The organism is Lelliottia jeotgali (genome assembly GCF_977070485.1).
The window spans coordinates 448990-504682 of sequence record NZ_CDRVFO010000002.1; the positions used below are offsets into that span (position 1 = coordinate 448990).

56 protein-coding genes (2 of these 56 running past the window's edge) are annotated in these 55693 nt (G+C 64.1%); 24 read left to right on the plus strand and 32 right to left on the minus strand.

Features of this window, described 5'->3' with window-relative positions; translation table 11 throughout:
- The 18 genes from ACW4TB_RS04525 to ACW4TB_RS04610 form a co-directional block, all read left to right on the plus strand.
- On the plus strand, positions 1–43 hold the 3' end of the coding sequence (locus tag ACW4TB_RS04525) for a cytochrome D1 domain-containing protein (RefSeq protein WP_279933146.1). It extends 1940 nt beyond the left edge of the window; only the last 43 of its 1983 coding nucleotides appear in the window; its start codon lies beyond the left edge, outside the window; the stop codon is at positions 41–43.
- Positions 40–696 carry an SCO family protein gene (locus ACW4TB_RS04530; protein ID WP_279933148.1) on the plus strand — a complete coding sequence of 219 codons (657 nt, stop codon included), beginning with the start codon at positions 40–42 and terminating at the stop codon, positions 694–696. Before ACW4TB_RS04525 ends, ACW4TB_RS04530 begins: the two co-directional genes overlap by 4 nt.
- A complete protein-coding gene (locus ACW4TB_RS04535) occupies positions 693–1358 on the plus strand; it encodes an SCO family protein (protein ID WP_254467766.1) in 666 nt (221 codons plus the stop codon). The genes ACW4TB_RS04530 and ACW4TB_RS04535 overlap by 4 nt, the downstream gene beginning before the upstream one ends.
- 110 nt (positions 1359–1468) lie before the next feature.
- On the plus strand, positions 1469–2995 hold the full coding sequence (locus ACW4TB_RS04540) for a cytochrome c/ABC transporter substrate-binding protein (RefSeq protein WP_279933152.1): 1527 nt from the start codon (positions 1469–1471) through the stop codon (positions 2993–2995).
- Between the two features lie 12 nt (positions 2996–3007).
- Complete coding sequence (locus tag ACW4TB_RS04545) at positions 3008–3649, plus strand: SurA N-terminal domain-containing protein (RefSeq protein WP_254467768.1); 642 nt, start codon at positions 3008–3010, stop codon at positions 3647–3649.
- Between the two features lie 240 nt (positions 3650–3889).
- Positions 3890–4420 carry a response regulator gene (locus tag ACW4TB_RS04550; protein ID WP_012314322.1) on the plus strand — a complete coding sequence of 177 codons (531 nt, stop codon included), beginning with the start codon at positions 3890–3892 and terminating at the stop codon, positions 4418–4420.
- Between the two features lie 219 nt (positions 4421–4639).
- Positions 4640–6268 carry a GspE/PulE family protein gene (locus ACW4TB_RS04555; RefSeq protein WP_085984878.1) on the plus strand — a complete coding sequence of 543 codons (1629 nt, stop codon included), beginning with the start codon at positions 4640–4642 and terminating at the stop codon, positions 6266–6268.
- Entirely contained in the window at positions 6249–7043 is a 795-nt protein-coding gene (locus tag ACW4TB_RS04560) for a hypothetical protein (protein WP_115274987.1), read from the plus strand. The genes ACW4TB_RS04555 and ACW4TB_RS04560 overlap by 20 nt, the downstream gene beginning before the upstream one ends.
- Before the next feature lies 1 nt (position 7044).
- The gene (locus tag ACW4TB_RS04565) at positions 7045–7587 is read left to right on the plus strand and encodes a PilN domain-containing protein (protein ID WP_012314325.1); all 543 of its coding nucleotides are present in this window, start codon (positions 7045–7047) and stop codon (positions 7585–7587) included.
- Complete coding sequence (pilO, locus tag ACW4TB_RS04570; RefSeq protein WP_279933158.1) at positions 7574–8137, plus strand: type 4a pilus biogenesis protein PilO; 564 nt, start codon at positions 7574–7576, stop codon at positions 8135–8137. The genes ACW4TB_RS04565 and pilO overlap by 14 nt, the downstream gene beginning before the upstream one ends.
- Positions 8137–8634 carry a hypothetical protein gene (locus ACW4TB_RS04575; RefSeq protein ID WP_012314327.1) on the plus strand — a complete coding sequence of 166 codons (498 nt, stop codon included), beginning with the start codon at positions 8137–8139 and terminating at the stop codon, positions 8632–8634. Before pilO ends, ACW4TB_RS04575 begins: the two co-directional genes overlap by 1 nt.
- Positions 8631–10508: a secretin N-terminal domain-containing protein gene (locus ACW4TB_RS04580; protein ID WP_012314328.1), complete on the plus strand. Its 1878-nt coding sequence runs from the start codon at positions 8631–8633 to the stop codon at positions 10506–10508. The genes ACW4TB_RS04575 and ACW4TB_RS04580 overlap by 4 nt, the downstream gene beginning before the upstream one ends.
- Positions 10505–10978, plus strand: coding sequence for a type II secretion system protein (locus tag ACW4TB_RS04585; protein WP_012314329.1), 474 nt, complete (start codon positions 10505–10507; stop codon positions 10976–10978). The genes ACW4TB_RS04580 and ACW4TB_RS04585 overlap by 4 nt, the downstream gene beginning before the upstream one ends.
- A 5-nt stretch (positions 10979–10983) precedes the next feature.
- Entirely contained in the window at positions 10984–11358 is a 375-nt protein-coding gene (locus tag ACW4TB_RS04590; RefSeq protein ID WP_279933162.1) for a type II secretion system protein, read from the plus strand.
- Positions 11333–11860, plus strand: coding sequence for a type II secretion system protein (locus ACW4TB_RS04595; RefSeq protein ID WP_012314331.1), 528 nt, complete (start codon positions 11333–11335; stop codon positions 11858–11860). The genes ACW4TB_RS04590 and ACW4TB_RS04595 overlap by 26 nt, the downstream gene beginning before the upstream one ends.
- Complete coding sequence (gene csgE / locus ACW4TB_RS04600; protein ID WP_251962803.1) at positions 11857–12264, plus strand: curli production assembly/transport protein CsgE; 408 nt, start codon at positions 11857–11859, stop codon at positions 12262–12264. The genes ACW4TB_RS04595 and csgE overlap by 4 nt, the downstream gene beginning before the upstream one ends.
- The gene (locus ACW4TB_RS04605; RefSeq protein WP_012314333.1) at positions 12261–12674 is read left to right on the plus strand and encodes a curli assembly protein CsgF; all 414 of its coding nucleotides are present in this window, start codon (positions 12261–12263) and stop codon (positions 12672–12674) included. The genes csgE and ACW4TB_RS04605 overlap by 4 nt, the downstream gene beginning before the upstream one ends.
- A gap of 45 nt (positions 12675–12719) precedes the next feature.
- On the plus strand, positions 12720–13559 hold the full coding sequence (locus tag ACW4TB_RS04610) for a CsgG/HfaB family protein (protein WP_455842897.1): 840 nt from the start codon (positions 12720–12722) through the stop codon (positions 13557–13559).
- Positions 13560–13651: 92 nt separating this feature from the next.
- On the opposite strand, the gene ACW4TB_RS04615 is transcribed toward ACW4TB_RS04610, so the two are convergent.
- The 3 genes from ACW4TB_RS04615 to ACW4TB_RS04625 form a co-directional block, all read right to left on the minus strand.
- Positions 13652–14374, minus strand: a complete 723-nt coding sequence (locus tag ACW4TB_RS04615) for a T2 family ribonuclease (RefSeq protein ID WP_251962802.1) — start codon at positions 14372–14374, stop codon at positions 13652–13654.
- A 113-nt stretch (positions 14375–14487) separates the two neighbouring features.
- Complete coding sequence (gene alkB / locus ACW4TB_RS04620) at positions 14488–15132, minus strand: DNA oxidative demethylase AlkB (RefSeq protein ID WP_012314336.1); 645 nt, start codon at positions 15130–15132, stop codon at positions 14488–14490.
- A 41-nt stretch (positions 15133–15173) separates the two neighbouring features.
- A complete protein-coding gene (locus ACW4TB_RS04625; protein WP_012314337.1) occupies positions 15174–15527 on the minus strand; it encodes a cupin domain-containing protein in 354 nt (117 codons plus the stop codon).
- Positions 15528–15644: 117 nt separating this feature from the next.
- On the opposite strand from ACW4TB_RS04625, the gene ACW4TB_RS04630 reads away from it, so the two are divergent.
- Together ACW4TB_RS04630 and ACW4TB_RS04635 are read left to right on the plus strand one after the other, a co-directional pair.
- Positions 15645–16544, plus strand: a complete 900-nt coding sequence (locus ACW4TB_RS04630) for a LysR family transcriptional regulator (protein ID WP_012314338.1) — start codon at positions 15645–15647, stop codon at positions 16542–16544.
- Positions 16545–16657: 113 nt separating this feature from the next.
- Entirely contained in the window at positions 16658–17866 is a 1209-nt protein-coding gene (locus ACW4TB_RS04635) for an MFS transporter (protein ID WP_279933169.1), read from the plus strand.
- 4 nt (positions 17867–17870) lie between these two features.
- On the opposite strand, the gene ACW4TB_RS04640 is transcribed toward ACW4TB_RS04635, so the two are convergent.
- Positions 17871–18482, minus strand: coding sequence for a LysE family translocator (locus ACW4TB_RS04640; protein WP_279933171.1), 612 nt, complete (start codon positions 18480–18482; stop codon positions 17871–17873).
- A 106-nt stretch (positions 18483–18588) separates the two neighbouring features.
- On the opposite strand from ACW4TB_RS04640, the gene ACW4TB_RS04645 reads away from it, so the two are divergent.
- Positions 18589–19584, plus strand: a complete 996-nt coding sequence (locus ACW4TB_RS04645) for a GlxA family transcriptional regulator (RefSeq protein WP_279933175.1) — start codon at positions 18589–18591, stop codon at positions 19582–19584.
- Here the strand turns inward: ACW4TB_RS04645 and ACW4TB_RS04650 are convergent.
- Positions 19551–20402 carry a CAP domain-containing protein gene (locus ACW4TB_RS04650; protein WP_012314342.1) on the minus strand — a complete coding sequence of 284 codons (852 nt, stop codon included), beginning with the start codon at positions 20400–20402 and terminating at the stop codon, positions 19551–19553. The two genes, ACW4TB_RS04645 and ACW4TB_RS04650, sit on opposite strands and share 34 nt — an antisense overlap.
- A 12-nt stretch (positions 20403–20414) precedes the next feature.
- On the opposite strand from ACW4TB_RS04650, the gene ACW4TB_RS04655 reads away from it, so the two are divergent.
- A complete protein-coding gene (locus ACW4TB_RS04655) occupies positions 20415–20588 on the plus strand; it encodes a hypothetical protein (RefSeq protein ID WP_190273323.1) in 174 nt (57 codons plus the stop codon).
- A 62-nt stretch (positions 20589–20650) separates the two neighbouring features.
- Here ACW4TB_RS04655 and ACW4TB_RS04660 read toward each other — a convergent pair whose 3' ends face one another.
- Together ACW4TB_RS04660 and ACW4TB_RS04665 are read right to left on the minus strand one after the other, a co-directional pair.
- Positions 20651–21262, minus strand: coding sequence for a cell wall hydrolase (locus ACW4TB_RS04660; RefSeq protein ID WP_254467776.1), 612 nt, complete (start codon positions 21260–21262; stop codon positions 20651–20653).
- Positions 21263–21310: 48 nt separating this feature from the next.
- Positions 21311–22228, minus strand: a complete 918-nt coding sequence (locus ACW4TB_RS04665) for an AEC family transporter (protein ID WP_012314344.1) — start codon at positions 22226–22228, stop codon at positions 21311–21313.
- Positions 22229–22433: 205 nt separating this feature from the next.
- Here ACW4TB_RS04665 and sodC point away from each other — a divergent pair, with 205 nt between their 5' ends.
- Positions 22434–22949 (plus strand): superoxide dismutase family protein, encoded by a 516-nt coding sequence (gene sodC, locus ACW4TB_RS04670; RefSeq protein ID WP_012314345.1) that lies wholly within the window; start codon positions 22434–22436, stop codon positions 22947–22949.
- Between the two features lie 6 nt (positions 22950–22955).
- On the opposite strand, the gene ACW4TB_RS04675 is transcribed toward sodC, so the two are convergent.
- The 6 genes from ACW4TB_RS04675 to ACW4TB_RS04700 form a co-directional block, all read right to left on the minus strand.
- On the minus strand, positions 22956–23555 hold the full coding sequence (locus tag ACW4TB_RS04675) for an START domain-containing protein (RefSeq protein ID WP_279933180.1): 600 nt from the start codon (positions 23553–23555) through the stop codon (positions 22956–22958).
- Positions 23556–23644: 89 nt separating this feature from the next.
- A complete protein-coding gene (locus ACW4TB_RS04680; RefSeq protein ID WP_012314347.1) occupies positions 23645–24481 on the minus strand; it encodes a bifunctional allantoicase/(S)-ureidoglycine aminohydrolase in 837 nt (278 codons plus the stop codon).
- A 200-nt stretch (positions 24482–24681) separates the two neighbouring features.
- Complete coding sequence (locus ACW4TB_RS04685) at positions 24682–25353, minus strand: class I SAM-dependent methyltransferase (protein ID WP_012314348.1); 672 nt, start codon at positions 25351–25353, stop codon at positions 24682–24684.
- Between the two features lie 44 nt (positions 25354–25397).
- Positions 25398–25949, minus strand: a complete 552-nt coding sequence (locus ACW4TB_RS04690; protein WP_254467778.1) for a YbhB/YbcL family Raf kinase inhibitor-like protein — start codon at positions 25947–25949, stop codon at positions 25398–25400.
- A gap of 48 nt (positions 25950–25997) precedes the next feature.
- Positions 25998–26309, minus strand: coding sequence for a hypothetical protein (locus ACW4TB_RS04695; RefSeq protein ID WP_279933183.1), 312 nt, complete (start codon positions 26307–26309; stop codon positions 25998–26000).
- A gap of 112 nt (positions 26310–26421) precedes the next feature.
- A complete protein-coding gene (locus ACW4TB_RS04700; protein WP_012314351.1) occupies positions 26422–27714 on the minus strand; it encodes an MFS transporter in 1293 nt (430 codons plus the stop codon).
- Positions 27715–28250: 536 nt separating this feature from the next.
- Here ACW4TB_RS04700 and ACW4TB_RS04705 point away from each other — a divergent pair.
- Positions 28251–29126 carry an AEC family transporter gene (locus ACW4TB_RS04705; protein ID WP_279933185.1) on the plus strand — a complete coding sequence of 292 codons (876 nt, stop codon included), beginning with the start codon at positions 28251–28253 and terminating at the stop codon, positions 29124–29126.
- A 35-nt stretch (positions 29127–29161) separates the two neighbouring features.
- On the opposite strand, the gene ACW4TB_RS04710 is transcribed toward ACW4TB_RS04705, so the two are convergent.
- The 19 genes from ACW4TB_RS04710 to ACW4TB_RS04800 all read right to left on the minus strand — a co-directional run.
- Positions 29162–29794: a hypothetical protein gene (locus ACW4TB_RS04710; protein WP_012314353.1), complete on the minus strand. Its 633-nt coding sequence runs from the start codon at positions 29792–29794 to the stop codon at positions 29162–29164.
- A gap of 129 nt (positions 29795–29923) precedes the next feature.
- The gene (locus ACW4TB_RS04715; protein WP_279933187.1) at positions 29924–31057 is read right to left on the minus strand and encodes an HlyD family secretion protein; all 1134 of its coding nucleotides are present in this window, start codon (positions 31055–31057) and stop codon (positions 29924–29926) included.
- On the minus strand, positions 31054–32703 hold the full coding sequence (locus ACW4TB_RS04720) for an MFS transporter (protein WP_254467781.1): 1650 nt from the start codon (positions 32701–32703) through the stop codon (positions 31054–31056). Before ACW4TB_RS04720 ends, ACW4TB_RS04715 begins: the two co-directional genes overlap by 4 nt.
- Before the next feature lie 119 nt (positions 32704–32822).
- Positions 32823–35339 carry an excinuclease ABC subunit UvrA gene (uvrA, locus tag ACW4TB_RS04725; RefSeq protein WP_279933190.1) on the minus strand — a complete coding sequence of 839 codons (2517 nt, stop codon included), beginning with the start codon at positions 35337–35339 and terminating at the stop codon, positions 32823–32825.
- A gap of 62 nt (positions 35340–35401) precedes the next feature.
- The gene (gene tssA, locus ACW4TB_RS04730) at positions 35402–36496 is read right to left on the minus strand and encodes a type VI secretion system protein TssA (protein WP_279933201.1); all 1095 of its coding nucleotides are present in this window, start codon (positions 36494–36496) and stop codon (positions 35402–35404) included.
- A 94-nt stretch (positions 36497–36590) separates the two neighbouring features.
- On the minus strand, positions 36591–37109 hold the full coding sequence (locus tag ACW4TB_RS04735) for an Hcp family type VI secretion system effector (RefSeq protein ID WP_012314358.1): 519 nt from the start codon (positions 37107–37109) through the stop codon (positions 36591–36593).
- Between the two features lie 143 nt (positions 37110–37252).
- Positions 37253–39748, minus strand: coding sequence for a type VI secretion system membrane subunit TssM (gene tssM, locus ACW4TB_RS04740; RefSeq protein WP_279933710.1), 2496 nt, complete (start codon positions 39746–39748; stop codon positions 37253–37255).
- A complete protein-coding gene (tagF, locus tag ACW4TB_RS04745) occupies positions 39745–40653 on the minus strand; it encodes a type VI secretion system-associated protein TagF (RefSeq protein ID WP_279933711.1) in 909 nt (302 codons plus the stop codon). The genes tssM and tagF overlap by 4 nt, the downstream gene beginning before the upstream one ends.
- Positions 40650–44456, minus strand: a complete 3807-nt coding sequence (locus ACW4TB_RS04750) for a type VI secretion protein IcmF/TssM N-terminal domain-containing protein (protein ID WP_279933712.1) — start codon at positions 44454–44456, stop codon at positions 40650–40652. The genes tagF and ACW4TB_RS04750 overlap by 4 nt, the downstream gene beginning before the upstream one ends.
- Before the next feature lie 30 nt (positions 44457–44486).
- Complete coding sequence (gene icmH / locus ACW4TB_RS04755; protein WP_012314362.1) at positions 44487–45203, minus strand: type IVB secretion system protein IcmH/DotU; 717 nt, start codon at positions 45201–45203, stop codon at positions 44487–44489.
- Entirely contained in the window at positions 45200–46543 is a 1344-nt protein-coding gene (gene tssK, locus ACW4TB_RS04760) for a type VI secretion system baseplate subunit TssK (protein ID WP_279933713.1), read from the minus strand. The genes icmH and tssK overlap by 4 nt, the downstream gene beginning before the upstream one ends.
- Complete coding sequence (tssJ, locus tag ACW4TB_RS04765; RefSeq protein ID WP_039603565.1) at positions 46540–47262, minus strand: type VI secretion system lipoprotein TssJ; 723 nt, start codon at positions 47260–47262, stop codon at positions 46540–46542. Before tssJ ends, tssK begins: the two co-directional genes overlap by 4 nt.
- Before the next feature lie 25 nt (positions 47263–47287).
- A complete protein-coding gene (gene tssH / locus ACW4TB_RS04770; protein WP_279933714.1) occupies positions 47288–49885 on the minus strand; it encodes a type VI secretion system ATPase TssH in 2598 nt (865 codons plus the stop codon).
- Entirely contained in the window at positions 49882–50952 is a 1071-nt protein-coding gene (gene tssG, locus ACW4TB_RS04775) for a type VI secretion system baseplate subunit TssG (protein ID WP_039604485.1), read from the minus strand. Before tssG ends, tssH begins: the two co-directional genes overlap by 4 nt.
- Positions 50916–52736: a type VI secretion system baseplate subunit TssF gene (tssF, locus tag ACW4TB_RS04780; RefSeq protein WP_279933715.1), complete on the minus strand. Its 1821-nt coding sequence runs from the start codon at positions 52734–52736 to the stop codon at positions 50916–50918. Before tssF ends, tssG begins: the two co-directional genes overlap by 37 nt.
- Positions 52736–53218 carry a type VI secretion system baseplate subunit TssE gene (tssE, locus tag ACW4TB_RS04785; RefSeq protein ID WP_012314368.1) on the minus strand — a complete coding sequence of 161 codons (483 nt, stop codon included), beginning with the start codon at positions 53216–53218 and terminating at the stop codon, positions 52736–52738. The genes tssF and tssE overlap by 1 nt, the downstream gene beginning before the upstream one ends.
- A 26-nt stretch (positions 53219–53244) precedes the next feature.
- Positions 53245–54747, minus strand: a complete 1503-nt coding sequence (gene tssC, locus ACW4TB_RS04790; RefSeq protein ID WP_012314369.1) for a type VI secretion system contractile sheath large subunit — start codon at positions 54745–54747, stop codon at positions 53245–53247.
- A gap of 14 nt (positions 54748–54761) precedes the next feature.
- Positions 54762–55331: a type VI secretion system contractile sheath small subunit gene (gene tssB, locus ACW4TB_RS04795; RefSeq protein ID WP_196998114.1), complete on the minus strand. Its 570-nt coding sequence runs from the start codon at positions 55329–55331 to the stop codon at positions 54762–54764.
- A gap of 26 nt (positions 55332–55357) precedes the next feature.
- Positions 55358–55693, minus strand: the 3' end of a protein-coding gene (locus tag ACW4TB_RS04800; protein ID WP_012314371.1) for a hypothetical protein. 414 nt of this gene lie beyond the right edge of the window; the window shows 336 of its 750 coding nt (coding positions 415–750); its start codon lies beyond the right edge, outside the window; its stop codon occupies positions 55358–55360.

Sequence of the window (55693 nt, forward strand, 5' to 3'; positions counted from 1 at the left end):
AGCGTCTGCCGCTTCACAGACTGAAGTGAGGAATGTGCAATGAACGCCAGACATTCTTGCAAGCTGCTCGCACTTTCCATGGCAATCGCCAGCCAACTCGCCCTGGCCCACGCGGGCCATGACCACAGTGGGCATGCTCAGCAGCCGCCAGCGGTACATCAGGAGAAAGCCAGCGTGCGCTTTGCCGATGTTTCATTGCTCGACCAGAATGGCATGCCGGTGCGCCTGGAAAAGGACCTGGTCGGCGATCATCTGGTGGTGATGGGCTTCATTTACACCAGTTGCACCACGGTGTGCCCGGTAGTGTCTTCGATCATGGGCAAGGTCCAGCAGCAACTGGGTGGCCGGGTAGGCCAGGAAATCCGCCTGGTTTCGATCAGCGTGGACCCGCAGCGTGACGACTCCAAACGCCTGCAGTCTTACGCCAAGGCCTTCCAGCATGGCCCTGGCTGGAGCTGGCTGACCGGCTCGCCCTATGCCATCACCGAGACGCTCAAAGGCCTGGGCAGCTTCAGTGCCGATCTCAGCCAGCACCCTCCGCTGATCCTGGTGGGTGACGGGCACAGCGGCCAGTGGACGCGTTATTACGGGTTCACCGACCCAGCCGTGCTGATCGACGACATCAACCGCCTCAGCGCCCGCCGGGTGCATGCCAAGAGTACGGCCATCGCCGAACACCAGGAGGTGCAGCCATGAGCAGCCAAGCGTCCTGTCGCGTCGGCATGCGCAGCTTCGACTGGCTGGCCCTGGCCGGTTGCCTGTGGATCTTCGCGTCGGTCGCCATGGCCCACGAAGACCACGCGCCGACCTCCCCGAGCCCGCAACCGGCGCCACCGACCATGGCCAGTGGCGGTGGAACCCGCGATGCGCACACCTGGTTCACCGACACCGTGCTCCAGGACCAGAATGGCCGCGCGCTGCGCTTTTACAGTGATGTGCTCAAAGACAAGGTGGTGATGCTCAACGTCATCTTTACCCACTGCACCGATGCCTGCCCGCTGATCACCCGCAAGCTGCGTGAGGTGCGCGAGGCCATGGGGCCGGAGCTGGCCAGCCAGGTGACCTTCGTCTCAATCAGCAGCGACCCGCTCAACGACACCCCGGCAGCGCTCAAGGCCTTTGCTGAAAAACAGGGGGTGGACAGCGCCAACTGGCTGTTCCTGACCGGCGACAAGGCCAGCGTCGATCTGGTGCTGGGGCGTATCGGCCAGTTCCTGCCCAGCCCCGAACAGCACTCGACCCAGCTGATAGCCGGTGACGTGGCGGGCAAGCGCTGGAGCAAGATCCGCCCCGATGCACCGCCAGCGGCCATTGCCCAACGCATGCAGTTGCTGACCCAGCCGTTGGCCGGACGATAAATGCACTGACAGGATGTGCGTAGTGGCGCAGAACACAGTGGCAGCACTGACAGGATCTGCGCAGCGGCGCAGAACACAGTGGGAGCCGGCTTGCCGGCGATGAGGCCAGAATGAACACAGCGAGATTACTTTGCTTGGCGCTGGGCCTGAGCTGCTGCGTTCAGGCGCTTGCCCTTGACCTCACTGCCCACGAGCAAGCCGGTAAACGCCTGTACCGCGAGGGCGTATCCAGTAGCGACGCACAATTGCTGGCCCGCGTAGGTGCCAGCGACATGCGCGTGCCCGCCAGCGTGTTGCCCTGCGCCAGTTGCCACGGCAATGATGGCCGTGGCCGCGCCGAAGGCGGGGTGCGCCCGTCCAGCCTCGACTGGCAGCGCCTGGCCCAGGGCCAGGGCGCACGCCAGAGCAACGGTCGCAGCTACCCGGCTTACACCGACAACAGCCTGGCCCGCGCCATCCAGCACGGCCTGGACCCGGCCGGCAACCGCCTGGACCCGGCCATGCCTCGCTTTGAACTGACCCTGGCCGACCAGCGCAACCTCACCGCCTACCTAAAACGCCTGGCTGATGAGCGCGACCCTGGCTTGGAAGAAGGGGTGCTGCGCCTAGGTACCCTGTTGCCCGCCAGCGGGCCATTGGCCGAGGCCGGGCACGTGGTGCGCGCGGTGCTTGAGGACGGGATGGCCCAACTCAATCAGCAGGGCGGCATTCATGGTCGGCGCCTGGAACTGGTGATCGCCGACCCCGGCAGCGACCTGGCCAGTGCCGAGCATGCGTTGCAGCAGTTGCTCGAGCAGGCGCGAATATTTGCGCTGATCAGCCCGCTGGCTCCGATGCTCGACCCGCGCCTGGCCCTGCTGCTCGAACAACACGGCGTGCCACTGGTTGGCAGTACACCGCGTGGCGGCGGCAGCGCACAAATCTTCGACCCCTTGCCAGGCATCGCCACGCAGTTGCTGAGCCTGGCCGTACATGCCCGCGATACCCTGGGCCTGGCGCCAGATGGCTTGCGCGTCGTGTATGCCGGCAATGACCAGGCAATGCTGGCCGAACAGGTGCGCGGGCGCCTGCAACAGCAGGGTTGGGCGCCGGGGCCGATCGAGGCCTTCACTGGCCAGGCGGTGCAGGGGCAGGGCATCGTGTTCGTCGGCCGCGCCCAGGCCTTTGCCGAGCTGGCCACGGCGTTGCAAGCGGCAGACCGTAACCCCTACCTGTTCGCCACCTCCAGCCAGGTGGCCGGCGCCGTGGTCTCGCTGCCGGCGCAGTGGTCGCAGCGGGTGTTCCTGGCCTATCCGTTCGTGCCCGCCGACTGGACCGAACAGGGCATGGCGACCTTGGCAGGCCTGCAGCAGCGTCAAGGCCTCGACCCGCGCCAGGCCTCGTTGCAGGTAAACACCCTGTGCGCACTGCGCCTGCTGGGCGAAGCCCTCAAGCAGATCGGCCGTGACGCCAGCCGCGAACGCCTGGTTGCGGCGCTGGAGGGGCTGCATGACGTCGATACCGGCCTCACCCCGCCGCTGGGCTTCGGGCCAGGCCAGCGCCAGGGCCTGGCCGGCGCCCATGTGGTCGCGGTGGCTCTGCCTGGGCCTCGCTTTACAGCTGTCGCCCCGTATCGGCCTGTACCGGTCAGCCCTTGAGTGGAGGTTGCCATGCGTATCATGTTGCTGTGCCTGTTGCTGCTGGTCGCCAAGGCGGGTTGGGCCGATACCCCAGCGGCGAGGGTCAATGGTGTGGACATCGGGCTGCTGCGCCTGGAGCGCTATTTCAGCGAGTATCTGCAGGCACAGGGGCGGGCGGTGACCAGCATCCGCAACCCCGCGCTGTATAAACGTCTGCGCAGCCAGGCCCTGGACGAGCTGATCGACAAGGAGTTGCTGTGGCAAGAAGCCCAACGCCGCGGTATCGCCATCAGCGATGAACAGGTGTCAGCACAGCTAGGTGAAGTCGAGGCGGCATTCTCTAGCCCGGCGCTGTTTGAAAGACGGCTTGCAGAGGCAGGGTTCGACCGCGCAGCATACGCTGACTACCTGCACCGGGAGCTGGCAGCGCAACAGGTGTATGCCCAGCTCAGCGCGGTAGCCGAACCCACCCAGGCCGAGGTGGAAGCGTTTTATCAGGCCAACCAAGAGAGACTGCAAGGAGCGCAGAACCAAAGTGATAATTCTTCGGTCATACGCGAACAGGGCCTGGTGCTGGCCAGGGCCTCGCTCATCAGCCAATTGCAGGCGCAGTCGAGGCAAGCGGCGCGCCAACGTTTGCGCGAATCCGCTAAAGTGGAAATCGCTGACTGAAGCCTGCGATGGCGTTTCCCCAAAGCTGGGGAATAACGGCTTGGCAAAGTGCCATCAGATGCCCCGGATGTGGGGCAGCGGGCCTGAGCCTGTTCGTAAGGCTATCAAAGGTGCCAGCAAAATCAATAACTTGACGTGGTGCAACATGACTATTCATGCCTGGCACGAAGCCTGCTCAAGCCTTACCAAGGCCGCACTTCGCAGACCGGGGAACCGGGCAGTTCTTGGGAGTCGACCTTGGTGAACAGAGTATTGGTAGTCGATGACGAACAGACTCTTGCGCAAAACCTGCAAGCGTACCTGCAGGCGCAAGGCCTGGAAGTCCATGTTGCCCACGACGGTGCCAGTGGTATCGGCCTGGCTGAGTGCCTGGCACCGGATGTGATTGTGCTGGATTACCGCTTGCCCGATATGGAGGGTTTTCAGGTCCTGGAGACTGTGCGCAAGAACAGGCAGTGCCACTTCGTGCTGATCACCGCCCACCCGACCGCCGAGGTCCGTGAGCGAGCCGCCGAACTTGGCGTGACCCATGTCCTGTTCAAGCCGTTCCCGCTGTCGGAACTGGCGCGCCCGATCTTCGACCTGATGGGCATCGAGCGCCGGCGCAGGGCCACGGACAACCCGGCTGAAGGGTTCGTCGAACGACGCCAGAACAGGAACGAATCGTTCCCCTTGCAGTTGTACGATGGTAGCTGGGTACTGGCCGACCGCCGCCGTAATGGCGCCAAGCCCCCCGGACCCGACGACGACCAACTGCTCACCGGGGAATAGCGGCGCCCGCAGCCCTCACCGAGCCTGCGACGCGCCCCCTGAGCGGAGTCGCAGGCCATGTCCAATGCAGTCGACCACAGCGTTTCGGCCTCATCGCCGGCAAGCCGGCTCCCACAGGCTCAGCACACGCCTGAACATTGCTCTGACCCTGCAGGAGCCGGCTTGCCGGCGATAGCGCCAGTACAGGCTCCGCCAGCCTCAAGCTACCCCCGCGATCTTATGGCCCAGGCCCGCCTGCAAGCCAGCGGCGAGCGCCTGCTCAATTGCCTCGAACGCCTCGCCTGCGACACCCCCGACACCTTCATCCGCCGCCTGGGCAGCACCCTGCATTACCCGGTACTGGACAGCCAGAGCCTGTTGGCCAGCACCCCTCGTTTCGACAAGATCAGCCTGGCCCAATGCCTGAAGCGTGAGTTCGTGCTGATAGAGCAGGGCGGTGAACTGCTGGGTGTGTTCGCCGACCCCTTCGACCACGCCCGCCTGGCCTGGATCGACGATGTGCTGCAAGGCGCGCCTTTGTACCTGGCCCACGCCGCTGACCTTGCCACCTTCCTGGCCCGCCACGAAGAAAGCTTTCACGCCGTCGATGCCCTCGATCACGATGCCGAAGCCAGCAGCGAAAGCGACCCGCTGCAACGGCTGTCGCTGACCAGCATCAGCGAAGACCAGAGCAAGGTGGTCAAGCTGGTCAACTCAACCCTTTACGACGCCCTCAAGCAGCACGCCAGCGATATTCACCTGGGCATGACCGGCCAGGGCCTGACCATCAAATACCGCATCGACGGCGTGCTCAACGCGGCCGGCAAGGCCAGTGGCAGCGCCTTCGCCGACCAGGTGATTTCGCGCATCAAGGTCATGGCCGAGCTGGATATCGGTGAAAAACGCGTGCCCCAGGATGGCCGCTTCAAGGTTGCCGTAGGCGAGCGCCAGATCGACTTCCGGGTGTCGATCATGCCCAGCATCTTCGGTGAAGACGCGGTGCTGCGGGTGCTCGACAAACAGGACCTGTCCGACCGTGTCAGCGGCGTGCAGCTGCAGGCCCTGGGCTTTGCCGATGAAACCCTGCGTGCCTTGCGCCGCCTGGCAGCCGAGCCCTACGGCATGATCCTGGTCACCGGCCCCACCGGCAGCGGCAAGACCACAACCCTGTACGCCATGATCAGCGAGATCAACCACGGTGTGGACAAGATCATCACCATCGAAGACCCGGTCGAGTACCAGTTGCCCGGTGTGCTGCAGATCCCGGTCAACGAGAAGAAGGGCTTGACCTTCGCCCGTGGCCTGCGCTCGATCCTGCGCCACGACCCTGACAAGATCCTGGTCGGCGAAATCCGCGACCCCGATACCGCGCAGATCGCCGTGCAGTCGGCACTCACCGGCCACCTGGTGTTCACCACCATCCACGCCAACAACGTTTTCGATGTGATCGGCCGCTTCAGCCAGATGCAGGTCGACCCCTACAGCTTCGTCTCCGCCCTCAACGCCGTGCTGGCCCAACGCCTGATCCGCCTGGCCTGCCCGCATTGCTGCACGCCGTGCGAGGCCGATGACGAAATTCTGGCCGCCTCCGGCCTTACCCGTGAAGGCGTGCAGGGCTGGACGTTCGTCCGCGCCCAGGGCTGTGGCCAGTGCCGCGGCAGTGGCTACCGCGGCCGCAGCGCCATCGCCGAACTGCTGCACCTGGACGACGACCTGCGGCAAATGATCGTCGAACGACGCCCGCTGGCGCAGATCAAGGCGCTGGCTTGCCAACGCGGCCTGCGCCTGCTGCGCGCATCCGCCCTGGACCTGGTCCGCGAGGGCCGTACCACGCTTGAGGAGATCAACCGTGTCACATTCATTGCGTGATCATGCCTCTACCCGTTACTGCGCCGTGCTCGGCGCCGAAGGCGTCGGCCTGGGCCGCTGGCACGGCAACCAGCACCAATGGCTGGGCAGCCGCGCCTTCACCGGTGACGCCGCGCAACCGGCCTGGGATGCGGCCCTGCAGGCCCTGGCCGCGCTGCTGGGCGAGCATGCCGTGCGCGGTGGCCAGTGTCAGGTGCTGCTGTCGGCGCGCTACAGCCGGTTCTGCCTGGTGCCCTGGAGCGCTGCCATCAGCCATCCACGCGAGCTTGAGGCTTACGCCCAGGCCTGCTTCGAGAACCTCTATGCCCAGCCGCTCGATGACTGGCGCATCGTCCTTTCGCCAGAGCCGGCCGGTGCCGCGCGCATTGCTACGGCCTTGCCCGAGGCACTGCTGCAGGGGCTGCAGGCACTGGCCCGGGAAAACCGCTTGCGCCTGCGTTCGGTGCAGCCGTACCTGATGGCTGTCTACAACCGCTGCTCATCGCAGCTGCAGGCGGGTGATTTCCTGTTTGTCCTCGCCGAGCCACGGCGCAGCGTGCTGCTGCTGGCCGCCGGTGGCGCCTGGCAGCAGGTGCTGACGCAGGGCTGCGCCGACAGCGACCAAGCCCTGCAGGCCCTGATCGAGCGGACCTGTGAGCTGTATGGGGAGCACATGCCGCAGGTCTACCTGCATGCCCCGGGCCGGGGCGACGTGCCGCAACTGGCGGCGGTGCAGCTGTGCCAGCCGGCCAGCGAAGCCGACCCGCTGTGCGCCATGTGGCGGGCGGTGGCCTGACATGCGCCGCCTTGACCTGGAATTCCAGCCCCGGCGCAGCAGCCCGCTGGCCTGGTCGCTGCTGGCCCTGGGCGGCGCGGTGGTGGCCGTGCTGGTACTGCTGCAACAGCACCTGCAAGCCGAGCAGGTCCACCTTGAGGCTCGGCTGCACAGCCTGGAGCTGCAACTGGGCCGCCGCCCGGCCACGGTCGCCCCGCAGAACAGCGCCGCCAGCCGCGAGCAGGCCGAACGCCTGGCGCAGATGCGCAGCGTTTCACAGCAACTGCAACGGCCCTGGCAGCAACTGTTCGCCATGCTTGAAGCGCAACCCCAGGAAGACGTGGCCCTGCTCAGCCTGACCCCGGATGCCCGCAAGGGCCAGGTGCGTATTGCCGCCGAGGCCCGCAACCTGGAAGCGATGCTGCAGTACCACCACCGCCTGGAACAGAGCACCGAGCTCAGCGATGTATCGCTGCTCAACCACGAGGTAGTGGCGGGCCAACCCGAGCACCCGGTGCGCTTCACCCTTACCGCCACCTGGGAGACCGGCCATGCGCGCCCCTGACTCGATAAACAGCCTGATCCTCCAGGAGCAGTTGCGCCGTATCGGCCCGGTCAGCCTGGCCGGCGCCGCAGTGGCCGTCCTGGCAGTCGCTGTAGCGCTGGCCGGGGTGCTGCCGCAGTGGCAGGCCCTGCGCGAGCTGCGCGCCAGCGAGGCCGATGCCAGCGCCCAGGTCGAGCGGGTCAGGCGTGGCGAGCTGAAAGTCGCCGTCAAGCCTGAACAGCAAGCGCTGGACAGCCTGCGTCAGCAACTGCCAGGGCAACCTGAAGCCAGCGAACTGATCGAGCGGCTGTACCACCTGGCCAGCGCCGAACGTATCAGCCTGGCCCGTGGTGAGTACGCCCTGGGTGTCGACCCCAAGACCCAGCTGGCGCGTTACCAGATCGTCCTGCCGGTACGCGGCAGCTATCCGCAGATCCGCGGCTTTGTGCGCGGCCTGCTGGGCCAGTTGCCGACCCTGGTGCTGGAAGACCTTGAGCTGCAGCGCAAGCGCATTGGCGACAGTGAGCTCAATGGCCGCCTGCGCATGACCCTTTACCTGTCGAGGTCGTGATGAACACTCAGCGTGCAGTGGTGTGGGTGGGGTTTCTGGGGCTTGCCGGTGCGTTGGCCTGGGCGCCGGGGCACTGGTTCGGCGAGGAAAGCGAGGAGGCCCTGATCGCCGGCAAGCCGGTGCCCACACAACCGGTTTCTGAGAGTGCCGGCATGCCGGTGATGAAGCCGGAACAGGCCACGCGCGACCTGTTCCCCCGCCAGCAATGGACTAAACCCAAGGCCCTGGCCACTGTCACCGAACAACCTGTGGTTGCCACTGCGGTGGTAGCCGCTGCCCCCGCAGCCCCGGCGCTGCCTTTCCAGTTCGTCGGCCGCCTGGGCGATCGCGACGACCTGCAGGTCTTCCTGCGCAGCGGCGAAAAACTCTACGTCGTGCGCCAGGGCGATGTGATTGACGACACCTACCGTCTCGATCGGGTTTCGGCCAATGAGCTGGGCCTGGTCTACCTGCCTTTGCACCAGTCACAGACTCTGTCTGTCGGGAGCGCACCATGAAGCCATCGAAGTTGTGCAAGCCTGCTCCGTTCATGCTGCTGGCGCTCTGCGTGGCCATTGCCGGCTGCGGTTCGAGCGCGGTGCGCAAGGACAGCCAGGCGCTGATGAAAGAAGGCCAGTACGAGGCCGGTATCGCTCGCCTGGAAGAGGCGCTGCGCGACGACCCGCGTGACACCGACCTGAACATTGCGTTGGCCCAAGGCCGCCAGCAGGCGGTCGAGGCGCTGCTGAGCCAGGCCGACAGCGACCGCATCCGCCACGACTTCGCCGGTGCGCGCCTAGGTTACGGCCGCGTGCTCACCCTGGAACCGAACAACCGCCGCGCGCATGAGGGCATCCGCCAGCTGGAACTGATGCGCACCCTCGATGACCGTGTTGCGCTGGGCCAGGCTGCGCTGCGCCAAGGCGACCTGTTCGGTGCCGAGCGTTACATGCGCGAAGTGCTGCGCCTGGACCCGCAAAACCAGAAGGGCATCATGCTGCGCAGCGATATCGAGAACGTCCAGGCCCGTACGGCACAGCCCTTCCCGCAACTGCGCAGCAAGCTGGAACGCCCGGTGACCCTGGAGTTTCGCGATGCCGAGCTCAAGGTCATTTTCGAAGTGCTATCCCAGGTGGCCGGCATCAACTTCATTTTCGACAAGGACCTGCGCCCGGACATGAAGGCCACCATCTTCGTGCGCGAGGTGCGCATCGAGGATGCCATAGCCCTGTTGCTGGAACAGAACCAGTTGCGCCAGAAGATCGTCAACGACAACACCTTGCTGGTCTACCCCGACTCGCCGCAGAAGACCAAGGACTACCAGGAACTGGTCATGCGCACGTTCTACCTGACCAGCATCGATGCCAACACCGCACTGAACATGGTCAAGACAATGCTCAAGACCCGCGATGTATTCGTTGATGAGCGCCTCAATACCCTGACCATGCGCGACACCCCAGACGCCGTGCGCATGGCCGAGAAGCTGCTGCAGTCGCAGGACCAGTCCAACCCCGAGGTGGTGCTGGAAGTGGAGGTGATGGAGGTGGCCCGCTCGCGCATCCTCGACCTTGGCCTGCAATGGCCCAATACCTTCGGGGTGCTGAGCGATGAGGGCAACCCGGTCAGCGTGCTGGACCAGTTGCGCGGCATCAACTCCGGGCGTATCAGCATCTCGCCGGCGCCCCAGGCCAAGATCAACGCCCAGGACAAGGACATCAACACCCTGGCCAGTCCGGTGATCCGCGTCAGCAACCGCGAGCAAGCGCGCATCCACATCGGCCAGCGTGTGCCGATCATCAGCGCCACCTCGGTACCTTCCACCCAAGGGCCGGTGATCACCGAAAGCGTCACCTACCTGGATGTCGGTCTGAAGCTTGAAGTGCAGCCTACCGTGCACCTGAACAACGAGGTGGCGATCAAGGTAGCGCTTGAGGTCAGCAACGCCACCCCGCTGGAGCCAACCCGCCAGGGCACCATCCCGGTCCAGGTCGACACCCGCAATGCCCAGACCAGCCTGCGCCTGCACGACGGCGAAACCCAGGTGCTGGCGGGGCTGGTGCGCAACGACAAGACCTCTAGCGGCAACAAGATCCCGGGCCTGGGCGACATCCCTGGCCTGGGCCGGCTGTTCGGCAGCAACCGCGATGACATGAGCAAGTCCGAACTGGTACTGGCGATCACCCCGCGGATCGTACGCAACCTGCCTTACCAGAGCCCCTCGGACATGGAGTTCGCCACTGGTACCGAATCGAGCATGCAGGTGCGCCAACTGGCCCTGCCTTTGCCAGCCGGCGCGCTGCCGGCCGATGAGCCGGGCCAGGCGCCTGACGATGCACCGGTTGTCGACAGCCAGATGGCGGTGGTGCCTGCCGGCAAGGGCCCACGGCCATGAAACGCCGCGTGCAAGGCTTCAGCCTGATCGAGGTGGTGCTGACCCTGGCATTGCTCGGGCTGCTCGCCAGCATGGCTGCACCGCTGACCGAAACCGTGGTGCGCCGCACCAAGGAGCAGCAATTGCGTCAGGCGCTGTACCAGATCCGCGATGCCATCGATGCCTACAAGCGTGCCTTCGACGCAGGTTTCATCGAAAAAGGCCTGGATGCCAGTGGTTACCCACCAAACCTGCAGGTACTGGTCGACGGGGTGCGCGATGTACGCAGCGCCAAGGGCAGCAAGTTCTACTTCCTGCGGCGCATCCCGCACGACCCGCTAGTGGCGGCAAAAGACGATGACGGTGGTGGCTGGGGCTTGCGCGCCTATGACAGCGGGCCGGACAACCCACGTGACGGCCAAGACGTTTACGACGTGTATTCCAAGGCCCGCGGCAAAGGCCTCAACAACATCCCTTACGGGCAATGGTGACAGCCATGAAACGCAGCCGAGGTTTCACCTTGATCGAACTGCTGGTGGTGATGGCGATCATCGCCACGCTGATGACCATTGCCATGCCACGTTACTTCAACAGCCTGGAAAGCTCCCGCGAGGCTGCCCTGCGCCAGAGCCTGGCGGTGCTGCGTGAGGCGCTGGACCATTACTACGGCGACACCGGTCGCTACCCGGATTCGCTGGAGCAACTTGTCGAGCAGCGCTACCTGCGCAACACACCGGTCGACCCCATAACCGAAAGCAGTGATGCCTGGCAACTGCTGCCACCGCCTGAAGGGGTAGCCGGTGGCGTGGCCGACATCAAGAGCGGTGCAACAGGGAGGGCACGTGATGGCAGCCACTTCGCACAATGGTAAGGCCTGCAACGGCTTCACCTACCTGGGTGTATTGCTGCTGATCGCAGCCAGCAGCGTGGCCCTGGCGTCCAGCGGCACGCTGTGGTCCAGCGCGGCGCAGCGCGAAAAGGAGCGTCAGTTGCTGTGGGTGGGTGGCCAGTATGCCCAGGCACTGCGCAGCTATTACCGCGCTTCGCCAGGCCTGGCGCAGTACCCGCAGGCGCTGGCCGACCTGCTGGAGGACAACCGCTTTCCAGAGCCGAAACGGCACATCCGCCGGTTGTACCCGGACCCGGTCACCGGCAGTGATGAATGGGGGCTGTTGCGTTCGATCGACGGGCGCATCACCGGGGTGCACAGCCGCTCCGACGCCACCCCGTTCAAACGCAGTGGTTTCGACACTCAGTGGTCCGGCTTCGAAGGCCTCGAGCACTACAGCGATTGGCAGTTCGTCGCCGAGCAGGCCTTCAGCGAAAGCGCCAGTGGCGCACAGACCCACAGTAGCCCGGGGGATGCGCCATGAAACGCCTGAACGTGTTTTGCCTGAGCCTTGGCCTGTTGCTGGCCGCCGGGGTATCCGATGTGGCACGGGCCGACGCCGAAGATGAGATGAAGGGCTTTATCGTCGACAACACCATCTCGCACATCGGCCACGACTTTTACGCCTACTTTGCCGACCGCCTGCGCGCCACCAGCCGCCTGGATTTCAACCTGGTGGTGCGCGAACGCCCGGATGCCCGCTGGGGCAGCCTGATCACGGTGGAATTCGAGCGCGATGTGCTGTACCGCCGCTTCCTGCCGCCCAATGTCACCCAATTGAAAGAAGAGGCCATCGCGGCCGCCGACCTGGTCAAGCAGGAGGTCATTCAGCGCAAGCTGCAGCGCCTGCTCCAGGACACCACTGATCTGGAGAGGGACGAGCTATGAACACGCGTATTCCCCACTGCATCGCCGCCTGTCTCGTGGCCTGCGCCGTTACCGCCCAGGCCACGGAACTGGTGTACACCCCGGTCAATCCGGCGTTCGGTGGCAACCCGCTCAACGGCACCTGGTTGCTGAACAACGCCCAAGCGCAAAACGACTATGACGACCCCGACCTCAAGGACCGCACCTCCGCCTTTGGCGGTACCTCGGCCCTGGAGCGCTTCAGCAACCAGCTGGAGTCGCGGATGTTGTCGCAGTTGCTGGACAACATCAGCAATGGCCAGACCGGCAGCATGGCCACCGATGCCTTCCTGATCGATGTGATCGATGACTCCGGTGCTTTGAGCATCAAGGTCACCGACCGCGTCACAGGAGAAATTTCGATCATTGAGGTCAGCGGCCTGAACCCCTGAGAGGGACGGGTTGTTATCTGGGGAGAGAACACCATGAAACGTCTGCTGAGCACTTTGCTGATCCTCGCCGCCCTGCAAAGCCTCCAAGGTTGCGGCCTGCGCGAACCGATGTCGGCCGAACAGGACTCGGAAACCCCGACCCTGACCCCGCGCGCTTCGACTTACTACGACCTGATCAACATGCCACGGCCCAAGGGCAGGTTGATGGCGGTGGTGTATGGCTTCCGCGACCAGACCGGGCAATACAAGCCGACCCCGGCCAGCTCGTTCTCCACCAGTGTTACCCAAGGGGCGGCGAGCATGCTGATGGACGCTCTCAATGCCAGCGGCTGGTTCGTGGTGCTGGAGCGTGAAGGCCTGCAGAACCTGCTGACCGAACGCAAGATCATCCGTGCGTCGCAGAAAAAGGCCGATGTACCGGAGAACATCCAGACCGAGCTGCCGCCGCTGCAAGCGGCCAACCTGATGCTCGAAGGCGGCATCATCGCCTACGACACCAATGTGCGTAGCGGCGGGGAAGGGGCACGCTACCTGGGCATTGACATCTCCCGCGAGTACCGGGTGGACCAGGTCACAGTCAACCTGCGTGCGGTGGACGTACGCACCGGGCAGGTATTGGCCAATGTGATGACCAGCAAGACCATCTACTCGGTGGGGCGTAGCGCCGGGGTGTTCAAATTCATCGAGTTCAAGAAACTGCTCGAGGCAGAAGTGGGCTACACCACCAACGAACCAGCACAGTTATGCGTGCTGTCGGCTATCGAGTCGGCGGTAGGGCATTTGCTGGCACAAGGGATCGAGCGGCGGTTGTGGCAGGTGGCGGGGGATGCAGGGGATGGCAAGGCTGCGGTGGACAAGTACCTGAGCCAGTCTCAGGCGCAATGACAATGGAGACGAGACCGCCCCTCACAGGTACAGCGGCGTCCGAGCGCGCGCCGTACCTCGGGGTGCCATCCTTGCCCATGTAAAGCCTGCCTTCAGGATGTAGCCTTGGGACGCTCCGGGATCCATGTTTTCTGCGTTTCACACTGAACGCCGATCTGCAGGTTGGTTTCTTCCGTATAGGGGTTCCCTTTTTCGTCGACCAGGTAGAACACCTCATGCAGGTACTGCTTACCCTGCTTATCCCGGTAACATCTGAACGCCGTGTTGTCAGGGAAGACCTCGCGAATCTTCGAGAACTCGGTAGCGTGCCCTACCATCGCCTCGAACGCGTCATTGTCAAAACTGACCACCTTGTTCAAGTCGACGAAGTCCTGAAAGTACTCCTGCATACGCTTGCCCGAGCAAGTGCCGTGTTTTTGCCATTCATGCGCGAACAGCTTCTCGGGTTCGCTGGTAACGATGGCCCGCAGGGCTTTGTTGGCAAGCACTGCACTCATCTCATCGGCCCTCATTGCACAGGCTTCGCCGTTGGTGCAGTCAGGGGAATTGGTGCAGTACTGGGGGTGACGATTGGTCAGGTTGCCAATGCTTTCGCTGTAGGGCCAGATACCGTGGGTGAGAAAGCGTTCCGGTGCCTCCTCACAGCCTGGCGTCGAGGGCTTCATGAGGCAGAAAGTGGGTTGCCAAGTGACGGAGTAGACCAGGTACTTGGAGGGAGGTGCATTGACGTGGGCCTCTTCATTGGCATCCAGTGCCATCACACGGCTTGCCCCTAAGAGGGTCAGCAGTAGCAAGATTGTTATCATCAAGCGCATGGGTTCGCTCCCTTGAACGGGACCGCTCTGGTAGTGGCGGCGTCAGATCAATTAACCGGGAGCAGGCGGGCGCGCGTCTACTGGCAGAAATGTCGGGTGGCTATTTGATTGCATTACCCGGCCTTGCGCAAAGTCAGGTTGATCCGCCGCTCGCCCATCCGCGGATGCACGCCCGGCTTGATCGGCAATACCCCATGAAAGCGCAACCGGTCCTCACCTCCCCAGACCAGCACATCGCCATGGCTCAACGCTATTCGCCGGGTCTTGTCCGAGCGCTGGAAACCACCCAGCAGGAACACCGCCGGCAACCCTAGAGATACCGACACGATCGGCTGGCCGAAGTCAGCTTCGTCGCGATCCTGGTGCAGGCTCAGGCGGGTACCGGGCAGATAGTGGTTGACCAGGCAGGCATCAGGTACGAACGCGTCGAAGCCTGCCGCGGCCGCAGCGCGCCCGGCCAGCTCAAGCAGAGCTTCAGGCAGGGCTGGCCAAGGCTCGCCGCTGACGGGGTCGGTCGGGCTGTATCGGTAGCCTTTGGCGTCGCTGACCCAACCCAGCGAACCGCAGTTGGTCAAGGCCACCGCCATGTGCAGACCGCCGGGCGTACGCATGTGCCGGAAGGGGGCTGCGCGAAGCACAGGGCGCAGGGCGTCGAGCAGCTGCTCGACTTGCGCAAGGGCAAAGCCGGGCAACAGCACGGTGTGGCTGGCCAGTCGTTGTGGCTGGGGGCCGAACAGGTCGAGATCGGACTGGATCATGGTCGTGATGTCGAGGGATGGGTGTGGCCATTCTAACCCGCTCAGCAGGCAGGCCAGGGTTTTTCACTGCTATAGAACACGGCGAGCCACACGGTATGGGTGCCTTGTGCGGTCCATTCCACGCGATGGCGGCAATGGGCCGGGATGTCCAGGCAATCACCCGGGGCCAGCAGCCGTGTGTAGGCTTCATGCTCGAGGCGCAGGCCGGCACTGCCGCTCAGCAGCACGATCCATTCGCCTTCGGGCTGGTCGTACCAGAACCCGGGAGGGCTGCACTGGCCGCTGGAAACAATGCGCTCGATACGCAGGCCCGGGCGTTTGAGGAGGTCATCGACCCGTTCCGGTGCGCCAGGATCACAGGGTGGGAGGTGGATCAGCACGTTGGCAGGTGTCATGGCAGATCTCGCTGTATGGGAGGTATTTCACTATGGACTGGATCGAAATAACGCGCGCTTCTTGACCACCTATCTCGAATGTAAGACTTTTCTGAGACCAAATGCCAAAGGACTCATATGGACAAGCTTCTGGCAATGAGGATGTTCGCTGCCACCGTCGACGCTCAGGGCTTTTCCGCCGCAGCGCGCAAGCTCGGCGTGGCCACCTCGTCGGTGACGCGCCTGGTCGATGCTCTGGAATCGGCGCTTGGGGCCACCTTGCTTAACCGCTCCACGCGCCAGGTCACCCTTACAGAAGCAGGTGCCCGTTACTACGCCCGTGCACGTGAAATTTTCGAAGCGCTTGATAAAGCCGATGCCAGTGTCGCCGACCGTGGCGAGGAGCCGGTAGGTGTGCTGCGCTTATGCCTGCCGGTTGAGTTCGGCCGTCGGGTGATTGCGCCACACCTTGGGCAGTTTCTGGCGCGCCATCGTGCTCTGGAGCTGGACATCGACATGAGTGACCGGGTCGATGACCTGCTTGGCGGTCGTTACGACTTGTCGATCCGGCTTGGCGACCCTGCGCCCAGCGAGGAACTGGTGTGCCGGCAACTGGGCCGCTTCGAGCGCTGGCTGGTGGCAAGTCCTGACTATCTGGCCGGTTGCGAGCCCTTGCAGCACCCCGGTCAGCTGCTTGATCACGCCTGCCTGCGCTTTAGCTATGGGCCGATGGTGCGCCCTTGGCGCTTGCGGCTGGGCGATGAAGTGCTGGAGCTGGATGTCAGGGGCCCACTGCGCAGCGCCAACGCTGATCTGCTGCGCGAAGCTGCGCTGGCCGGTAGCGGCATCGCGCTGCTGGCTGACTGGCTGGTCCGCGAGGATGTCGCAGCCGGGCGCTTGCGACGTCTGTTCGATACCTGGCAGATCAGCCCGGGCACCGCCAACGCCAGCATCAATGCCTTGTATCTCCCCAACCATCGCGGTTCGCGACGCGTGCAGGCGTTCATAAGGTTTTGCGAAGGGCTGCTGGAGCCTTGAGAAACTTGCGTTGCGCAGGATGCAAAGCCCCGTTGCGTCAAGGCCGGATTCTCTTGCCGGGCATGTACCGCTAATGTGCCCGGCATATTCCACCCAATGCCGAGGAACCTCGCATGAATCCCTCTCTAGCTGCTGCGCAGGCTACAGCTCCAGTACTGAGTCGTGCCCTGATTACGCTGCTGGCGTTCTGTTGCGGCGCTATCGTCGCCAACATCTATTACGCCCAACCTATCGTCGGGTTAATTGCCCCGGACCTTGGGCTGTCTGCAGAGCGAGCCAGCCTGATCGTTTCGTTGACCCAGTTGGGTTATGCGCTGGGTCTGCTGCTACTGGTACCGCTGGCCGATCTGCTTGAAAACCGTCGGCTGATGATCTTCACTGCCGTGCTCGCTTGCGCAAGCCTTGTGTTGGCGGGTACCAGCAGCCATGGCCAAGGTCTGTTATTCCTCGGGTACGCGCTGTTGATCGGTTTCAGTTCGGTCGCAGTACAGATGCTCATTCCGCTGGCAGCGCACCTGGCACCGGAGCAGCAGCGCGGGCGTGTGGTCGGCAATATCATGGGCGGCCTGTTATTGGGCATCCTGCTGGCGCGGCCGGTGTCGAGCCTTGTGGCTGACCATTTCGGCTGGCGCATGGTGTTCATCGGTGCAGCGAGCCTGATGTTGGCGATCATCTTGCTGTTGGTGTTGACCCTGCCGCGTCGGGTGCCCGACCACAAGGCCAGCTACGCCGCACTGATGGTCTCGTTGGTTGCATTGTTGCGACAGTACCCGGTGTTGCGCCAGCGCTCGTTGTATCAAGCATTGATGTTCGGGGCGTTCAGCCTTTACTGGACGGCGGTGCCGCTGGTCCTGGCGCAAGAGCATGGCCTTTCGCAGAGCCAGATCGCGTTGTTTGCCCTGGTTGGTGCAGTCGGGGCCATCGCCGCGCCACTGGCTGGACGCCTGGCCGACGCCGGCCATGCCCGCGCCGCGTCACTGCTTGCCTTGGTGTTGGCGCCTGTGGCATTGCTGCTGGGGTTGACCGCACCGGGGTATAGCGTCATCGGCCTGGCAACGACAGGGGTACTGCTGGATTTTGCGGTGCAGATGAACATGGTCATCGGCCAGCGCGAGGTCTATGCGCTGGATCCGGCTAGCCGTGGGCGGCTCAACGCGCTGTACATGACGAGCATTTTCCTCGGTGGTGCACTGGGTTCGGCCGCGGCCAGCGCGGTGTTTTCCGACTACGGATGGCAGGGCGTGGCCGTACTGGGGGCTTTGTTACCGGGCCTGGCGTTGGCCGCATTCCTTCTGGTTGCGCGGCGCGAACCTGCCCATTGAGCCGCTAGCGGCCGAGCGGTAGCGCCACCCCGATCAACGCGAACAACCCCCCACAGCACCGATTGAAACCCTTGCCACCTCTGGCCAGCCAAGGCCTGATACGGAACGCCAACCGCGCCAGCAGGTATTCAACCACGAACTCCACGCTGGCGAAGGTGGCTGCCATGATCAGAAACTGCATGAGCAAGCCGCTCTGGGGGTCGATGAACTGCGGCAGGAATGCGCCATAGAACAGCAGCACCTTGGGGTTGGCCATGGCCGACAGCAGGCCCTGGCGGAACAGGCCGGCATTGCTCGACTGCACGGCGCGCGTGTTCATCTCAAGGTGCAAGGGCGGGCTGCGCCAGAGCGCAATGCCCAACCACACCAGGTAGGCGCCGCCCACCCACTTCAATACCGTCAGCAATGCCGCTGACGTTTGCAGCAGGGCCGTCAGGCCGAACATGGCCAGGCCGATCAGCGCACTGAAGCCGAACACGCCGCCAACGATGGTGAACAAGGTGCGGTGAGCGCCATACAGCGCGCCATGGGTCAGTGCCAGCAAGCTGTTCGGCCCAGGGGTCAGCGACAGGCCGATGCTTGCCAGCAGGTAAATGAGCCAGATATCCAGAGCCATATAACGCGCCTTTTTCGATCAGTGTTCAGGTTTCCAGTCTAAGCGACGGCGTGGTTGGGGCAGGGTATTATCTGGACATTCGAAGGTACTTTCTGGACATCCTTGCATGGTCCCCGATATTCGCCTGCTGATCCTGCCCTTGCCGGATTTCGCGTTGCTGCCCTTCGGCGCATTTCTCGACAAGCTGCGTTTCAGCGCCGATGACGAAAACTACAGCCGCCAGCGCTACTGCAGCTGGACACTCGGCGGGCTGACCGGGGAGCCTGTGGTTTCCAGCAGCGGCGCGGTGGTGCAGGTGGAGGCGATTACCGATTCGCTGGCGCTGGAGGGTTTCGATTACCTGGTGCTGTTCGGCAGCCGCAACGCGCAGGCCACTGCCGGGTTGGCTCCTCGCTATAAAAGCCTGCTCAGGCGCGCGGCCAAAGCTGGTGTGAAACTGGTCGCCATCGACAACGCGGTTTTCCTGCTGGCGGCCTGTGGTTTGCTGGAGGGGCACAGGGTGGTTGTGCACTGGCGTCACGAAACCGAGTTCCGGGCAATGTTCCCGCACCTTAAGGTACTGCGCGAGCAGCTTTACAGCATTGATAGGGCCCGAATTACATGCGCTGGTGGCACGGCAGCCATCGACCTGGCGGTGGCGCTGCTGTCAGATGCCTGTGGCCGCGCTCGCGCGCTCAAGGGGTTGGCCGACATGTTGGTGGATGAGTCCCGTGACAGCCGCCATGCCCTGCGCTCGCTGGAGGCCGGCGCAGGGCAGGGGCGCCAGGTGCAGCGCGCGCTGGCGTTGATGCGCCACCACATGGGGGCGCGCCTGTCCATCGAGCGATTGGCGGCAGAGCTGGCTATCAGCCGACGGCAACTGGACCGCCAGTTCCAGGCCAGCCATGGTATGAGCGCCAAGGCCTGGTGGCTGGAAATGCGCCTGCAACAGGCCCGCTGGCGGCTGTGCAACTCCAGCCATGGCCTGGCGCAGATTGCCGAGGAGGTAGGGTTTGCAGATGCCAGTTACCTGGGCAGGCGCGTACGACAGCGCTTTGGTTGCACCGCGCAGGCGCTGCGCAAGGGGGCTCACTGCGGCGTGCCGAACAACCCTGTCCAATAGATGCCCGCATCACTCTTGGGGTCCACTGCATAGGCAGCCCCCATTTCGCGGAAGTCTGGGTTCATCAAGGTTGCGCAATGCCCAGGGCTGGCCAACCAGCCATCTACCACCTTTTGTGCCGAGTCACGCCCGGCTGCGATGTTCTCGCCAATCTGCTGGTACAGGTAGCCGGCCAGTTCGGCACGGTCACCCGGGGTGCGGCCGTCGTGGTCGATGTGGTCGAAGAAATTTTGGTTGGCCATGGCCCGTGTATGGTTGGCCGCCACCCCCGCCAGCGCGGTGCTCCAGCCAAGCGCGGGTGCTGCGGCGAAGGGTTGGCCGCCGCATTGTCGCGGTGCCTTGCGCGCAGCGTTGATCGCCTGCAGCACATTTTGCCCCTCAGCCTGCCAGTCGCCCAGGCGCCCGCTGAGCAATGGGCGCGCCAGTACGATGCGCCAGTCGCGGCCTTCCTGGCTGACGCCAATGTCGACGAACTGCGGGTCGAGCACCACCTGGCAGAAGCTTTCCTGGATCGCATGCATGGCGGCTCGGGCGTCGCGTGGGCCGGACAGGCTGATCGCCTGTACGTTGACCATGGGGTAGGCCGCGCGGGTCATGGCCTGCTGGAGGTCGCGTGTACCTTCGGGCGACAGCGCCAAGCGGGTGTCGCTGTTGAGCGGCGGCAGCTCAAGCGATGCTTCATCGCCGCAGGGTTGGGCCTGGCTGCGGTAGGCATTGATCGAATCGATCAGTTGCGCCTCTTCGCCGTTGGCAGCCAGGCTCGAAGTCGAAACGGCCAGGCTTAACGACAAGGCGGCAACGGATGACAGGACGCGCATGTGGATCTCCCTGTGACTGGCAGCGTCTTGGTATGCGCTGCTCATCCTACACAAGCCCAAGGCTTTTGGCCCGGTGTCGTGCAAAGCAATGAAAACACCAGCAATGGCTTGCAGGCGACAAAAGAGGTGGTAGACCGCGTGCTGCCGGAAAAGTGCGATGAGTTGCCAATCAATGCCGGGGCTTAAGTTCGACTGCACGCCGTGAGTAAACGTTCGTCGGTGTTAGGGGCTGTGCAACAGTCACCGGCTCAGCGCGCCAGCGCCGGGTTGGGTTTGTAGAACAGAAAGAGCCTTGTCTGGGCGGTCCTGCGGTAGGCTTTGGCCCAGTCGGGGCGCACTGTGCGGTCATGAAAGTAAAGCGCGCCACCGGTGGTGTCTTTTAGCTGCTGGTTGAGCGCCTTGCGCGCGATTTCCTTGGCGATGTCATAGCGCTGCGGCTCCTCTACCTGGTCGGAACGCCCGTCACACCACCAGGAGAACTGGCAAGACTTGCTTTCAACCCCTTGCTTGACCACACCACAGATGGTGTCGGGGAAACCGTCCTTGCCGAGGCGGTTGAGCACCACGCTGGCCACAGCGCTCATGTCTTTTTGATCGGCACCTTTGGCTTCCCAGTAGATCGTGCGTGCCAGGCAGGTGATGCTGTCGTCCAGCGGCGCCTGGCCTGCCGGGTCGACTGCCTTGACTTCACTGGGCGTCAGGGTTTCGGTTTTTTTCGGCGGTGGCGCATCGTCGGCCACCTTCTCTTCAAGTACCTCGGCCTTGTCCTCTGCAACAATGGCCTTGGCAGTGTCGGCGGCATTCAATGGGCCTGCAAGCAGGGCCGAGGTGAAGCCGATCACCATCCAAAATAGGCGCATGGTCCAGGTCCCGAAGTGTGTGCTGATCCTCAGTCTAGCCAAGCGTATTCAGTTGAGCGAAAGCATTAACATCAAGGGTAGGGTCACCGCAGCGGCCACGGTCTGCAAGGCAATGATGGTCGCCATCAACGGTGCGTTGCCGCCCATTTGCCGCGCCATGACATAGGACGACGATGCTGTAGGCAATGCCTGGAACAGCACCGCCACCACTGCCGCCTGGCCGCTAAGGCCGAGCAGGCGGCACAGGCCCCAAGTGGTCAGTGGCATGACCAGAAACTTGAACGTCGAGGCCGCCAGCAGGGGGCGTACCTGCTGGCCGACGCTGGCGCCGCCCAGTGCTGCGCCGACACACAAAAGGCCCAGGGGCAGGGCGGCCTGACCCAGTGCCTTGACTGTTGGCTCGATGCCAGCGGGTAGCCCCAGCCCGGTGACGCGCAGCAGCAGCCCGCCAGCGCACCCCACGATCAGCGGGTTGGCGAAAATCGCCCGCAGCACGGTGGCCGGGGAGCTGTGGCGAGCGCTGAAGCGGGCGAACACCAGCACGCAAAGCAGATTCACCAGGGGCACGATTGCGGCATTGGCCACCGCAGCCAGGGCGATGCCTGCACTACCGTAGAGCCCGGCGGCCAGGGTGGCGCCAATATAGTTGTTGAACCGCACTCCACCCTGGAACACCGAGGTGAAGTCTGCGCCATCGTGATTCACTGCACCTTGATACAGCACCAGCAGCGCGGCGCCGAGCAAGGTTGAGAGCATCAGCACGCCGACCATGCCAAGCACCGGCACACCGTCGAGGTTGGCGGTGGCCAGGCCATGAAGGAACAGCGATGGCAGCAGCACGTAGTAGCTCAGGCGTTCGGCACCTGGCCAGAAGGTTTCAGCAAGAAAACCGCGTACACGCAGCAATGTGCCCAGGGCGATCAGCAGGATGATGGGAACCAGCGTGGTCAGCAGAAGGTGAAGCATGGGCGGGATCCAGGGCCGGGTACAGCCACAGGTTAGCGTGGCTGGCGGGTTGGTAAAAACGCTTATTTCGGCCTTGAGGGATACGCCGACGGGTTCCGGTAGGAAATATTTCATTCTGTGGCTGGATGGAATGCCTGCAAACCTGTGCAGTCACACCTGTTATGTGGGTATGACACCCGCTCACCTCAAACCATGGAGATACAACATGAAAGCACTGGTATTCAGCGCCTTGCTGGCCTCGGCCGGCCTCGCCCAGGCAGCGCAGACCGTGGAACTGAAGCTGGCCGCCCCGGACGGCCCGGGCAAAGTGATCGGCACCGTCAGCATCGAGCAGAGCAAGTACGGCGCCGTGCTCACCCCGGACCTCAAAGACTTGCCACCGGGTGTGCACGGCTTCCACCTGCACCAGAAACCTTCTTGCGCACCTGCCGAGGAAAATGGCAAACCTGTGCCTGCAGGTGCAGCGGGCGGCCACTGGGATCCGGACTCGACCAATGCACACAAGGGCCCTTACGACGACAGCGGTCATCGCGGTGACCTGCCGGCGCTGTATGTGGGCGCAGATGGCAAGGCCAATTACCCGGTACTGGCGCCACGCCTGAAGGCTTCGGACTTCAAAGGGCACGCGCTGATGGTGCATGCAGGGGGCGACAACCACAGTGACCACCCCGAGAAGCTCGGTGGCGGCGGTGCACGGGTTGCTTGCGGGGTAGTCCAGTAGGCTGCCTCAAGGCTGGCGCTCGGCCACAGCCCGAAGGGTTCGCAGCGTTACCACCGGCGCATCCACCACGAAGCGGTTGGCCAGCCAGCCTGGCACATCCCCGGCCGGATCGGCCTGCAGCTGATAAGTAACCTCGGTCGTGCGTTCGCCCAGCGGCTTCATGACCCACTCGCCACTCAGGTGCTGTACGCGGATCAGCCCCGGCTGCTCCGGCAGTTTGTTCGGCTCGGCACTCAAGTGGCGCACCAGGGTGCCGTCGTCGAGCCGTTCGCTGGTGACTTTGAGGATGATGTCGCGCGGCAGGGTAGGCCATGGCAAGTCGGTGGTCAGGTAGACCCAGGTGCTGTCGCCCGCGACCTCCAGCAGGCGCATCTGCTCGCAGGCATACAGCCATTTACAGGCGACGCGCAAATTTTCCTGCAGGTCGGTGAGGGTGCGCACGCTGGCCTGCATGGTGCTGACCCCGCGAAACTGTTGATAGGGTGAGCCGGTCACGCCGCGCAGGTACACGCGAATGCCTTCGCGGTCGTAAGCCAGGTCCCAGTCATCAGCGGCTTGCACGCAGGCGCAGGCCAACAGGGCGGCGAACAAGGTACTGCGGTTCATGGCGTGCACCGCGAAGTGGGTAGGCCCTTGAGTATGTGTGGCAAACACAAAGCCCGCCAGGTGGCGGGCTTTGCTACAGCATTCAGGGCTTAACGCTGTGGGTTCAGCGTCAGGTGCACATGACGGTTCACGTCTTTGTACAGCAGGTAGCTGAACTTGCCTGGGCCGCCTGCGTAGCAGGCTTGCGGGCAGAATGCACGCAGCCACATGAAGTCGCCCGCTTCCACTTCGACCCAGTCCTGGTTCAAGCGATAGACCGCCTTGCCTTCCAGCACGTACAGGCCGTGTTCCATGACGTGGGTTTCAGCGAACGGAATCACGCCGCCCGGCTGGAAGGTCACGATGTTGACGTGCATGTCGTGGCGCATGTCGGCCATGTCGACGAAGCGGGTAGTGACCCAGCGGCCTTCGGTACCCGGCATTTCGATGACGGTGGCGTTGTCGCGGTGGGTAACGAACGACTCAGGGATATCCAGGCCTTCAACCTTCTGGTAGTGCTTGCGCAGCCAGTGGAAGGTGACGTTGGACTTGCTGTTGTTGCGCAGGCTCCACTCGGCGCCCGGGGCGAGGAATGCGTAACCGCCCTGGCCCAGGGTGTGGTGCTTGCCTTCGACGGTGATGTCGATTTCGCCTTCGACGACGAATACGACGGCTTCGGCATTGGGGTCCAGTTCAGGACGCTCGCTGCCGCCTTCCGGGGCCACTTCGACGATGTACTGGGCGAAGGTTTCGGCAAAGCCGGTGAGTGGGCGGGCGATGACCCACATGCGCATCTTGTCCCAGAACGGCAGGTGGCTGGTGACGATGTCACGCATCACGCCTTTGGGAATGACGGCATAGGCTTCGGTGAACATTGCACGGTCAGTCAGCAGCTCGGTTTGAGCCGGGTGCCCACCGTGGGGGGCGAAGTAGGAGTGATTCGACATGAACGATCTCGACTTGTTGTTCTCTCCCCATGCCTTGGACCACACCGGCCGGTGCGTGCAGGGGATGCACGGACAGCATAGGGGCCAGCCCCGCGCATCCACAAATTAAATGTTGGAATGCGCGGTATTTAGTTACTGAATGTGAGCCAGCTACGCTGTGCACGCCTTGGCCAAGGGGTTGCCCCGGGCTATGTGCGCAGTCAATCAAACCGATCAGCCACCAGTAGCAATGACTGCGGTTCTGTACTCTGTGGGTGTTGCGGCTCCTGCAGGCTCACCAACTTGAGACCTGCCATTTCCAGCGCGTTCAACCAACTGGCCAGGGTGCGGAAGTACCACGGCATCGGCCGCCAGTTGCCGGCAACGCCGGCAAACGATTCCTCGCGCCAGCCATCCTGGTAATCCCCGTGCGCCTCACTCCAAGGGTGCAGTGTCTGGATCACCAGCGCACCGCCGGGTGCCAGCAGTGCGTTGACCGCCGCCAGCAGCGGGATGATGTCCTGGTGCAGCAAGGCGAAGTTGCTGCAAACCAAGTCGTAACCTGTGCCAATCGGCACCGCGCCGTCGCACAGTTGCCGGTAGCTGGCCAGGTGCACCTGTGGCGAGCCGGCTGCCCGGGCCGCCTCAACCAGCGACGCATCGCCATCCACCCCGGTGGCGTCGATGCCGCGCTCGGCCAGGGCGCGCAGGAGCCACCCCTCACCACAACCCAGGTCGAGAACACGTTCAGGCTGGCGGCCCAGTATCGCTACCAGGATGGCTTGATCGGTGACTTGCCGGCGGCTTTCGATGGCGCCACTACGCACGGCTTCGATCCAGCTATTGGCGTTTTGCTGCCAGCTCAGGCGCAGGGCTGCTTCAGGTGAGGGCACGATGGCCTCCGGGTTTGCCTGCGAAAAAACCGGCGCCTTCAACCTCAATGTCCATACCGGCCAACCAGGCTCTGCGCACCCAAGGCATGCCCTTGCAGCAACTCCATCAGACCATTGCGGTCCAGCCCCTCGGGCAATACGCCGATGGGTATGTCAGTCGCTATGAGTGTCAACGCATAGTGGTGCGGGTTATCCCCGGCTGGCGGGCACGGCCCACGGTAGGTGAGGGTGCCGCGCGAATTGCGGCCCACGGTCACACCCTTGGTGGTCAAGGCGTACTTGCCTTCTTCCAGGCTACCCAGTTCAGGGTCGATGTTGTAAGCGACCCAGTGCACCACCCCGATACCCTTGCCGCCGTCCGGGTCGAACATCACCAAGGCCAGCGAGCGCGTGCCGGCAGGCAAGTTCGTCCAGCTCAACTGTGGGGTACGCTCCTCGCCCGCACCGCAGGCCGGGTCGGGCCCGACCTGCTGCAGGGCGATGACACCGCCATCGGTGAAAGACGCTGAGCTGATCGACAGCGCACCGGAGCCGCTGCCCGCGGCCAGCACAGTGCCGGGCAGCAGCGCGGCGAACAGCCAGGGTTTGAGGTTCATGACGATTCCTTGGCAGGGCGACTCGCCGCAGTGTAGCCCAGGCTGCCGTCAACGGCTGTCCTGGTCCTCGGCGGTGCCACCGGTATGCCCGGCGCCAGACCCCGTTGCTTCGCCAGTACTGTTGGAGCCGCCTGCGGCGCCATCGGCCGCATCGCCGCCGGTGTCGGCGCTGTCGTTGTCCTGGCTGCTGCCGGGGCTGTTGACGCTGCTGCCCTCACCGGCAGTCTTGCCGCCTTGCTGGTCGGTTTTCGGGTAAGCGTCGGTGTTGGTGTTTGAGGCATCGGAAGCAGCGAAACTGGTGGCCGAGCCCAGGCCCAGGGCAAGTGTTAGGAGCAGGGGGAGTGGACGAATGCGGATCATGGCGAATCTCCTGTCAGGATGATCTGTCATTCGTTTGGCTGGCCAGTGATGGCGGGGTGCCCTTGGGGCGACGGGCGGTCACCATCAGGGGCTGCTCGCCAGCCCCCTGGGTTCAGTGCGCGTTGACGCCTGAGGCCTGAGCCTCTGCCGGCTCCAGCGGCGGGTGCTCCTGCGCCGCCTGCTTGAGGTCTTCGGTCACCCGCAACTCGGCACCGGTCGGCGAGAACGTGGTCGAGGCAGTGAACGGTGCCGGGTGCTCCGCCGCCGGGCGTTTGCCCCGGCGCCACAGGAAAAAGCACACCATGCCCAGGTTGACCACGGCGAATGCCCAGAACAGCCCGGCCTCGCCAAACTCGGTCATGGCCGGCGAAATCGCCAGCGGGGCCATGGCCGAACCCAGCGAGTTGATCAGCAGCAGGCCCTGGATCATCGGCACCAGTGCATCGGACGGGGCCCGGTCGGCCGCATGGCTGACCGCAACCGGGTACAGCGCGAACACCCCACCACCGAGCAAAAACAGCATCACCGGCAGCAACGATGACTGCGACGGCAGGAACACGGTGATCAGCGACAGCACCACGCACAGCGCCGCCAGCGCGATCAGCACATCCTGGCGGTCCTTGCGGTCGGACCAGCGCCCCACCGGATACTGCAGCAGCATGGCGCCGAGGATTACCCAGGCCATCATGTTGCCGACTTCACCCACGTCCAGGCCGATGCGCTGCAGGTACAGCGGCAGCAAGGCGTAGATCCCGGCAATGGCCACGCCCGAGCCGAAGCAGCCGACCAGCCCGGAAGGCGCCACACCCAGCAACTGGCGCGGTTTCAACGGTTCGACCTGGTCCAGCAGCGGCGATACACGTGGCAGGATCACGATCGGCAGCACCGACAACGCGGCGAGCATCCCTGCCAGCATGAACGGAGCGCTGTCACCCAGGTGAGTGATTTCGCCCAAACCGGCCTGGGCAATCACCCCGGCGCCGTAGAAGGCAATCATGTACAGCGCCAGCAATCGGCCGCGGATTTTCGCATCGCCCGCCAGCAGCAGCCAGCTCTCGATCACCAGGAACACACCGACCGCAGCCCAGCCATTGATCAGGCGCAGGATCGACCACCAGGTGGTGTCGTAGAAAAGGCCCTGCAGCAGGATGGTCGCGGCGATCAGCGCGGCGAAGCTGGAGTAGGCGCGGATATGGCCGATGCGCAGGATCAGCCGGTCGTTGAAGATCGCGCCCAGGGTCAGGCCCAGGAAGTAGCTCGACGAGACGATACCGATCATCGTTGCCGATTCACCGGCAGCGCCAAGGCGCAGGGTCGTCAGGGAAGACATGAAACCGTTGCCCAGGGCAATGATGAAAAGCCCGAGCAGGGGCGCCAGCGCCATGGCCAGCAAACGCGCAGACATACAAACCTCAAGTTGGAGTGGCGGTTGGGAGCGCCTTTTCGAACGCGCACGCCAAACAGGCCCAATGAGGGCCGCAAGGCTGCACGGGTGTGCCTGGGCTGGATGCGACCTGGGCAAGACTCAACCGCTGGCCGCACAAAGAGCTGGGCCGGGCGGGGTCGGTTGAGCCTATTTCACATGGACGGGCATGTGGTCAGGCACGGACTCTGTCGTTGCTGCCGGTTGCCACCGTTCAAGGCGACGGGCGAAAAGGAGGCGCGATTCTACGGCCTTCGAGGGGTTTGCCCAAGGGGGTGTAGAGTGCGACGGGACGCCGCAGGTCGGAATACTTCGGCTTTGTGTCGGGAGCCGACATTGTGTGGGGCTGCTTTGCAGCCCAATCGCTGGCAAGCCAGCTCCCACCCCGACAGCGTGATCCCAAGCATACTGCTGTCCCTGTGGGAGCCGGCTTGCCGGCGATAGGGCTGCAAAGCAACCCCGCGATGTTGAAGGCTGCGGCATAATGTCGCCCAAACGCTCCAAGGAAGGCCTACCCCATGCTCGCTTCACTGTTCGCCGTTCTGGCCCCGGTCTTCATCGTCGCCGGCATCGGCTACGCCTGGGCCCGCAAGGGCCTGGACTACCCCACGGCATTCGTCGCCCGCATGGTGATGACGGTGGGCACCCCTTCGCTGGTACTGTCGACTCTCAGCCGCACCGAGCTGGATCCGGCAGCCTTCACCAGCATGGCAATCGCCTGCCTGCTGTGCACGCTGGCGATGGCGTTGGGCGGCTGGCTGGTGTGTCGTGCCTCGGGCCAGCACTGGCGCGTGCTGATGCCGGCGTTCATGTTCCCCAATACCGGCAACATGGGCCTGCCCATCAGCCTGTACGCCTTCGGCGAGCATGGGCTGGCGTTGGCGGTAGCGTTCTTCCTTACCCTGTCGATCGTGCAGTTCACCCTCGGCATGGCCATCGCCGGTACGGCGGCCTCGTTCAAGGCGCTGCTGCGCAACCCCATCGTCATCTGCCTGGCTGGGGCCATGCCGATCATCTTCCTGGACTTCGAGCTGCCGCGCTGGCTGGCCAACACGGCAGACCTGCTCGGTGGCATGTCGATCCCGTTGATGTTGCTGACCCTGGGTGTATCGCTGGCGAGCATCCGCGCGCAGCACATTGGCAGCGGCCTGGTGCTGGGCGGCCTGCGCATCGTGCTGGGGGCGGCGGTGGGTTGGGCAGTGGGCATGGCGCTGGGGCTGGAGCAGATGGAGCGCGCGGTGCTGATGCTGCAGTCGGCCATGCCAGTGGCGGTGTTCAACTACCTGATGGCAGTGCGCGCCAACCGTGAGCCGGAGCAGGTAGCCAACCTGGTGATGTGCTCGACAGTGCTGTCGTTTGCCTGGTTACCGCTGGTGCTGGCCTGGTGGCTGTGACGGGGCCGGCCCCGCGAAAGGGCCGGTAGGCACCCTCATTTATCAAACAGGCGCTCGTGCACCCAGCCCTTGTTGGTCAGCACCATTGCCCTTGTCTCCCTGGCCGGGGTCTGGTTGGTGGCCACGGCCTCAGCCAGCAGGCGTATGTTCGTTTGCACTTCGTTGTTAGCCGCCCAGGCCGGCAGGCCGGTGATCTTGTAGGTATAGGTGACGTTGGAAATCGTCTGGCCCATCACCTCACCCGGTTCGGTAAACCGCTCGATTGCAGTGACCTGCGCCTTGCCGAAACACAGCCCGCCGCGGGTGCTGCCGTTGAGCATCTTCTGCGCATCGGCCTTGTAGTACTTGCGGCCTTCAGCGGTAAGGTCGTAGGCGTAGTAGATGTCGGTGCGTGCCGGTTGCCACAGGCGTTCCGGCACTTCGGTGCGGGAGATTTCCTTCTCGCTGACCACGCCGACTTGCGCCAGCGCATGCAGCGCCTTGTTGGTGCCGTTGGTATCGAAGTCCTGGGTCTTGGCGGGGAAAGAAGTGACCACGAAACAATGGGGGTACTGGGTGTCGAGGTAGGCCTGCGCTGCTTTCTGGAAATGGGTTTCGCTGGTGTCCGTGGTGTCCGAGCAGCCGGCCATAGTGGCCAGCAGCGCCAGCGGTACGAGCTTCCTGTACATGATCAAGCGTCCTTGGATGGCGAAGATAAAACCGGTGGGTCAGAATTAGAACCCACGGGCTAGAGCGGCGCAATCGTGGCAGGACGGCATCTCGACGCGGTTCTCAGATTCACCCCCGCGCGGGCCCAGTCATTTTTCGTCACGGGTATCGATACTCACCACCACCGACATCCCCGGGCTCAGGCGCCTCGCCGCTGGCTGGTCGGCATCGACGGTGATCCGCACGGGTATCCGCTGGGCGATCTTGACGAAGTTGCCGGTGGCGTTGTCGGCCTGCAGCAAGGCGAACTCGGAGCCTGTGGCCGGTGAAATCTGCTGCACATGGCCCCGCAGCTTCAGGTGGTTGAGGGCGTCCACGGTGAAGGTCACCGGCTGGCCGATGCGCACATTGGCCATCTGGGTTTCCTTCATGTTGGCAATCACCCACACGGTATCGGGCACCAGTGCCATCAGTTGTGCGCCGGAGTTGACGTAAGCGCCCAGGCGGGTACCGATCTGCCCCAGCTGGCCGTCACGCGGCGCAGTGACCCGGGTGTTGTCGAGGTCGATGCGGGCCAGCTCCACGGCAGCCTTGGCGTTTTCAACCGAGGCCTCCAGCGCGGCGCGGTTGACGATGACCGTCTCGCGGTCCTGGCGGGCGATGGCCAGCGCGGCCTTGGCCTGGGCGAGGGTGGCGACGGCGGCGGCCTGGCTGGCGCGGGTAACGTCCAGGTCGCGGCGCGACACCGAGCCATCGCTGACCAGCGCCTGGTTGCGGCTGAGGTCGGCGCGGGCCTTTTCCGCCTGGGCCTTGGCATCGCCAATGGCGGCCTGGCGCTGGGCGATGGTGGCTTCGGCGCTATTGCGCTGCTGCAGGTTGTTGGCCAGCGCCGCCTGCTCCTGTTGCAGTTGGGCGATGGCCTGGGCCAGGCGCTGTTTGTAGATGCGGTCGTCCAGTTGCACCAGCAAGTCGCCGGCCTTGACGAACTGGAAGTCATGCACAGGCACATCGACCACATAGCCGCTCAGTTGCGGCCCGATGATGGTGACCTGGCCGCGTACCATGGCGTTTTCGGTACTTTCGATGGCACTGCCGAACGGCGGCAGGCGCCAGGCATAGAGCACCAGCAGGATGCCGGCCAGAGCCACGCAGGCGAACATGACCGAAGACAGGATGCGCACCCGTCGCGTGCGCACCGGGCTGGTCGGTTCGCTGGGCGGTGCGGCGCCTTCCGGGGTTTCGGCAAGGGCAGTGGTGGTGGTTGTGCGGGTTGGGTCGGTCATCGGTTGGCAGTACCGCTGGTGGAGTCGGGTGAAGCGGCCTGGCGGGCTGTGTACCACAGCCAGGAACCGCGGATGCAAATCCAGATCATGGTGAGGATAGCGATGCTGCCGATCAGCATGAACACATCGTTGTAGGCCATGACGTTGGCCTCACGCGTGGCCGCGTTGGCCAATACGCGCAGCCCGGCCTCGCTGCGCAGGGCCGGGTCGGCGAGGATGCCGGCATAACCGCCGCCACCGCTTTGCACGCGGGCGTTGACCAGCGGTTCGAGGTAGCTGAGGCGGTCGACCAGGTGGCTGGAATGGAATTTTTCGCGCCAGGTCTGGAAGGTACCCAGCAGCGCGGCGCCGATCAGGCCACCGAGGTTGTTGCAGATGCCGAACAGCACCGAGAAGCTCACCAGGTTGCGCGGGTTGGCGCGCACGTGGCTGATGCCCAGGGCCATGGACGGGCCGAGGAAGAAGGTACTGCCAAAGGCCAGCAGGAACTGGCTCAGGTACATCTGCGCCGGCCGCGTGAGGTTGCTTGAGCTGCTGTCCATGAACGCCCCGGTGGCCATGGCCAGCAACGAGATGAACAGCGGGATCACCAGGTGGTTGGGGCTGATGGTCAGCGCGCTGCTGGCCAGGCCCGCCACCGCGCCGAGCAGCATCACCCAGTACAACGTGCGCATCTGCTCGCTGCCCATGTTCAGCACTTGCAGAAAACCCACGGCGCCGGTGGACTGCTCGGAGGTGACCATACGGATCAGGATCACGCACAAGCCCAGGCGGATGATCGCGCCGCTGCCCAGCCACCGCGTCATCAGCAGCGGGTTCTGGCGGTTGTGCTCGATGGCCAGACCGCTGAACACCAGGGCGATCGACGCTGCCAGGGCGACCCCTATCCATGGCGCCTCCAGCCACCACTCGATGCGCCCCAGCGACAGGGCGGCGCACAGCAGGGCGGTGCCGCTGGCCATCAGGGTGAAGGTCAGAAAGTCCAGCGGCTCGAAGGTTTTGAAGCGGTCGCCAGGGGGCAGCTTGAGTAGCAGAACGCAACCGAGCGCGGCCAGCGCCAGGCCCAGTTCGAACAGGTACAGGCCGCGCCACTCAGCGATTTGCAGCAGGTCTTCGGAGAAAATCCGCGCCAGCGGCAGGGCCAGCTGCGAGGCACCCAGGCCCAGCACCATGGCCTTGAGCCGCCACTGCGCCGGGAACGCCTGGATCATGTAGTACAGGCCCAGCGAACTCAGCGCGGCACCCACCATGCCGTGGGCGGCCCGCACAGCGATGGCCGAGTTTAGGTCGTTGACGAACAGGTGGGCGAAGGTGACCAGTGCGTAGAGCACCAGAAACACTTCGGTGAAGGCGCGCAGGCCGAACTGCTGGCGAAACTTGACCAGCAGCAGGTTGATCGACACGTTGGTCATCACGTAGGCAGCAGGCAGCCAGGCCATTTCTGCGGTGGTTGCGCCCAAGGCACCCTGCAGAAACACCAGGTTGGCGGTGACCAGCGCGTTGCCCAGGCCGCCGGTGATCGCCACCAGCAGGCCGACCACACCGAAGGCCAGGCGTTTGGCCGGGGTATGCAAGGGCGTGGAAGGGGAACCGGGCAGGCTCGGCTTTTCGTGCGGGAGCCACTGGTGAGGGGTGTATTTATCCATGGCGCAGACTGTACCCACAGGCCCTACGGCCAGCAAGCCGGCTCACTGGGTTTGCGCTGAGCTTGAGAGCAGCGGGGTACTTGTGGGCCGGCTTGCCGGCGATAGGGCCAGTACAGGCGCTAAAGGGCTCTGGCCAGAAACTCGGCTGTGCGGCTTTCACCGCACCCCGCAACCTCCCGAGGCGTACCACTCACCACCACCGTGCCCCCCGCATCCCCAGCCCCCGGCCCAATGTCGATCACCCAGTCGCTCTGCGCTACCACGCGCATGTCATGTTCGACCACCACCACACTGTGCCCGCCGTCGAGCAGGCGGTTGAGCTGCACCAGCAAGCGGTCGATGTCCTGCGGGTGCAGGCCGTTGGTGGGCTCATCCAGCACATACAGCGTGGCGCCGCGGGCGGTGCGCTGCAGTTCGGTGGCCAGCTTGATGCGCTGCGCCTCGCCGCCGGACAGCTCGGTGGCCGGCTGGCCCAGGCGCAGGTAGCCCAGGCCTATGTCCTGCAGCACCTGCAGGCAGCGCCGGGCCGGAAGCTGTTCGGCAAACACTTCAAGCGCCTGGTCGACGGTCAATTGCAGCACCTGGGCGATGGTCATGCCTTGCCATGTCACGGTCAGCGTCTGTGGGTTGTAGCGTGCGCCGTGGCAGGTCGGGCAGGGCGCATAGACGCTGGGCATGAACAGCAGCTCGACACTGACGAAGCCTTCGCCCTCGCAGGTCGCGCAGCGGCCCTTGGCGACGTTGAACGAGAAGCGCCCGGCATCGAAACCAAGGGCCTTGGCCTGCTCGGTAGCGGCGAACAGTTTGCGCACATGGTCGAACAGCCCGGTATAGGTGGCCAGGTTGGAGCGTGGCGTGCGGCCGATGGGTTTCTGGTCGACCTGCACCAGCCGCTTGATGCACTCCAGCCCCGCGCTCACGCGCCCGCTGCTGGGCTGCTCGGGCGCGTCTTCAAGGCTGTGTTCCTCGGGCTCGGCCGGCTGTGCGGCATGGCCCAGGTGTGCACTCACCAGCTCCAGCAAAGCCTGGCTGACCAGGCTCGACTTGCCCGAGCCGGAAACGCCAGTGACCGCGGTGAAGCAGCCCAGCGGAAACTGCGCACTGAGCTCACGCAGGTTGTTGCGGGTAATGCCTTCAAGCCGCAACCAGGCCTGCGCCGGGCGTGGTGTGCGGCTGGCCGGCTGTTGCCCGGCGAACAGGTAGGCGCCGGTGCGCGACGCCGCAACCTGTGCAAGGCCCGGTGGCGGGCCGCTGTAAAGCACCTGGCCGCCGTGTTCACCCGCCGCAGGGCCGACATCTATCAGCCAGTCGGCCCTGCGCATGGTGTCCAGGTCGTGCTCCACCACATACACCGAGTTGCCCGCCTGTTTTAGCCGCTGCAGCGCCTCGAAAAGCGCCTCGCTGTCGGCCGGATGCAGCCCGGCCGACGGCTCGTCGAGCACATAGATGACGCCAAACAGCTGCGAGTTGAGCTGGGTGGCCAGGCGCAGGCGCTGCAGTTCGCCCGAAGAAAGCGTCGGTGTGCTGCGCTCCAGGGCCAGGTAGCCGAGCCCCAGGTCAATCAGCGGCGCGATGCGCTCCAGCAACTCGTGGGCGATGCGCTGTGCGGCCAGGCGTTTTTCCAGCGTCAGGGTGTCTTCATGCTGCTCCAGGTAACCGGGCGCCGCCACTGTGCGCAACACCTCGGCCAGTGCCTGCAGCGGCAGGCGCGACAGCTCGCCGATGTCGCGGCCGGCGAAGGTGACTGCCAGCGCTTCACGCTTCAGGCGTTTGCCCTGGCACAGCGGGCAAGGGCTGGGGCGCATGAACTGGGAGACGCGTTTGCGCATCTGCGCACTCTGCGAATGCATGAACGTGTGCATCACATAGCGCCGGGCACCGCTGAAGGTGCCCTGGTAGCTGGGTTCGAGCTTGCGCTTGAGCGCGGTGCGGGTCTGCGCCGGGGTGAGGCCGGCGTACACCGGTACGGTGGGGGTCTCGTCGGTGTAGAGGATCCAGTCGCGTTGCTCTTGGGGCAATTCACGCCAGGGGATGTCGACGTCGTAGCCCAGGGTCACGAGAATGTCGCGCAGGTTCTGCCCTTGCCAGGCCATTGGCCAGGCTGCCACCGCCCTTTCACGTATAGTTAGCGACGGGTCGGGGACCATGGTCGCCTCGGTCACCTCATAGACCCGGCCCAGGCCATGGCATTCGGGGCAGGCGCCCTGGGGCGTGTTGGGCGAAAAGTCCTCTGCATACAGCATCGGCTGGCCCGCCGGGTAGCTGCCGGCTCGGGAGTAGAGCATGCGGATCGAACTGGACAGGGTGGTGACGCTACCCACCGACGAGCGCGCACTAGGGGTACCGCGTTGCTGCTGCAGGGCCACGGCTGGCGGCAGGCCCTCGATGGCGTCGACATCCGGCACGCCGACCTGGTCGATCAGGCGCCGGGCATAGGGCGCGACCGACTCGAAGTAGCGGCGCTGGGCTTCGGCGTAGAGGGTGGAGAAGGCCAGCGAGGACTTGCCTGAGCCAGAGACGCCGGTGAATACCACCAAGGCGTCGCGCGGGATGTCGACGTCGATGTTCTTGAGGTTATGCTCACGGGCGCCACGTACGCGGATGAAGCCTGGCGGGGTGGGGTGGCGTGGTGGCATGGGGCTTTCCTTCGCGGGGGGCAAGCCTCAAGTTTGCACCATTTGTGCGGGTAGTGCAGGCCTCAGGAGCGCTGCTCACGTGTCCCCAGCACGTCGCGGATGTTGTCCACCACATTACTGTCCTTGATCACATCGCTCAGCCAGCCCTCGAGCGGCATGTTGCCCCACTTGATGGCGCGCTCTATCAGGTACGGTACCGGGCTTTGCGGCTCGGTCTGTTTGAAGAACTGGGCAATGCCGGCGAGCATCGTGAAGGCTTCGTCGCGGGTCAGTGGCGTGGTGCGCATGGGCGCAGGCGCTGCGGCCTGAACGGGCGTATTCATAGGTTCACCTGGCTCGCTTGCTGCGCTGAGGGTGACGGCAGGCTCTGGCTCTGCGGCGACAGGGTGCAGTTCGATGCCGCGGTCCTTGAGCAGTTTCTCTGCCAGTTGGCTGGCCCGCGACAGCATGTCGGCGAGGCTGGCAAAACTTGGCGCTTCGGTACCGAACAGGCGGTCGGTGGTCGCTTGCAGGCGTTGGCAGGCCTGCAGGCTGGCGGCAATCTCCACCGCTTTGGCCTGCAGGTGCTCGGTGTCGCTGAGCACCACCGAGCGCTGGAAGATCTCGGCGTTGATCTTGCCCTCATTGAGCGCGGTTTGCATCGCCTTGGGGTTCTGCAAGGCAAGGTTTTCTACATGGCGTGATTCGTCGTAACGCAGCACGCCGAAATTCTGCCCTTGGGTAATGGGCAAGCCACCGACAATGTCGGTGAGGGTGGTCTTGAGCCAGGACAGCCGCGCAGCGCGCTCGTCCAGGCCGTCTTCGAGTGACGGGTAGGCGGTCTCCCAGAATGTTTCCAGGATGCGTTCGCACAGGGTCAGGCCGAAGGTGATGCCTTGGAAGTGATCGCGCTGGGCCAAGCCTTCGTTGAGCCAGGCGACCAGCATCAGGTCCTTGCTCTGCTGCGCAAGCCCTTGGGCCGACAGGTTGATGACCTTTTCCCAGTCGGCGGTTTTCAGGTCGGTCTGCCAGTCGCCCTGGGTCAGGTAGTCAGGGTCTGCCCGGCGCGCCTCCTTGATCTGGTCGAACAAGGCAGAGAAGCTCAAGTCTTCGCCGCTGCCACCGTCGATCGGCGCGGCCAGCTCGGCCAGCGAAAGGCCGTTGAGGAATTCAGGCATAAAACACTCTGATCAGGGGTAAAGAGCAACGTGCCGGGAGGCCCGGCACGCCGCAGGGTATGGGCCGCTTGCGCGGCCCAGGCCAAACAAGTGCTTAGGCAAACACTTTGTTCGCGGTGCGGTCCCAGCCACCGACGATGTTGCCGCCAGCCTGGCCGTCGGTACGGTTCTGCTGGGTGTAGGTGGTTTTGATGCGGGCGAAGTTGAAGCTGATTTCTTCAATCGGCAGGTCGCTTACCGCCTTGTCTTCACCGCCCTGGTTGCCACCGGCGACGAACTTGACCGAGGACACCACCACTTCTTCCATGTCGATGGTCAGGTAGGTGACCTTGTCACCACCGGCACGGTTGACGTTCAGCTTCAGCTTGGCGATGTGCTTGCCGGTGCAGCAGTGCTCGAACAGTTTGGCCGAGGCCTTGTCGACTGCCTTGCGGATCTTGAAGTCGGTCAGCGACACGCGCTCGGAGGATGCACCGCCCGAGGAGCTGGCAGTGGCCGAAGTGGCCTGGGTGGCGCCGTACTCGTAGCCCAGCACTTCGATCCAGTCCTTGTGTTTTTCATCCAGAACTTCGCCCGGGATGCCGTCGATTTGGATATACGCGTCAAATGCCATTGTAAAACTCTCCATTAACATCAATTAAAGGCCGCTCATGCGCCCCTTCGTGTTGACCTCGCCGAACCTGTCAGCAGAGGTAGCTTGCCGCCACCCGGGCCTCCTCCTGTGAGGCCCGGGTGGCCGGTTCTTGCAGCGCGGCCTCAGTTGAGCCCGCGCACTTCGATTTCCACCCGCCGGTTGGGCTCCAGGCACTTGATCAGTTGCGCCCGCGGTTGTTGCATGTCGCAGTTGACCAGCGGTTTGCGGCTGCCTTCGCCCTGTGCACTTACCAGCTCGGCGGGTACGCCCTTGCCGACCAAGTAGGTGCGGATGGTTTGCGCCCGTTGCCGGGAAACCTGCAGGTTGCCTTGGGCATCGCCGAGCTGGTCGGCGTGGCCCGAGATGATGATCTTGCCGATGTTCGGGGTGTTCAGCAGTTTGCTGGCGATAGCGCTCAGCTGGTTCTGGCCTTCGCTCTTGAGGCTCTGGAAGTCGGCGCGGGCAAAGGCGAACAGGGTGTCGGACTCCAGCGTGATGGTTTCGATCGAGCGCAACGACTGGGTCAGCAGGCTGTTGATGTAGTTGCGCGAACTGGACATCAGGAACGCGTTGTCGAGGATGCGCGGTACATCGGGTTCACGGATCTGGTCGCTGTAGAACACGATCTGGCGGCTGGCGTACAGGTAGTCCTGGTTGGCAGGACTTTCGCCGCCGGCGGCGTCCATGCGCTTGCCGGTGTGGCGGGCGATGGCCGGGTACCAGTAGTCCGGTAACCTGGCCTTGAGCAATGCCGGGTCGGCCTTTTCCCGCTGGGCAGGTGACAGCATCACGTAGGTGTCCAGCGCTGCCTTGCCGAAGTCGGCGATCGACTGGGCACGGTTGTCATGGGGCAGGGCTTCTGCCTCGACACTGTCGACACCGGTCACCGGCTGCAACTCACGGGTATTGCGCTGGTAGACCTTCAGTGTGGTCAGCAGGTACAGGGTGCGTGTCAGGTTGTCTGCCGTGGGCTTGAGCATCACGTTCTGCAGGGTGGCGAAGTAGCGCGCACGCAGTACCGGCTCGACCGCATGGCCCTGGTACAAGCCCAGGCGCATGCCCAGCGGCACGGCCTGGTCGTGGTGCTGCTGGTAGTAGTGTGCTGCCCAGAAACGCAGGCGGTCGAGGCTGTGCCAAGGGGCGTAATGGCCAGGGTTGGCCTGGTCTTCGCGCTTGGCCTGGGCAAGTTCGGCGGCCATGGTGTCGAGGGTGTTGCGGTTGTTCATGTACGACCAGCCCCACAGGCTGCACAGCAGCAATCCCGCCAGGCTGGCGGCACCCACCCAGGCGGCCTTGCGCTGGCGTTCACGGCGGTTGCTGGTGTACACCGCCACCAGGTGCTGGTCGGGGATTATCACCTTGCGGAACAGGCTGTTGATGAAAAGCGGTGCCGGCTGGCTGTTACCCCCGCTACGGTCCTGGCCATGCGCCAGGGCGAAACGCTCGGCGACATGCTGGCCATGGCTGCCCCACAGGGCGTCGTCGGCTTCCAGCGCTGCGGTGAAATAGAAACCACGCAGCAGTTCGGCGTTCTGGTACGGGTTGGCCCGCAGCAGGCTGTCGACGAATTGCTGCAAGCGTGGCTTGAGCGCAGCCAGCTCGAGCGGGAAGCGGTAGGCGGCATTGTTCTTGCGGGTTACCTGAATATCCTGCTGCATCAGTTGCTGGCTCGCCACCTGCTGCCAATAGCCGGTCAGCTCGTCCATGGCCTTGCCGAAGCGCTGGCCCCAGTCGGCTTGTTCATAGCCTTTGTGCGAGAACGTCTTGCCCATCACCTCACCGCGCGCTGCGTCATCCAGCTGGCGGTAGAAGGGTGTGAAGCCCGGGATCAGGTCGCATTTGGTGAACACCAGGTAGATGGGCAGGCGTACTTCCAGCAGGGCGCAGCTTTCCTGGATACGCTCGCGCAGGCGCTTGGCCACACGCTCCTGGTCTTCGGCCGAGCCATGCAGGATATCGGCGATGCTGACGCTGACGATCAGCCCGTTGAGTGGCCGGCGCTGGCGGTGCTGGCGTAGCAGCTGCAGAAAACCACGCCACTTGCCGGCTTCCTCGGGGCTGTTCATGTAGCGGCCGGCGGTGTCCAGCAGCACCGCTTCGGAGCTGAAGAACCAGTCGCAGTTGCGCGTGCCGCCCAAGCCTGCAACCCGCGCACCTTCGCGCTCGGCGTAAGGGAAATTGAGCCCGGACTGCAGGATCATGGTGCTTTTGCCGGCGGCCGGTTGGCCGATCACCAGGTACCAGGGCAGGGCGTACAAGGCGTCCTTTGCAGGGGTGGCGCGTGGTTTGTTGCTGTGCAGGCGCTCGATGCTCTGCAGCAGGCGCTCGCGCAGCAGGCTGATTTCTTCGCGGTCGGCCGGGGTGGCGTTGAGTACCGCCTGGTCTGCGTCATCACGCAGCAGCGCCTCAAGGTTGTGGTGCTGGCCTGCGCCACGGTAAAGCAGCAGTACATAGCCCGCCGACAGCAGCAGGAACACGCCAATGCCCGCGAGCAGGCTGTGCAGCGAGGCAAAACCCAGGGCACGGCCCAGGGCCCACACCACGAAGATCGCCAGGAAGAAGGCCAGCCCCAGGAGGTAAGGTTGATAGCGCAGGCAGTAGTACTTGATCTTGTTCATACAGGCGTCGCATCCAACGCATCGACAAAGCGGTCGATGACGTGTTCTAGAGGTCGGTCGTAGTCGTGCACGGGCGTTTGTGGCGGCAACGGGTTGAGCAGATCCAAGCGTTGGCCGGCTGCGGCCGTGCCGCTGAGCAGGCGATACGCTGTGCCGGTATGGCGCGACGGGAAGCAGTACAGCCGCGGGTGCATGAAATCGTCGGCCAGCAAGGTTACCGCCGGTACGTCATGGCGCCTGGCAATGCGCGTCAGCCAGGTCAGCCACAGGTCGGCGGTGGGGTTTTTCAGGCCACGCTCGGCCGGCAACGGCAGCTCGATACCGCCGTCGAAGTCGCCGTGCAGCGCCAATTGCGTAGCCCGCAAGCGTGCCAGCGCGGTAGCACCGTCGAAGGCCGGCCAGGAGCCCTTCAGCGCACGGGCGATGTCGCTGAAGCTGAAATCATGCAGGAACTTGCCGTGCACACGCCGGAACAGGTCCAGGTCCTGGGCCTGCAGCGGGCGCAGGGCCTTGATGCGTTCGAACAGGCTGGCGCACTCGGCGCCTTGCACGGCCTGATGCAGCAACGGCTTGATTTGCGCACTGAACAGCTCGCCGAGGGTGAACGGGTTGAGCAGCGTTTCACCTTCTTGGCCCTTGAGCAGCTGGAAGATGAAGAACGGGTAGCGTCGGGCACTGGCATCGCGGGAGCTGAGCAGGCCGCCCAGCAGCCAGTTGCCATTGCGCGCGCGGTAGCAGAAGAAGCACATCGGCAGAGCATCGAACAACGCCTGCCAGTCCTCGCGGTGGCGCATTGCCGCCAACGAGGCCTGTAGCCAGGCGTCGAACTCGCAGACTTCCTCCGCCGCGCCATGCAGGCTGACGAAGTCTGCGCTCGACGGCAGCTTGCCGAAGCAGCCGATCATTGTGCGCCCCTGCCAGCGTCGTTGAGGGCGCTCAGCGCCTTGACGTCGCCCAGGTCGGTGAGTTTGACCCCGCCGAAGTTGCGCACCACCAGGCTGACCCGGCCATTGGCCGTGTTCCAGCTGAAGCGCTGCTGGATGCCGTCCAGGTCGTCGACCCGGGCGCTTTCGTTCATGCGCAGCAGGCCCCAGCGCCCCGGGAAGTCGAACACGGTGATGCGTGCACCGCTGAGGGTGACCACGTCCAGGCGTGCGCCCGGCGTGTTGTTGGTGCCTGGCCAGGCAAAGCGGCTCCAGCTGCTGCGGCCGTTGCGGTAGTGCTGCTCCTGGCCATCAAGGGTGAACACAATGTCGGTAAAGTTGGCCGACGGCTCAAGCATGATCTCGAAGCCGTTGTCGCGGTCCGACAGGCTGGCGATCACCTGACCCACGTTGCTGGCCTTGTCGATGCTGTTGAGCATCCCCGGGTTGACCAGCGCCGGCGCCTTGCCGTTGCTCAGGCCCAGGCCTTCACCGCCGGACAGGTTGCCGATCTCGTTGCGCTTGAAGGTCGGCAGCAGGCCGCTTTCGGGGTCGACGAAACGCTGCAGGTCCTTGACCGAAGCTTCGTTGCGGCTGCCGGTGGCGATCGGGTAACGGTGCGCCATGACCTGCTCCCAGGGCTTGGCGATCTGCTGCTTCCAGGCTTTGGCGATCTGTTGGCCGGCCGGGTCGCGCAGGGTTTCCCAGGCGTACTGGATCGGCAGGCTGAACAGGCCCTGCAGCGAACGCGACAGGCCGTCCTGGCTGGTGTCGACGCTGGTTTCCACGTAGTTGCGCACGGTGGTCACTTCGCTCGGCTGGCCTTCCAGAGTTTCGCTGATCAGCTGCTTGCTGCTTTTACCGACATCCTGCGAGCGCTGGATGTTGTTCATGCGCACCTTGAGCTTGCGCAGCGCGGCCAGGTAGCGGTCCATGATGGTGCTGTCGGCGCCTTCGGCGTTGTTGGCTGCGAACACCCGGGCGACCGGCTCGAAACGCTTGGCCAGGCTGCCGTCGTCCACGGCCGGCAGGCTAGGGGCCAGGGCTTCAGGCGCCACGTCCTTGGCTTCGTCGATCAGGCCGGTGACCTTGCTCCAGAAGCCGTCCGCGCGGGCATTGCCCGTAGGCGTGGCGTCGCGCTTGACCGGCAAGTCCCACTGAGTGTTGTCATTGACCGCTGCCAGCAGGTTCTTCACCGGCGAGTTCTGCACATCGCTGAGCAGCCCGAGGTGTTCTGTGGCCGAGGCCAGGTCGGCGAAGTGGCGCACGCCCACGCTGCTGACCATCTTGTACCAGGCCTGGGTGTAATCGCGTTTGTAGCGGGCCATGAACTCGCGCACGAAGTTGGCTTTCTGCACGATGGCATCGCCGCCTTCGCCGTCGAGCACCCAGTCCGACTCGTTGCGCAGGTTGCCCGACACCAGCTTGATCAGCTCGGGCTTGACGAAGGTGTCCCAGCCCTGGCGGGTATAGATCGCCGGCACGCCGGCAGAGCTGTACAACAGGTTACGGCCAGGCGTTGGCACCAGGTCGTTGAGGCTCAGCGCCGGGAACTGGCGGCTGGACTCCAGTTGCAGGCGCAGGTATTCGCGATCCACCAGCGAGCTGGAAATCATGAATGCCTTGAGGTTCTGCCGGGTTTCGTCGATCAGTTGTTGGTTACGTGGCAGCGACGGCGCCTGGCCTTGCTCCAGCAATTGAACGTACAGAGGGGCGTTTTCGCTGATGACCGCTGCGTCGGTGGGGGAACCTTGGGTTGCGGCGCCTGCCCAGGCCTGCGGCAGGCTGGCGGCGACGAAGGCTGGGTCTGGGTGGGCTTGTGGCTCGGTCAACAGGAGGTACAGCTTGAGGGTGTTGTAAGCCTCGATGATCGACGCCACCTGCTGTTCGTCCAGGCGTCCGAGCATCTCTTCGGACAGTGACAGGCCGCCGGTGGTGGCGGACAACTCGGCCGCGTCGCTGGCCGTGGCCAGGTTGACCTTGGCGGCGTAGGCGCCGGCACGGGTTTTGGTCAGGGCCGCTTGGGCCTTGGCCGCCAGGCGAGGCGTCAACGGTTTGCCATTGCGGCTTTTCGGCGCCGGGGTGAACTCCAGCTCCTGGTTGATGCCGCTGGCAAAGGTGTTGAACGCACGCATCTGCACCTGCAGGCTGCGGGCAATCGGCTCCAGTGCCTGGCTGCGCAGTTGCGCCAGGTAGGCGTTGCGGGCCACCTGGTGAATCGCCTCGCCGTGGTACAGGCCGGCGCTCAACTGCAGCGGTACACCCTGCTGGCGATGCGCCTCGACCGTCGCCATCTGCCCGCGCAGCACTTCCAGGCCTTTACCGGCAGCCAGCAGCTGTGCGCGGTCATCGGCGCGTTCGATCTCGGCCAGTTGGCCACGCAGGCTGTCCAGCCACTGGCGGTTGTTGGCGAACGATAGCGCCTGCCAGCCGATAAAGGCCACCCCGGCGGCAGCGGCCAGGCCCAGCAACAGGGGGCTGAAGCCTGCCTTGCGGCCCAGGCGCGACTGGTACAGGGTCAGGTCGCGGTCGGGGAAAATCACCTGGCGGAATGTGTCGGTGATGAAGTAGCTGCGGTTGCCCTGCGTGTGGCTGGCCGGCTGGGCGCCTTCGTCGTGGGCCGCTTGCAGGGCAAAGTTGTCGGCGATGACGTCTTCGTACACCTGGCCCAGTTGCTGCTCGGTCTGCAGCGCACTGGTGAAGTACAAGCCGCGCAACAGCAGCGGGGCACCGCCACCCTGGCCGCGGGTGAAGTGCTCAAGGAACTGCTCCAGCACGCCATTGAGTTCTGCGAAGTACTGGGGGAAGTTGAGCAGTGTGCTGTCGGCATCTGCGCCGAGGCTGATCATCTGCGCATCGACGTGGCGGCGGATGTGGCTTTGCAGGTTTTTCAGGCGAGTGTTGAGCACCGCCTGCAAACCGTTGTTGCGGATTTCCGACAGGCCAAAGGTCATGCCCAGCGGCTGCTGGCGCTGGTGCAGGTCCAGGCCTTCGAAGGCCTGGTTGAAGCCGGGCAACTGGTCGGTCTTGCTCAGCATCAGGTACACAGGCGGGTTGGTGCCCAGGCACTCGGCGTATTCCTCCACGCGCGCCACCAACTGCGCGGCAAGCGCGTTACGCCCGTCGCTGTTGGCCGCCAACAGTTCAGGCAGGCTGACCACCAGCACCAGGCCGTTGATCGCTGCCTTGCCGCGTTGCTTGCGCAGCATGCGCAGGAAGGCTGAAAACTCGCTGGCAGACTGATCGTCGCGCAGGTAACGGCCTGCGGTGTCGATCATCACTGCGTCGGGGCTGAAATACCAGTCACAGTGCTGGGTGCCACTTTCGCTGTCATTGGCGGTGGCGATGCTGGCCGAGAGGCCCGAGTGGGTCAACAGCGAGGTTTTGCCTGCAGCCGACATGCCGATCACCAGGTACCAGGGCAGGTCGGACAGGGCCGCCTTGCCACCGCCACCGGCGGAGCGGTCGGTACGCAGCATGGCGATGGCATGCTTGAGGCGCTCGCGCAGCACTTGCTGGTCGCGGAATTCACCGGTGGCGTTCCACGAGCGATCGACCTCGATCTGCAGCAGGTTCTCCAGGTTATGCTCGGCGCGGATGCGCTGGTACTGGCGCAGCACGATCACCAGCAGGAAGCAGGCGCTGATGATGGCCAGCGCTTCGGGCACATGGTGGCGCAGCCAGGGCACCAACGGTGCCACCAGCCAGCAGATCAACAGGGTCACCAACCACAGCAGTGGCAGGAGAATCCAGAAACTCTTCAACAGACGCAGTAATGTTTTCATGTCTTCCTGACTCGGCTACCTGAGGTGTGCTCAGGCACTGAACAGCTGGCGGATTTGTTCGGAAAGGGCGGCGACATCCTTGTCCAGCAACCAGTCGAGCGTCAGGTACACCGCGACACAGACCAGCGCAATCAACACCAGGTACACCCACAGCGGCACTTCGTGGCGCAGCATCTGCGACACCTGGTCGGGCAGGGCCCAGTCCGGCGAGAGGGTTTTGGGCGGTTTTCGGTAGCGCGCGATGTCCTGGCCCAGGGCGTTGGCCAGGTAGCGCAGCTGGTCTTTCTGGCCGAGGCTGAACTTGCCCTCGAAGCCCAGCGCCAGGCACAGGTGGTAGACCTCCAGCACATCGAGGTTCTGTTTGACGTCGGCGCGCAACGCTTCGACCTTCTCGAAGAAGCCTTCACCGGCCAGGTGCACGCCAAAGTAGCGGAACTGCAGCGGTTGCAGCTCGAAGTGCCCGCGCAGTTCGTTGTCGCCGGAGCGCAGCACGCTTTCGTCGAGGAACGCGCACAGGGCGTATTGGGTGTCCTTGACCTGCTCGACGCTGTAGTTGGCGGCGCGGGCATCGCGCTCCAGGTTGGCGAAGAAGCGGTCGACGCTGGCTTCGAAGGCTTGTACCGACGTGACCTGGCGGCCACGGCGGACAATCAGCGCCATGCTGATGAAGTCTTGTACCAGACCCTTGAGGGTCGGTTTGTCGCTGGCGGGCGCAACGGCGCCCTGTTGCAATACGGCTTCGGTCATTTGAGCACCGCCATCAGTTCAAGCTTGAGGTTGGTAAAGGCGCTGGGCGCATAGAAGCAGATGGTCTGGGCGTTCATCATTCGCTCGTAGACATGGCCATGCGGCTCGATGGCGAAGTACTGGTTGTCCAGGCGTACCGGAATGGCGTTGGGCAACCGCGCAGCATGGTTGAGGGTGACGCCGGGCATGGCGCTGTTGACCACCACTTCGATGTCTTCCGGCGAGCCCACCTTGAACGCACGTGGCACCAGCTCCAGCAGGCTGGCACCGGGCATGTCGGCGTGTACCGAGATATAGAAGTCGGCCTCGACCAGGCGCGGGTCGCGCAGTTGCCCCTGCCAGTACGACGGCTTGGTCTGGGTGAGGTTGATGACGATGCACTGGTTGGGCACGACATTGTCGAGCATCACCCGGATCATCTCGTCCAGTTTGACCAGTGATGCCGCCGGGTCGTGGTGATCGTATTCGGGGACATCACTAAGCTGGGTGTCGAGGGTGAACGTCAACAGCCCGCCGGCAAGGTCGGCCAGGAACAGGTACAGGCGCTCGGGGTGCAGCCGCGGGTGGGCCAGCAGGTGGGCCAGTTGCGGGTGCGCACGGTTGACCGTGTTCAGCAACCAGAACAGTGTGACGTCGCTGGAGCCGAATTCGGCGATCTGGTCGGCGCGCTCACGGCGCCGGCCCGACAACGCCTTGCTCTTGGCCTGCAGGGCACCGAGCAGGCGCTTGCCGATGCCGGCCAGGGTCTCGTGGCTGCCCAGGTGCAGGGTGGGGTGGGCGAAGTGCGGGTCCAGGTTGAAGCCGCCCATGCTGTTGCGGGTGAGTTTGGCCAACGGGCAATGGCTGTAGCCATCGAGGCTGTCGCCATCGACCAGCAGCACCACATTCAGGCGCAGGCTGGTGATTTCGTTTTCCAGTTCACCTTCGTTAAGGTCCGGCAGGGTGTCGAACTGCTTGCGAAAGCGCCGCGCCGCCTTGTGCTCCTGGCCATCTTCGACATAGTTCAGGCCGAAGGGCTCGGGCAGCTTGAGTGCGGCGTAAACCTTCAGGTCGTTGGCCTTGAGCAGGTCCTTGAGGTCGCGCGCGGCCGGCAGCGGGTCGTGCTGCGGCGCGTCGTACAGGCTGCCGTCCGGAAACACCAGTTTCAGGCGCTTGAGCTGCAGCGAACCATTGGCCAGGGCATCTTCGTCCACCTGCAGCGCCTGCACGCCCCAATGGAACGGGGTGCCGCGCAGGGTGGCCTCGGCCAGCTGGTGCTGGTGGAACTCATCCTGGTATTGGAAGTGCTGGGGCAGCAGGAACATGCCTTCCGACCACATCACCCGGCTCTGCTTGCTCATTTGACGCTATCCACTAAAGAGTTGAAGGTTGAATCCATGGCATTGCTGGCCGATTTACCGGCAGCGTCGGTGGCCTTTTCGATCACGGCGTCCTGCACTTTGTCGGTGAGGGCAGACGGCGTATCGTCGGCCTTTTGCGCAGCAGCCAACTGGTCGGCGGTGGGCGGCTTGTTCAGCACATCGACGCCACGCAGGGCGCTGATTTCGGTGTTGTCCACCAGTACCCGCAGGCCATCGGACGAGAACCAGATACCGTCCTTGCGCAGCGACTCGGCATCGAATGCGACCTTCCAGCGGGCATCCTGCTCATTGCGGAAGAACGCTGCCACGCCGACATAGCGGGCGGTCTTGGCCAGCGGCCACTGGTCGGTCTGGCCGATACCCGGCAGCAGGGTGAGCTCGCGGGCTTCGACCAGCGTGTTGCCCAGGGCTTTTTCCGGTGTGTCCCAAAGCGTCTCGGCGTCGGTGGCTGCAAAGCGCTCGAGGTCGGTCAGCTGGTACACGCGCATCACCACCGACAACGGCTTGCCCTCGGCGTCGGGGTTGAGCTGGTTACCACCGTCGGAGGTCAGGATGACCTTCTCGCTGTCGGCCAGCATGTCGGCCGCCCAGCTGTCTTCCATGCGCTTGCCGATACGGTCGGTGACGCCGCAACCGGCCAGTGCCAGCAGCAGGGCTGCGACGGTCAGGCGCTTCAGGGCGGTGTGTGTGTGGTACATGACGGCTAAACCTCCGGGTACTCGTTCAGGCCAGGCGATAGGCGAAATCGCCATCGCTGCCCAGCTCGATCGTCAAGCGCTCGATCGGCGCGTCCTGGGCCATGCGCTCGAGAACGTGCTGGGCAAGCTCGGGCATCAGGGTGCGGGACAGGATGTTGTCGATGTTGCGTGCGCCGCTGTCGACCTCGGTGCAACGTGCCGCGATGGCCTTGACCAGGGCGTCGTCGTAGCTCAGCTCAGCCTGGTGGTTGCGGGCGAAACGTTTGGCGATACGCGCGAGCTTGAGGGCAACGATGCGCTCGAGGATCTGGTCCTGCACCGGGTAGAACGGCACGATGCTCAGGCGGCCGAGGAAGGCCGGTTTGAAGACGTGGTTCAGCTCGTCGCGCAGGCCTTCGACGATGGCCTCGGGGGTAGGCAGCGTCTGGGCATTCAGGCAGGTCTGCATGATGCGCTCGGTGCCGGTGTTGGACGTGAGGATGATCACCGTGTTGCGGAAGTTGATCTCGCGGCCTTCGCCGTCGTCCAGCACGCCTTTGTCGAACACCTGGAAGAACAGCTCGAGCACGTCGGGGTGGGCCTTCTCCACCTCGTCGAGCAGCACCACGCTGTAGGGCTTGCGGCGCACGGCCTCGGTCAGCACGCCGCCTTCGCCGTAACCGACGTAGCCGGGTGGCGAGCCTTTGAGGCTCGATACGGTGTGGGCCTCCTGGTACTCGGACATGTTGATGGTGATCAGGTTGCGCTCACCGCCGTACAGGGTGTCGGCCAATGCCAGCGCGGTTTCGGTCTTGCCGACGCCGCTGGGGCCCAGCAGCAGGAACACGCCGATCGGTTTGTTTGGGTCTTCCATGCGGGCGCGGGAAATCTTGATGCGCTTGCCGATTTCGTGCAGCGCGTGGTCCTGGCCCAGCACGCGTTCACCGAGCAGCGCAGGCAGGCGCTGCACGGTGTCGATCTCGTCACGCAGCATCTTGCCCAGCGGGATACCGGTCCAGCCGCTGATCACCTGGGCGATGGCGCCGGCATCGACCAAGGCGTGGACCAGGGGCTGGTCGCCCTGCACGGTGCTCAGCTCGGCGCGCAGGGCGTTGAGCTGGGCGGCGTCGGTGTCCTTGGCGCTGTCCAGGGCTTTGAGTTGCTCGACCAGGCCCAGCTCTTGCTGCCACTGGGCGCTCAGGCGCTGTTCGTGCGACTGCTCGGCCTGCAGGGCGGCCTGCAGCTCGGCCAGGCGCCGGGCATGGTCGTGGCCCTTGCCGGCTTCGTGGTCGAGCACGGCGATTTCGGCCTGCAGGTTGTCGATATGGCGGCGGCAGTCTTCCAGCGCGCCGGGTTGCGACGACTGCGCCAAGGCGATGCGTGCGCAGGCGGTATCGAGCACGCTGACCGCCTTGTCGGGCAGCTGGCGGCCGGTGATGTAGCGGTTGGACAGGCGCACGGCCTGTACCAGTGCTTCGTCCATCACCGCCACCTTGTGGTGCTCGCGCATCTTGCCGAGTAGGCCGCGCAGCATGTGGATGGCCTTGTCTTCGTCAGGCTCCTCGACCTTGACTACCTGGAAGCGACGGGCGAGGGCGGCGTCTTTTTCGAAGTACTTCTTGTATTCGGCCCAGGTGGTGGCAGCGATGGTGCGCAGCTCGCCACGGGCCAGAGCTGGCTTGAGCAGGTTGGCGGCATCGTTCTGCCCGGCCTGGCCACCGGAGCCGATCAGGGTGTGGGCTTCGTCGATGAACAGGATGATCGGGTGCAGGCTGCGCTTGACCTCTTCGATCACCGCTTTGAGGCGGTTTTCGAACTCGCCCTTGACCCCGGCACCCGCCTGCAGCAGGCCCAGGTCGAGGGTATGCACGGCGACGTCCTTGAGTGGGGCCGGCACATCGCCCTGGGCGATGCGCAAGGCCAGGCCTTCGACCACTGCGGTCTTGCCGACGCCGGCTTCGCCGGTGAGGATCGGGTTGTTCTGGCGGCGACGGGTGAGGATGTCGACCATCTGCCGCACTTCGAACTCGCGGCCAAGCACCGGGTCGATCCGGCCGTCCCGGGCGCTTTGTGTGAGGTTGACGGTGTACTGGTCCAGGGCCGGGGTCTTGCCGCCAACCTTGCCGGCGCCTGCCACTGGCGCCGAAGGGCTGGCCAGAGGGCTGGCGAGCCGGGATTCGGCACTGCCTTCGACCAGTGCGCTGAGGTTCAGGCGCAGGTCGTCGGCGTTGATCTTCTCAAGCTCCGGTGCGGAGGCGATGATCACCTGGCGCAGTTCGGCGTCGTCGAGCAATGCTTGCAACAGGTGCGCACTGCGCACCTGGCCCACACCATACTCGATCGAGGCCAGTACCCAGGCCTGCTCGATCATGCGGGTGATGTGCGGGGAGAGCGCCGGGGTGCGGGTGTTGCCCTTCTTGAAGGTACCCAGGGCGGTCACCAATTGCGCCTGCAGGCGCTCGGCGACCACGTCGTAGTGGCGCAGGATCAGCGGCAGGTCACTGTCGCTGTTGTCCAGCAACTGCAGCAGCAGGTGTTCCACCTCGACGTCGTAGTGGTGCTCCGACAGGCACAGGGCCGCCGCGCTTTCAGTGGCCGTGCGGCTGGTTTCGTTAAGCTTGGCGAACAGAGACTTCAGGTTCACAAGGCGACCCCATCGTAAGGAATGTGGAAGACGGCGCAACGCGAAGGCTCCGCGTCACGGCCAGGGCGTTTGAGCCAGCCCAGCCAGCCCAGCGCGACATTGCCGCTGCGGCCCAGTTGGGCACGGGGCACGGCCTCGCGTTTGAGCAGCGGGGCGATTTCGAAATCAAGCTCGGCGCCTACATAGAAGCGCACCAGCTCGACCAGCTTGCGGTAGTCGTCGGTCCCAGGCTGGAACCGCCGGTAATCGGCCAACGCTAAGGGGCCGAGCTCGATACGGATGCACGACTGGTAGTCCCACACGCGGTTGCCGGCCACGGCGCTGAGGCCGAGCTGGGCGTTCTTGCGGCCAAGCTGGGTGCACTGTTCGGGCTGCAGGTTCAACCAGCGGCCGGCGAACTGCCTGACCTTGATCGGCAGGGAGAAATAGAAGCCGAGCATCCGCTCCAGGTTCAGCGCGTTGCGTGGCTTCTGGCTGAGCAGCCCGGCAAAGTAGCTGAACAGCTCGCGGCGCAGCACCGGTTGCTGGCGTTCGAACTTCAGCTGCTGGGCGCGCGGGCCCAGGCCGACCAGGTTGAGCAGGTAGCCATCGAAGCCCGAGGTGCCGTTGCGCTCGTGCTCGATATGGAATTTGTACTTTTGCCAGGCTTCGTAGAACAGCGTGGTCATGCGGTGCGAGAAGATGTCGAGAAACGCATGGGCGGCATCGTCGCGGTACTGCACGTGGCGCTCGAGCAGCAGCTCGGTGTACGGGCGAGGCAATACGCCCGACGGGCCTACCAGGCCCATGAAAGTGACCTGGACTTCCGACAGCGGCAGGCCGGCCGTCGACACCTTGCCCTCACGCTCGAACTGCAGGTCGCTGACCTCGCTGGCCGGAAACGCCAGCGACAGCTGAGTGCGGAAACGCAGCGGGTCTTCGTGCGGCCGGGTTGCCAGGTCCATGCGCCCGGTGCGGCTGTAGTGCAGGCGAAGCAGACGCACCAATTGAAAGAATTCGAATCGGTGCGGCTCGGCTCTGGCTTGATCGATCAGACCAGGGGCTGATCGCCAGTACGTGCTGGCCATTGGACGACTCTCTTTTCTCGTTGTTGGGTACGCAGGGTCAGTTGGGTGAAGCTGTTCATCGAGCAGTACTGGCCAAAGAAGTGGTCCAGCACCATGCCGAACAGGAACACGCCGCTACCGGTGAACTGGCTTTCGTCGAAGGTCAGGGTGATGCCTACGCCGCGCACGAAATTCGGCCGCGGGTGGCCGATGCGCGCTACCACCGGCTCGCTGCTGATTGCCTTGATGCCATTGATCTGTTTGCGGATGGCCGAGACGTTGCGGTAGTTGTAAAGCGACAGCAGCTCGAGCAGCACTTCGCGGCCCTGGCTCACCAGCGACAGGTGGTTGAGCGACAGGTGCGCGATCAGCCGCCAGATCAGGCCTTTGCCCAGCGGGACGCGCACCGTGGCGGTGGGCTTGCGCAGGCAGCGGATGTCTTTGATCACCGAGTTGGCCGGGATGTTGAAATCACCGCGCTCGCCACCGAACGGCAGCAGCAGGGGTACATCACGGTTGCTGCAGGTCAGGCTGATGCTCAGGGTGTCGCTGGTGCCGTCGATCAGCTCCAGGTCGCGGTCGACCACGCGGATGCTCATCGCCGTGGCATCGCCCTGGTTGCGCCGGCGGGCAATCCAGAAGCTGTTGTGCGGGTCTTGCTCGCCACGCGGCTCGAAGAACGGCTGGCAGGTGCCGACGTGGTCGATGCCACCGAGCTTGCGTACGCGCCGCACCCGGTCGATCGACACCACTTCCGCCGCGTTGTGCAGGCGAATGTCCGGGGTGACCGGGTATTCGTGCTGGGTGTGGGTCAGCTTGATCGGCTCGGCCTGCTGGCGGAACAGGTTGATGATCGGCGTGCAGTTGAGCTTGAAATTGTTGCGCCCGATGTTCTGGGCCAGCCGCGCCAGGCGCTCGCTGAGGTCGTAATCGTTGAAGTAGAAGTTGATCTCGACCTGCTCGATGGCCTTGCCCTGCAGGATGCGGGCAAAACCTGAGAGGTCGAAGAACATGAATTTGTCGGGGAACGTGAAGTACTCGTGCAGCAGGCGGTAACCGAGGAACGAGCGCTCGGAGTAATCCACCAGGCCTTCGTCGCGGGCATAACCCACAGCTTTCAGGGCGTCGGCGGGCAGTGCGACTTCACGGCTGCGGCCTTCGTCCTGGAAGCTGAGTGTGGCCTTGGCGAGGTTGTTGAACAGCAGCTCGTAGAGCTGGTGCATCAGCGTTGCTTCGCCGTCGAGGAAGAAGCGCAGGCGGTCAAGCTCCATCTGGCCGAACAAGACGTCGCCGGTGGCTTGCAGGCGGATGCGCAAGCGCGCCACCAGATCGGCGCTGTGGCCGTTGAAGGCCGAGCGTTCCATCTCGGTGAACGAGGCCTGCTGCACGGCAACCGGCCACAGCTCCACCGGGTAGCAGGTGCGGAACTTGCAAACCACGCCTTCAACGGCATTGGCATGCATCTCGGTGTGCCGCGCCACGCGGTAGGCTTCGGTGACCTTCTCCTGCTTGCCAAGGCTAAGCTCGGCGATCGACATCGACGGGGTAGGGCGCAGGTAGTGCGGGTACAGCACCTCAAGGAACGACTCGACAATCTCCGGGAACTCGTCATCGAGCTTTTTGTGCACCCGCGCCGAGAGGAACGAGAACGCCTCGATCAGGCGCTCGGTATGCGGGTCCTCACAGTTGTCGCCCTCGATCAGCAGCCGCGAGGCGATTTTCGGGTACTGCGCAGCAAACTCCTGGCCGAGGAAGCGCAGGTGCGACAGTTCCTTTTCGTAGTAGGGCAGCAGTTCGTCGAGCATCAGTTGAGGTTCTGCACTTTGTATTCCTGGGTGTTGACCTGCAGCACGGCGTCAAACGACACCTGGCGGCTGATGTCCTGCAGACGCAACACGGCGTCCACGCGGAAGGTCAACATGCGATGGCCGTTCTGCTGGGCCAGCAGCTGTACGCGCACCCGGCGAAAACGCCGGTCGCCGGTACTGATCGCGCGCTCCAGCTGTTGCTGGATCAGCCGCCGGTCGTGCGGGTCGAGCACGCTGCGGCTGATGAAGTCGGGCATGCCGTATTCAAGGATGGAGCCACCGAGCTGGCTGAAACCTTCGATCTGCTCGGCGACCAGGGACTGGCGGGTATTCACCAGCACCTCCAGGTCGCGCACGATGCTGGCCTTGTATTCGGCCAGCGAGCAGGTGCGCTGCACAGCCGGCTCGGCCGACTGAAACGGACGGTCGTCCAGCAGCCGGTCGAGCAGCGAGGGCAGCAGGCGGGCCTGATTACTCATGTGTCATCCTTGAACACGCAGGCCGGTCAGCCGCGAGCGCCTTGCGGCAGCTCTGCGACCAGGCGCAGCGAAGCGGTCAGTTCGTCGAGCTGGTAGTGCGGCCGCAGGTAGGTCACGGCCTTGTACACACCTGGCTTGCCTGGTACCTCGAACACTTCGGCACGGGCTTCGCGCAGCGGGAACTTGGCTTTGGCTTCCTGGCTGGCAGTGTCGTCAAGCAGCACATAGCTGGCCAGCCACTGGTTGAGGAAACGCTCGACGTCCATGCGCGAGGCGAAGCTGCCAATCTTGTCGCGCATGATCGCCTTCATGTAGTGGGCAATGCGCGAGGTGGCGAAGATGTACTGCAGCTGCGCCGACAGGCGTGCGTTGGCATTGGCGATGTCGGTGTTGTACTGCTTCTGCTTCTGCGCCGACTGGGTGCCGAAGAACGCGGCGTAGTCGGTGCCTTTGCAGTGCACCAGCGGGATGAAGCCAAGGTCCGACAGCTCTTTTTCACGGCGGTCGGTGATGGCGATCTCAGTTGGGCATTTGAGGGCAATTTCGCCGTCATCGGTCTTGAAGGTGTGGGTTGGCAGGCCTTCTACCAGGCCGCCACCTTCTACACCGCGGATGGCCACGCACCAGCCGTAACGCGAGAAGGCATCGGTGACACGGGTACCCAGGGCGTAGGCGGCGTTCATCCACAGGTACTTGTTGTGGTCACGGCCGTCGACGCTTTCGACGAAGTTGAATTCTTCCACCGGGGTGGTATCAGGGCCATATGGCAGGCGGCCTAGCACGTGCGGCAGGGTCAGGCCGACATAGCGTGAGTCCTCCGAGGCGCGGAACGACTTCCACTTGGCGTATTCGACCGTGTCGAAGATTTTCGCCAGGTCACGCGGGCCGGACATGTCGGTGAACGAGTCCCAGCCAAACAGCTCGGGCGATGCGGCCGAGATGAATGGCGCATGGGCCGCGGCGGCCACGTGCGAGATCTCTTCGAGCAGGTACATGTCTTCGGGGTTGCGGTTGAATTCGTAGTCACCGATCAGCATGCCGAACGGGGCGCCACCGAAGGTGCCGTACTCTTCTTCGTATACCTTCTTGAACAGCGCGCTCTGGTCGAATTCGCTGGCGGCCTTGAGGTCGCGCACCAGGTCCTTCTTCGAGGCGTTGAGCAGGTGGATCTTCAGCGTGGTGCTGGTTTCGGTCTGGTCGACCTGATACTTCAGACCGCGCCACGAGGCTTCCAGCTGCTGGAATTCGCGGGCGTGCATGATCTCGTTCATCTGCTCGGAGAGCATCGAGTCGATCTCGGCGATGCGCGCGTCCAGCACAGCGATCAGGTCCTTGCTCGGGGTCATCTCGCCCTCGAGCACCTGGTTGACCAGCTCACCGATCAGGTCACGGGTGCGGTTGCGCTCGGTGTCGGAGCGGGCCACACGGCTTTGCGAAATGATGCTGTCGAGCAGCGAGGCCTGCGGGGCGAAGGTTTCCACCTCGACCAGGTCGGTGTCCTGTTGTGGCAGTGTTTGCTTGTCGGTCATCGTCTGGCTCCTGCTTACTCTTTGCCATCGGCGGCGGGTACGGCGGCTTCGCGACCGAATTCCTTGCCCAGGGTTTTCAGCTTCTCGGTGTTCTGCAGCACGTCCATCAGCAACTCTTCGAGCTTGTCGTTGCCGCCCATCTTGTTACGCAGGTCGGCCAGCTTGTTGCGCACTTCCAAAAGCTTGCGCAGTGGCTCGACTTGCTTCACCACGTTCTGTGGCTCGAAGTCTTCCATGCTGTTGAAGTTCAGCTCCACGCCCAGCTGGGTGCCGTTTTTGGCCAGGGTGTTGTCGACGCGGTAGGTCAGGCGCGGCTTGATGCCTTTGAGCACGCCGTTGAAGTTGTCGCGGTCGATGAAGACGAACTTGCGGTCCTTGAGCTTGGGCAAGGGCTCCAGCGGGTTGCCGGAAAAATCGCCCAGCACGCCAACGACAAAGGGCAGCTCCTTTTTCTCGATCGCATCACCGATGTCCACGTCGTAAGTGATGTGAACCCGCGGCGCGCGAACGCGGTCGAGTTTGTGCTGGGTACTTTCCTTCTTCGCCATCGTGTTCTCCAGTGCGAGCAATTCGCTGCGAATCATGGCGCGGCCCGGCGGGGGCCTGCGCGTTACAGTCCTTCGATCGTCAGCAGCAGGCGCTGACGGATTTCGTCGTTCATTTCCAGAATGTTGTCGCGGCCCACCAGCTCTTCGAAACTGGTGTTGCCGGCAATTTGCGTGCTGCTACGGATGACCGAATCGTCGGGAAGTTCCGAACGCACCGGCGAGCTGATGACGCAGAAGGGCAGGTCACCCATGCCCTTGAGGCGTTCGAAGCTCAAGCCAAAGCGCAGGCCTTCGAACAGGCGGCCAAGGCCAGGCGACTTGCTCAGGCAGTAGAACAGCACCAGGTAGTGCACCACGAAGCGGTACAGCTCGGCGCTGCTGCGGTTGGGGTCGTGGAT

Coding starts and splice junctions, on each gene's coding strand:
- ACW4TB_RS04530 (WP_279933148.1), top strand. CDS start 40: ATGAACGCCAGACATTCTTGCAAGCTGCTCGCACTTTCCATGGCAATC.
- ACW4TB_RS04535 (WP_254467766.1), top strand. CDS start 693: ATGAGCAGCCAAGCGTCCTGTCGCGTCGGCATGCGCAGCTTCGACTGG.
- ACW4TB_RS04540 (WP_279933152.1), top strand. CDS start 1,469: ATGAACACAGCGAGATTACTTTGCTTGGCGCTGGGCCTGAGCTGCTGC.
- ACW4TB_RS04545 (WP_254467768.1), top strand. CDS start 3,008: ATGCGTATCATGTTGCTGTGCCTGTTGCTGCTGGTCGCCAAGGCGGGT.
- ACW4TB_RS04555 (WP_085984878.1), top strand. CDS start 4,640: ATGGCCCAGGCCCGCCTGCAAGCCAGCGGCGAGCGCCTGCTCAATTGC.
- ACW4TB_RS04565 (WP_012314325.1), top strand. CDS start 7,045: ATGCGCCGCCTTGACCTGGAATTCCAGCCCCGGCGCAGCAGCCCGCTG.
- pilO (WP_279933158.1), top strand. CDS start 7,574: ATGCGCGCCCCTGACTCGATAAACAGCCTGATCCTCCAGGAGCAGTTG.
- ACW4TB_RS04575 (WP_012314327.1), top strand. CDS start 8,137: ATGAACACTCAGCGTGCAGTGGTGTGGGTGGGGTTTCTGGGGCTTGCC.
- ACW4TB_RS04580 (WP_012314328.1), top strand. CDS start 8,631: ATGAAGCCATCGAAGTTGTGCAAGCCTGCTCCGTTCATGCTGCTGGCG.
- ACW4TB_RS04585 (WP_012314329.1), top strand. CDS start 10,505: ATGAAACGCCGCGTGCAAGGCTTCAGCCTGATCGAGGTGGTGCTGACC.
- ACW4TB_RS04590 (WP_279933162.1), top strand. CDS start 10,984: ATGAAACGCAGCCGAGGTTTCACCTTGATCGAACTGCTGGTGGTGATG.
- ACW4TB_RS04595 (WP_012314331.1), top strand. CDS start 11,333: ATGGCAGCCACTTCGCACAATGGTAAGGCCTGCAACGGCTTCACCTAC.
- csgE (WP_251962803.1), top strand. CDS start 11,857: ATGAAACGCCTGAACGTGTTTTGCCTGAGCCTTGGCCTGTTGCTGGCC.
- ACW4TB_RS04605 (WP_012314333.1), top strand. CDS start 12,261: ATGAACACGCGTATTCCCCACTGCATCGCCGCCTGTCTCGTGGCCTGC.
- ACW4TB_RS04615 (WP_251962802.1), bottom strand. CDS start 14,374: ATGCGCTTGATGATAACAATCTTGCTACTGCTGACCCTCTTAGGGGCA.
- alkB (WP_012314336.1), bottom strand. CDS start 15,132: ATGATCCAGTCCGATCTCGACCTGTTCGGCCCCCAGCCACAACGACTG.
- ACW4TB_RS04625 (WP_012314337.1), bottom strand. CDS start 15,527: ATGACACCTGCCAACGTGCTGATCCACCTCCCACCCTGTGATCCTGGC.
- ACW4TB_RS04630 (WP_012314338.1), top strand. CDS start 15,645: ATGGACAAGCTTCTGGCAATGAGGATGTTCGCTGCCACCGTCGACGCT.
- ACW4TB_RS04635 (WP_279933169.1), top strand. CDS start 16,658: ATGAATCCCTCTCTAGCTGCTGCGCAGGCTACAGCTCCAGTACTGAGT.
- ACW4TB_RS04640 (WP_279933171.1), bottom strand. CDS start 18,482: ATGGCTCTGGATATCTGGCTCATTTACCTGCTGGCAAGCATCGGCCTG.
- ACW4TB_RS04645 (WP_279933175.1), top strand. CDS start 18,589: ATGGTCCCCGATATTCGCCTGCTGATCCTGCCCTTGCCGGATTTCGCG.
- ACW4TB_RS04650 (WP_012314342.1), bottom strand. CDS start 20,402: ATGCGCGTCCTGTCATCCGTTGCCGCCTTGTCGTTAAGCCTGGCCGTT.
- ACW4TB_RS04660 (WP_254467776.1), bottom strand. CDS start 21,262: ATGCGCCTATTTTGGATGGTGATCGGCTTCACCTCGGCCCTGCTTGCA.
- ACW4TB_RS04665 (WP_012314344.1), bottom strand. CDS start 22,228: ATGCTTCACCTTCTGCTGACCACGCTGGTTCCCATCATCCTGCTGATC.
- sodC (WP_012314345.1), top strand. CDS start 22,434: ATGAAAGCACTGGTATTCAGCGCCTTGCTGGCCTCGGCCGGCCTCGCC.
- ACW4TB_RS04675 (WP_279933180.1), bottom strand. CDS start 23,555: ATGAACCGCAGTACCTTGTTCGCCGCCCTGTTGGCCTGCGCCTGCGTG.
- ACW4TB_RS04680 (WP_012314347.1), bottom strand. CDS start 24,481: ATGTCGAATCACTCCTACTTCGCCCCCCACGGTGGGCACCCGGCTCAA.
- ACW4TB_RS04690 (WP_254467778.1), bottom strand. CDS start 25,949: ATGAACCTCAAACCCTGGCTGTTCGCCGCGCTGCTGCCCGGCACTGTG.
- ACW4TB_RS04695 (WP_279933183.1), bottom strand. CDS start 26,309: ATGATCCGCATTCGTCCACTCCCCCTGCTCCTAACACTTGCCCTGGGC.
- ACW4TB_RS04700 (WP_012314351.1), bottom strand. CDS start 27,714: ATGTCTGCGCGTTTGCTGGCCATGGCGCTGGCGCCCCTGCTCGGGCTT.
- ACW4TB_RS04705 (WP_279933185.1), top strand. CDS start 28,251: ATGCTCGCTTCACTGTTCGCCGTTCTGGCCCCGGTCTTCATCGTCGCC.
- ACW4TB_RS04710 (WP_012314353.1), bottom strand. CDS start 29,794: ATGTACAGGAAGCTCGTACCGCTGGCGCTGCTGGCCACTATGGCCGGC.
- ACW4TB_RS04715 (WP_279933187.1), bottom strand. CDS start 31,057: ATGACCGACCCAACCCGCACAACCACCACCACTGCCCTTGCCGAAACC.
- ACW4TB_RS04720 (WP_254467781.1), bottom strand. CDS start 32,703: ATGGATAAATACACCCCTCACCAGTGGCTCCCGCACGAAAAGCCGAGC.
- uvrA (WP_279933190.1), bottom strand. CDS start 35,339: ATGCCACCACGCCACCCCACCCCGCCAGGCTTCATCCGCGTACGTGGC.
- tssA (WP_279933201.1), bottom strand. CDS start 36,496: ATGCCTGAATTCCTCAACGGCCTTTCGCTGGCCGAGCTGGCCGCGCCG.
- ACW4TB_RS04735 (WP_012314358.1), bottom strand. CDS start 37,109: ATGGCATTTGACGCGTATATCCAAATCGACGGCATCCCGGGCGAAGTT.
- tssM (WP_279933710.1), bottom strand. CDS start 39,748: ATGAACAAGATCAAGTACTACTGCCTGCGCTATCAACCTTACCTCCTG.
- tagF (WP_279933711.1), bottom strand. CDS start 40,653: ATGATCGGCTGCTTCGGCAAGCTGCCGTCGAGCGCAGACTTCGTCAGC.
- ACW4TB_RS04750 (WP_279933712.1), bottom strand. CDS start 44,456: ATGAAAACATTACTGCGTCTGTTGAAGAGTTTCTGGATTCTCCTGCCA.
- icmH (WP_012314362.1), bottom strand. CDS start 45,203: ATGACCGAAGCCGTATTGCAACAGGGCGCCGTTGCGCCCGCCAGCGAC.
- tssK (WP_279933713.1), bottom strand. CDS start 46,543: ATGAGCAAGCAGAGCCGGGTGATGTGGTCGGAAGGCATGTTCCTGCTG.
- tssJ (WP_039603565.1), bottom strand. CDS start 47,262: ATGTACCACACACACACCGCCCTGAAGCGCCTGACCGTCGCAGCCCTG.
- tssG (WP_039604485.1), bottom strand. CDS start 50,952: ATGGCCAGCACGTACTGGCGATCAGCCCCTGGTCTGATCGATCAAGCC.
- tssF (WP_279933715.1), bottom strand. CDS start 52,736: ATGCTCGACGAACTGCTGCCCTACTACGAAAAGGAACTGTCGCACCTG.
- tssE (WP_012314368.1), bottom strand. CDS start 53,218: ATGAGTAATCAGGCCCGCCTGCTGCCCTCGCTGCTCGACCGGCTGCTG.
- tssC (WP_012314369.1), bottom strand. CDS start 54,747: ATGACCGACAAGCAAACACTGCCACAACAGGACACCGACCTGGTCGAG.
- tssB (WP_196998114.1), bottom strand. CDS start 55,331: ATGATTCGCAGCGAATTGCTCGCACTGGAGAACACGATGGCGAAGAAG.